Source organism: Mesorhizobium sp. WSM3868 (assembly GCF_002294785.1).
Lineage (GTDB): Bacteria > Pseudomonadota > Alphaproteobacteria > Rhizobiales > Rhizobiaceae > Mesorhizobium.
In genome coordinates, this window is sequence record NZ_NSGB01000028.1 from 1 (window position 1) to 44,613 (window position 44,613).

The 44,613-nt window shown below is 64.4% G+C and carries 45 protein-coding genes; 26 read left to right on the forward strand and 19 right to left on the reverse strand.

From position 1 onward, the window contains the following. Positions 1–82: 82 nt before the first annotated feature. The 5 genes from CK221_RS28215 to CK221_RS28235 form a co-directional block, all read right to left on the reverse strand. Positions 83–1,720 carry a copper resistance CopC/CopD family protein gene (locus CK221_RS28215; protein WP_095780125.1) on the reverse strand — a complete coding sequence of 546 codons (1,638 nt, stop codon included), beginning with the start codon at positions 1,718–1,720 and terminating at the stop codon, positions 83–85. A 52-nt stretch (positions 1,721–1,772) separates the two neighbouring features. Next, entirely contained in the window at positions 1,773–2,291 is a 519-nt protein-coding gene (locus CK221_RS28220) for a YcnI family protein (protein WP_095780096.1), read from the reverse strand. A 26-nt stretch (positions 2,292–2,317) separates the two neighbouring features. Next, positions 2,318–2,845 carry a copper chaperone PCu(A)C gene (locus tag CK221_RS28225; RefSeq protein WP_095780097.1) on the reverse strand — a complete coding sequence of 176 codons (528 nt, stop codon included), beginning with the start codon at positions 2,843–2,845 and terminating at the stop codon, positions 2,318–2,320. Between the two features lie 93 nt (positions 2,846–2,938). Beyond that, positions 2,939–3,286, reverse strand: a complete 348-nt coding sequence (locus CK221_RS28230; RefSeq protein ID WP_095780098.1) for a hypothetical protein — start codon at positions 3,284–3,286, stop codon at positions 2,939–2,941. Between the two features lie 128 nt (positions 3,287–3,414). Further along, the gene (locus CK221_RS28235) at positions 3,415–4,317 is read right to left on the reverse strand and encodes a GntR family transcriptional regulator (RefSeq protein WP_095780099.1); all 903 of its coding nucleotides are present in this window, start codon (positions 4,315–4,317) and stop codon (positions 3,415–3,417) included. A gap of 250 nt (positions 4,318–4,567) precedes the next feature. Here CK221_RS28235 and CK221_RS28240 point away from each other — a divergent pair, with 250 nt between their 5' ends. From CK221_RS28240 to CK221_RS28265, 6 genes are all read left to right on the forward strand, one after another. Next, a complete protein-coding gene (locus tag CK221_RS28240; RefSeq protein WP_095780100.1) occupies positions 4,568–6,073 on the forward strand; it encodes an altronate dehydratase family protein in 1,506 nt (501 codons plus the stop codon). Positions 6,074–6,115: 42 nt separating this feature from the next. Next, complete coding sequence (locus tag CK221_RS28245) at positions 6,116–7,114, forward strand: aldo/keto reductase (protein ID WP_095780101.1); 999 nt, start codon at positions 6,116–6,118, stop codon at positions 7,112–7,114. Positions 7,115–7,305: 191 nt separating this feature from the next. Continuing rightward, positions 7,306–8,301: an ABC transporter substrate-binding protein gene (locus CK221_RS28250; protein ID WP_067004132.1), complete on the forward strand. Its 996-nt coding sequence runs from the start codon at positions 7,306–7,308 to the stop codon at positions 8,299–8,301. Positions 8,302–8,455: 154 nt separating this feature from the next. Continuing rightward, positions 8,456–10,009: a sugar ABC transporter ATP-binding protein gene (locus CK221_RS28255; RefSeq protein WP_095780102.1), complete on the forward strand. Its 1,554-nt coding sequence runs from the start codon at positions 8,456–8,458 to the stop codon at positions 10,007–10,009. Continuing rightward, positions 10,006–10,971 (forward strand): ABC transporter permease, encoded by a 966-nt coding sequence (locus CK221_RS28260; protein ID WP_067004136.1) that lies wholly within the window; start codon positions 10,006–10,008, stop codon positions 10,969–10,971. Before CK221_RS28255 ends, CK221_RS28260 begins: the two co-directional genes overlap by 4 nt. 70 nt (positions 10,972–11,041) lie before the next feature. Then, a complete protein-coding gene (locus CK221_RS28265) occupies positions 11,042–12,058 on the forward strand; it encodes a zinc-binding alcohol dehydrogenase family protein (protein WP_095780103.1) in 1,017 nt (338 codons plus the stop codon). Between the two features lie 66 nt (positions 12,059–12,124). Here CK221_RS28265 and phnF read toward each other — a convergent pair whose 3' ends face one another. After that, complete coding sequence (gene phnF, locus CK221_RS28270; protein ID WP_179295221.1) at positions 12,125–12,868, reverse strand: phosphonate metabolism transcriptional regulator PhnF; 744 nt, start codon at positions 12,866–12,868, stop codon at positions 12,125–12,127. Between the two features lie 130 nt (positions 12,869–12,998). Here phnF and phnG point away from each other — a divergent pair, with 130 nt between their 5' ends. Genes phnG through CK221_RS28285 form a run of 3 tightly spaced genes read left to right on the forward strand, consistent with a single transcriptional unit; the run spans position 12,999 to position 15,185 of the window. Next, complete coding sequence (phnG, locus tag CK221_RS28275; RefSeq protein ID WP_095780105.1) at positions 12,999–13,460, forward strand: phosphonate C-P lyase system protein PhnG; 462 nt, start codon at positions 12,999–13,001, stop codon at positions 13,458–13,460. Next, the gene (gene phnH, locus CK221_RS28280) at positions 13,460–14,071 is read left to right on the forward strand and encodes a phosphonate C-P lyase system protein PhnH (protein WP_095780106.1); all 612 of its coding nucleotides are present in this window, start codon (positions 13,460–13,462) and stop codon (positions 14,069–14,071) included. The genes phnG and phnH overlap by 1 nt, the downstream gene beginning before the upstream one ends. Before the next feature lies 1 nt (position 14,072). Continuing rightward, on the forward strand, positions 14,073–15,185 hold the full coding sequence (locus CK221_RS28285) for a carbon-phosphorus lyase complex subunit PhnI (RefSeq protein ID WP_095780107.1): 1,113 nt from the start codon (positions 14,073–14,075) through the stop codon (positions 15,183–15,185). A 2-nt stretch (positions 15,186–15,187) separates the two neighbouring features. Here the strand turns inward: CK221_RS28285 and CK221_RS28290 are convergent, their stop codons facing one another. Beyond that, positions 15,188–15,385 carry a hypothetical protein gene (locus tag CK221_RS28290; protein WP_067004148.1) on the reverse strand — a complete coding sequence of 66 codons (198 nt, stop codon included), beginning with the start codon at positions 15,383–15,385 and terminating at the stop codon, positions 15,188–15,190. A 59-nt stretch (positions 15,386–15,444) separates the two neighbouring features. Here CK221_RS28290 and CK221_RS28295 point away from each other — a divergent pair, with 59 nt between their 5' ends. The 8 genes from CK221_RS28295 to phnE (CK221_RS28330) all read left to right on the forward strand — a co-directional run bounded on the left by CK221_RS28295 (position 15,445) and on the right by phnE (CK221_RS28330) (position 23,025). Beyond that, positions 15,445–16,410 (forward strand): alpha-D-ribose 1-methylphosphonate 5-phosphate C-P-lyase PhnJ, encoded by a 966-nt coding sequence (locus tag CK221_RS28295; RefSeq protein ID WP_245430764.1) that lies wholly within the window; start codon positions 15,445–15,447, stop codon positions 16,408–16,410. Then, positions 16,407–17,183, forward strand: coding sequence for a phosphonate C-P lyase system protein PhnK (gene phnK / locus CK221_RS28300; RefSeq protein WP_095780108.1), 777 nt, complete (start codon positions 16,407–16,409; stop codon positions 17,181–17,183). The genes CK221_RS28295 and phnK overlap by 4 nt, the downstream gene beginning before the upstream one ends. Before the next feature lie 69 nt (positions 17,184–17,252). Next, positions 17,253–17,960, forward strand: a complete 708-nt coding sequence (phnL, locus tag CK221_RS28305) for a phosphonate C-P lyase system protein PhnL (RefSeq protein ID WP_095780109.1) — start codon at positions 17,253–17,255, stop codon at positions 17,958–17,960. Further along, a complete protein-coding gene (locus tag CK221_RS28310; RefSeq protein ID WP_095780110.1) occupies positions 17,957–18,571 on the forward strand; it encodes a DapH/DapD/GlmU-related protein in 615 nt (204 codons plus the stop codon). The genes phnL and CK221_RS28310 overlap by 4 nt, the downstream gene beginning before the upstream one ends. A gap of 162 nt (positions 18,572–18,733) precedes the next feature. Beyond that, positions 18,734–19,591 carry a phosphonate ABC transporter ATP-binding protein gene (gene phnC / locus CK221_RS28315; RefSeq protein WP_095780111.1) on the forward strand — a complete coding sequence of 286 codons (858 nt, stop codon included), beginning with the start codon at positions 18,734–18,736 and terminating at the stop codon, positions 19,589–19,591. 142 nt (positions 19,592–19,733) lie between these two features. Next, positions 19,734–20,642, forward strand: a complete 909-nt coding sequence (gene phnD, locus CK221_RS28320) for a phosphonate ABC transporter substrate-binding protein (RefSeq protein WP_067004158.1) — start codon at positions 19,734–19,736, stop codon at positions 20,640–20,642. Positions 20,643–20,699: 57 nt separating this feature from the next. Beyond that, the gene (gene phnE / locus CK221_RS28325; protein WP_095780112.1) at positions 20,700–21,656 is read left to right on the forward strand and encodes a phosphonate ABC transporter, permease protein PhnE; all 957 of its coding nucleotides are present in this window, start codon (positions 20,700–20,702) and stop codon (positions 21,654–21,656) included. A gap of 1 nt (position 21,657) precedes the next feature. Further along, positions 21,658–23,025: a phosphonate ABC transporter, permease protein PhnE gene (gene phnE / locus CK221_RS28330; RefSeq protein ID WP_067004162.1), complete on the forward strand. Its 1,368-nt coding sequence runs from the start codon at positions 21,658–21,660 to the stop codon at positions 23,023–23,025. 346 nt (positions 23,026–23,371) lie between these two features. On the opposite strand, the gene CK221_RS28335 is transcribed toward phnE (CK221_RS28330), so the two are convergent. The 3 genes from CK221_RS28335 to CK221_RS28345 form a co-directional block, all read right to left on the reverse strand. Further along, entirely contained in the window at positions 23,372–24,223 is an 852-nt protein-coding gene (locus tag CK221_RS28335) for a sugar phosphate isomerase/epimerase (protein WP_066990444.1), read from the reverse strand. Positions 24,224–24,307: 84 nt separating this feature from the next. Next, positions 24,308–25,495 carry a Gfo/Idh/MocA family oxidoreductase gene (locus CK221_RS28340; protein ID WP_095780126.1) on the reverse strand — a complete coding sequence of 396 codons (1,188 nt, stop codon included), beginning with the start codon at positions 25,493–25,495 and terminating at the stop codon, positions 24,308–24,310. Between the two features lie 152 nt (positions 25,496–25,647). After that, on the reverse strand, positions 25,648–26,703 hold the full coding sequence (locus tag CK221_RS28345) for a sugar phosphate isomerase/epimerase (protein WP_095780127.1): 1,056 nt from the start codon (positions 26,701–26,703) through the stop codon (positions 25,648–25,650). 400 nt (positions 26,704–27,103) lie between these two features. On the opposite strand from CK221_RS28345, the gene CK221_RS28350 reads away from it, so the two are divergent. From CK221_RS28350 to CK221_RS28365, 4 genes are read left to right on the forward strand one after another with little or no spacing between them, the layout of a single operon-like run. Then, positions 27,104–27,991: a sugar phosphate isomerase/epimerase gene (locus CK221_RS28350; RefSeq protein ID WP_066989944.1), complete on the forward strand. Its 888-nt coding sequence runs from the start codon at positions 27,104–27,106 to the stop codon at positions 27,989–27,991. 59 nt (positions 27,992–28,050) lie between these two features. Next, positions 28,051–29,220 (forward strand): mandelate racemase/muconate lactonizing enzyme family protein, encoded by a 1,170-nt coding sequence (locus CK221_RS28355; protein WP_095780113.1) that lies wholly within the window; start codon positions 28,051–28,053, stop codon positions 29,218–29,220. 2 nt (positions 29,221–29,222) lie between these two features. After that, on the forward strand, positions 29,223–29,939 hold the full coding sequence (locus CK221_RS28360; protein WP_067318961.1) for a FadR/GntR family transcriptional regulator: 717 nt from the start codon (positions 29,223–29,225) through the stop codon (positions 29,937–29,939). A 5-nt stretch (positions 29,940–29,944) separates the two neighbouring features. Beyond that, positions 29,945–30,922, forward strand: coding sequence for a hydroxyacid dehydrogenase (locus tag CK221_RS28365; protein ID WP_095780114.1), 978 nt, complete (start codon positions 29,945–29,947; stop codon positions 30,920–30,922). 19 nt (positions 30,923–30,941) lie between these two features. On the opposite strand, the gene CK221_RS28370 is transcribed toward CK221_RS28365, so the two are convergent. Beyond that, complete coding sequence (locus tag CK221_RS28370; RefSeq protein ID WP_095780115.1) at positions 30,942–32,237, reverse strand: amidase; 1,296 nt, start codon at positions 32,235–32,237, stop codon at positions 30,942–30,944. A 113-nt stretch (positions 32,238–32,350) separates the two neighbouring features. On the opposite strand from CK221_RS28370, the gene CK221_RS28375 reads away from it, so the two are divergent. Beyond that, a complete protein-coding gene (locus CK221_RS28375; protein WP_095780116.1) occupies positions 32,351–32,698 on the forward strand; it encodes a GFA family protein in 348 nt (115 codons plus the stop codon). Positions 32,699–32,760: 62 nt separating this feature from the next. Here the strand turns inward: CK221_RS28375 and CK221_RS28380 are convergent, their stop codons facing one another. Then, positions 32,761–33,972, reverse strand: a complete 1,212-nt coding sequence (locus CK221_RS28380; RefSeq protein ID WP_095780117.1) for an MFS transporter — start codon at positions 33,970–33,972, stop codon at positions 32,761–32,763. Between the two features lie 138 nt (positions 33,973–34,110). Between CK221_RS28380 and CK221_RS28385 the strand changes: the two genes are divergently transcribed. Both CK221_RS28385 and CK221_RS28390 read left to right on the forward strand, forming a co-directional pair. Beyond that, positions 34,111–35,076, forward strand: coding sequence for an AraC family transcriptional regulator (locus CK221_RS28385; RefSeq protein ID WP_095780118.1), 966 nt, complete (start codon positions 34,111–34,113; stop codon positions 35,074–35,076). 108 nt (positions 35,077–35,184) lie between these two features. After that, positions 35,185–35,616, forward strand: coding sequence for a DUF4437 domain-containing protein (locus CK221_RS28390; protein WP_095780119.1), 432 nt, complete (start codon positions 35,185–35,187; stop codon positions 35,614–35,616). Positions 35,617–35,649: 33 nt separating this feature from the next. Here CK221_RS28390 and CK221_RS28395 read toward each other — a convergent pair whose 3' ends face one another. The 7 genes from CK221_RS28395 to CK221_RS28425 form a co-directional block, all read right to left on the reverse strand. Then, positions 35,650–36,753, reverse strand: a complete 1,104-nt coding sequence (locus CK221_RS28395; protein WP_095780120.1) for an ABC transporter ATP-binding protein — start codon at positions 36,751–36,753, stop codon at positions 35,650–35,652. Further along, positions 36,753–37,856, reverse strand: coding sequence for an ABC transporter ATP-binding protein (locus CK221_RS28400; RefSeq protein ID WP_095780121.1), 1,104 nt, complete (start codon positions 37,854–37,856; stop codon positions 36,753–36,755). Before CK221_RS28400 ends, CK221_RS28395 begins: the two co-directional genes overlap by 1 nt. Next, positions 37,853–38,074 (reverse strand): hypothetical protein, encoded by a 222-nt coding sequence (locus CK221_RS28405; RefSeq protein WP_066989971.1) that lies wholly within the window; start codon positions 38,072–38,074, stop codon positions 37,853–37,855. The genes CK221_RS28400 and CK221_RS28405 overlap by 4 nt, the downstream gene beginning before the upstream one ends. Then, the gene (locus tag CK221_RS28410; RefSeq protein ID WP_066989974.1) at positions 38,071–39,027 is read right to left on the reverse strand and encodes a carbohydrate ABC transporter permease; all 957 of its coding nucleotides are present in this window, start codon (positions 39,025–39,027) and stop codon (positions 38,071–38,073) included. The genes CK221_RS28405 and CK221_RS28410 overlap by 4 nt, the downstream gene beginning before the upstream one ends. A gap of 1 nt (position 39,028) precedes the next feature. Then, a complete protein-coding gene (locus CK221_RS28415; protein ID WP_095780122.1) occupies positions 39,029–39,934 on the reverse strand; it encodes a sugar ABC transporter permease in 906 nt (301 codons plus the stop codon). Between the two features lie 67 nt (positions 39,935–40,001). After that, positions 40,002–41,318: an extracellular solute-binding protein gene (locus CK221_RS28420; protein WP_066989980.1), complete on the reverse strand. Its 1,317-nt coding sequence runs from the start codon at positions 41,316–41,318 to the stop codon at positions 40,002–40,004. 353 nt (positions 41,319–41,671) lie between these two features. Further along, a complete protein-coding gene (locus CK221_RS28425; RefSeq protein WP_095780123.1) occupies positions 41,672–42,361 on the reverse strand; it encodes a TetR/AcrR family transcriptional regulator in 690 nt (229 codons plus the stop codon). A 118-nt stretch (positions 42,362–42,479) separates the two neighbouring features. On the opposite strand from CK221_RS28425, the gene CK221_RS28430 reads away from it, so the two are divergent. Together CK221_RS28430 and CK221_RS28435 are read left to right on the forward strand one after the other, a co-directional pair. Further along, positions 42,480–43,676: a Tm-1-like ATP-binding domain-containing protein gene (locus tag CK221_RS28430; RefSeq protein ID WP_095780124.1), complete on the forward strand. Its 1,197-nt coding sequence runs from the start codon at positions 42,480–42,482 to the stop codon at positions 43,674–43,676. Between the two features lie 12 nt (positions 43,677–43,688). Further along, positions 43,689–44,613, forward strand: a 925-nt coding sequence (locus CK221_RS28435) for a phosphoenolpyruvate hydrolase family protein (protein WP_245430765.1), incomplete at its 3' end; no start/stop codon positions are given.

Sequence of the window (44,613 nt, forward strand, 5' to 3'; positions counted from 1 at the left end):
TCCACGGTCCCCAAATCATCAGGGCAACCAGTGAATCACGCTCCAAACAACCGCGCCAGAACTTCTTCAACAGCCTGCTAGGTCAGTCGGCTCTGATATCAATTGGCGCTTCAATCTTCACCATCTCGAAATCGGAAACCAGGATGTCGAGCCGGGCGTTCCAGCGGCCGGGCAGCGGGATGACGAGATTCTCGACGCGCCAGGTGCCGTCGCCGCGTTTCGTCGCCGGCCGTTTGATCGGCTCGATGCCGGAATCCGGCTTCGACAGCACCAGGGTCACCTGCTTGGCATCCATCGGGCCGAAATCGCCGGTCATGATCACCATCGAGGCGGCAACCTGGCCGGCATGGCCGGGCGTGATGCTGAGATCGGCCATCGCCTGCAGGGTGTGGATGTGGATCGAGGCCGGCTGCGCTGCGGCGATCGCCAGCGCGCGTGGCGGCGGCGTGAAGCGCCAGCCGGCGGCGACGCCGAAGATGGCAAGCACGATCAGCGTCTCGATGCCGATCGAACGCACCAGCCGCCGCTGCACTTCCGTGTCGCCCGTTTCGGCCGGCGCGGTCAGCGTCCATCGGTTTACGGAGGCAAGGGTGAACAGGAACAAAAGCAGGGCCAGTTTCAGCAGCAGCAGGCGGCCATAGGCGGTGTTGATGAGCGCTGCCGGTTCGCGCACTTGGATGATCGCCAGCACGATGCCGCTTATCGCAAGCACGAAAACCACGGGCAGGATCGCGCGCGAAAACCGGCGCAAGAAGATTTTGGCCTCCGCCGGCTGATAGCGCAACGCAAGGCCGAGCGGCGCGAGCGCGCCGGTCCAGAAGGCGATGGCTGTGCCATGCAGGAAAACCAGCGGCCGCGTCAGCCATTGCGGCTCGGCGGCGCTGGCGTGGCCGCTTGCCGCAAGTGCCGTGCCCACACCGACGAGCCCGGCGAGCGCAAGCAGCTTGCCAAGAGCGCGCGGTCCGGCGAGGGACAGCAAGGCAAGGCCGAGTGCAATCAGGGCGGCAAGCACCGTCCAGCCGAAGCTGGTGGCAAGCGCGGTCTCCCACACGGTGGGCGCCGCAAACCGGGCGAGCGGCGCGCCGAGCGCGTCCAACCCCTGAAATCCGAGCGAGAACGGGGCGGCGGCCAGTCCGCACAGAAGAGCGCCGATAACGAAACCCTGGCCGCAGCGACAGTCTCCAGCGAGCCAGGCGAGCGCGAAGGCGCCGCCGGCGCCGAGGAACAGCCCGGCATAGAGAAGGAGCTTACCGATCCAGATTGCCGTGCGCAGCGACAAATCGACGGCGTCGCCCGCTACCGGCGCAGCACTTGGCGCGCCGACGGAAAACAGCGCCGAGCCGCCGACCGGATGGCCGTCCTCCGAAATCACCCGCCAGCTCAGCACATGCGTGCCGGATTTGAGCGTCTCCGGATTATCGATCTCGACGGTCTGATCGTTGAGCCGGAAGGAGGTCAGCGAAAGTTGCGTGCCGTCCGGCCGCACCAGAGTGAGCACCAGGGGCGAAACCGGCTCGCTGAAGGTCAGCGAGAACCGCGCGGGACTCTGCGACAGCACCGCACCATCGGGCGGATCGGTCGCGACCAAGGCCGCATGCGCGAGGGCGCGGCCGGGTAGCACCAGCAGCAGCACGAGTACGAAAGCCGCGAACAGGCCGCTGGCGACTGGCCCGATGCGCACGCCCGTCAGGCGGATTGGGAAAGTTGCTGCTGCGTTCATGCGGTCTTTCGAGAAGGGACGGCGCGCCCGAATGGGACGCGCCATCGAGAGATCATTTCTTCGGCAGCAATTTGATGCCGGGCGCCGGATTTTCCAGTGCATCCTCATCCTGTCCCGCCGCCGGAATCTCGATCCAGCGATCGGCGGCATCGCCGCATTCCTGGACCACCGGGAAATAGAGCATCTGGCCGGCCGGAAGATCGGCGGCGAGCGAAGCACGGAAAATGAACTCGTCATAGAATTCGTCCGGCAGGTTGCCGCCGCTCCAGTCGACTTCCTTGACGCCGGTGGTCAGCGTCTCGCCATAGAGCTGGTAGGATTTCTCGTATCGGCCTTTCTTGGTCTGCAGCGTCCAGCCGGGCTTTGGCATCGGCTTGACCGAAATGACGCCTTCCGGAATCTGCACGCGCACCGCGGTCGTCGCCTTGCCCTCGCAGCCATGCGGCACGCGCAGGACGGCCTTATAGGTCGAGCCGACGGCCGCTTCCTGGGTTTCGAGCGTGATGTGCGCAAGCGCGGCGTTTGTTCCGAGCGCCAGAACCGCGCCCACCGCCAAAAGATACTTCTTCATGAATTGTCCCTCTAATTTCGAAATGATCACTCGGCGTGATCGTCCATGCTGCCCATCTCGCCCATGCCCTCGACGGCGAACTCGACTTTGATGCTGCCGGCCTTCTCGAAGGTCAGCGTGGCAGGGAATTTCTCGCCCTGCTTGGGCTGTCGCTTCAGGCCGATGAACATCAGGTGATAGCCACCCGGCTTCAGTGCGACCTTGCCGCCGGCCGGGATCACGAGCCCGCCGCTCACCGGCCGCATAGTCATGACGCCGTCCTTGACACTCATCTCATGCAATTCGGCCTTGTCGGAGATGTCGGAGGAAACCGACAGCAGCCGGTCTGGCGAGCCGCCCTTGTTAGTGACGGTGAAATAGCCGCCGGCCACCTTGGCGCCTGGCGGCGTTGCGCGCGACCACGGGTGCCCGACCTCCAGGTCACCGGCCTTGAATTCATGCGCCTGGGCGCCGGGAACGCATGCGAACAGAAGAAGAGCGAACACGGCAAGGCCGAGCCGTTCGAAACCGCGCGGACGAGCTTGCGCTCGCGCGGCGGGAAGAAGATTGGACATGGTTGCTCCATGAGTATGAGATCGCGCCGTGATCCGGCCGCGAGCAGTCTGATCTTGGATGAATGCGCCTGCGAAAGGTTTCGCGGGTTTTTGTCAGACTGCGGCCGGCGGCGCGCGCGGATTGGCCGGAGAGCGGTCGCGGGCAAAATCGAGATGCCGGAAGGCCAAAGGCGGGAAAGCGACCGCGTCGAACACCAGCACCCTGGCGGGCGCGCCGGTATCCGGCGGCGGCAGATGCGCCGGCGAAACCATGCTGCAGCCAGCCAGGCAGCAGGCCGGCATGTGCTGCCGGTGCGGATCGCCGCCCGGAAGCTTGACTGCCCCGTCATGCGTGCAGATGACGTTGCCGAAGGCATCGAGCTTTGAAGGCGCGCCAAAGGCGAAGGCGCCAAGCGCCGACTGAAGCAACAGCAGCAGCGCCGCGACGAACGCGGCCGGCATGCTCCATCGTCTCAGCCGGATATCCAAATGACCTGCCTCTTTCCAGCAATTCGACTGAGCCTAGCATGGGGGCGGCGGCCGGAAAATCGTCAAAACCGGGCTGCGGCAACGCGGCGCGACGCGCCTGATCAGGCGGGCTGCACCTGCCGCCCTTCCGGAATTGAGCTCAACAGCGTCTGGCGGGCCGACTTCAGATGCTTGCGGCAGGCGGCGTCCACCTTGGCCGGATCGCGCGATTTCAGCGCCGCGATATAGGCGAGATGCTCCTGGACTGCGACCTCGTTGCGCTCGCGTTCCTGCGCCTTGTTCCATTGGTAGTGGTAGTGGAAGATCATCGCGATCACATCGTAGAAATCGACGATGAAGCGGTTGTGCGAGGCGCGGTGGATCAGCCGGTGGAAGCGCTCATCGAGCTCGGAGAATTCGTTGAAGCGCGTCGCGATCTCGCTCGCCAGTTGGCGATGTTCGATCTCCAGCCGGTCGAGATCGGCCCAGACCGCGCTTTCCTGCGGCAGCGCGACGAAGGCAGCCGCCGAACGCAGCTCGAACATCTCGCGGATCTCGGTGAGCTCAAGCGCGAAGGCGCGGGTGAAGCCCTTGAGCACCCAGTGGCTGTTGCGCCGCTTCTCGATCAAACCGAAGCGCGAGAAGCGGATCAGGAATTCGCGCACGCTGGTGGTGCCGACGCCGATCTCGCGCGCCAGCTCGAGTTCGTTGATCTGCATGCCTGCTTCCGCGCCGCCGGCGAGCAGCCGGCGCATGAAGGAGCGCTCGATGATCTCGGCCAGCGAGTCGGTCTCTTCCTCGGGGAAGAAATCTTCCGCCTTCGGCGCCCGCAGCACCGTTTTGTTGCGCTTGTTCCAGGCGATCAGCCCGGTTTCTTCCATGCGCGAAAGAATGCTGCGCACCGTGGTGCGGCTGACGCCGAGCAGCGTTCCGAGCTCGGGCTCGGACGGCAGGCTCCTGGTTTCGTCGAGCAGCCGCAGTCCGCGGTTGAAGGCGTCCTTATAGACGTTGTTGCTCTTCGACATGCCCCGTATCCCCAACGCTTGCGGCGGCCGGCCGGAAGCGCAATATGATCGGTGTTCCTAGCGCAAGCCTCCGAAATGCGGAACGAATTTCGCCGGCTTTATCAAACGGGCGGCCATGCACCCAAGGGCGCTCGGCGCGCGATGAAAAAACAATTGACGCAAAAATGTTTTTTCACGATAAAAGACATTATCCTCAAACGGGCGCATGTCAATCCGCCCACACTCCCAGGTTTACCCAGGACAGCCGCCCGTGAACGCCGCAAGCACCATCCTTCTTTCTCCCGCCGACAATGTCGCGGTCGCCAATGGCCGCATCGAGATCGGTGCGGCACTGCCCGGCGGCGCGGTCGCGGTGGCGGCGATCGACCCAGGGCACAAGGTCGCGATCAAGCCGATCGCGGCGGGCGAAGCGGTGGTGAAATATGCGCAGGCGATCGGCCGCGCCACTCAAGCCATCGCGCCGGGCGAGCACGTCCACTCGCACAATCTGGTGTTCGAGAGCGGCCGCCTGCCAGTGGTGCCGCCGAGCGAGGCCGAGCACGCCACCGAAGCGGACCGCAGGCGCACCTTCATGGGCTATCGCCGCGCCGATAATCGCGCCGGAACGCGCAACTTCATCGGCATCATCGCCAGCGTCAATTGCTCGTCCACCGTCTGCCATGCGATCGCCGACGAGGCCAATCGCACGCTTTTGCCGAAATATCCCGGCATCGACGGTTTCGTGCCGATCGTCCACGGCCAGGGCTGCGGCATGAGCGCAACCGGCGACGGCATGATGGTGCTGCACCGCACGCTGGCCGGCTATGCTCGCCACCCGAATTTCGGCGGCGTGCTGATGGTCGGTCTGGGCTGCGAGGTCAACCAGCTCACCCTTTATGGCCAAAAGGGCGTCGCGGCGGGAAAGCGGCACTTCAACATCCAGGAGGCCGGCGGCTCGCGCAAATCCGTCGAGCGGGCGATGGGCGTGCTGGCCGAGATCGCCGAGGAAGTCGGCCAGTTGCAGCGCGAACCAATCCCGGTCAGCGAGATCGTCGTCGGCCTGCAATGCGGCGGCTCGGACGGCATGTCCGGCATCACCGCCAACCCGGCGCTGGGCGCGGCGGTCGATATTCTGGCCGGCTGCGGCGGCATCGGCATCCTGTCCGAGACGACCGAGATCTACGGCGCCGAGCATCTGCTTGCCTATCGCGCCGCCTCGCCCGAGATCGCCGCCAAGCTCGACGGCTTTGTGAAATGGTGGGAGGACCATACAGCCAAGCACGGCGCCTCGATCGACAACAATCCCTCGCCGGGCAACAAGCGCGGCGGCCTGACCACGATCCTGGAGAAGTCGCTGGGTGCTGTTGCCAAGGGCGGTCAGACGCCGCTCAACGGCGTCTTCGGTTACGCCGAGAAGGTCAGCGGCAGCGGCTTGGTGTTCATGGACACGCCCGGCTACGATCCGGTCTCGGCCACCGGCCAGGTGGCCGGCGGCGCCAATGTCATCGTCTTCACCACCGGCCGCGGCTCCTGCTTCGGCTGCCGTCCGACGCCGTCGATCAAGGTCGCCACGAACTCGACCATGTACCACCAGATGGAAGAGGACATGGACGTCAATTGCGGTGTCATCGCTTCCGGCGAGAAGACGATCGCCGGCATGGGCCGCGAGATCTTCGAGCTGATCATCGAGACGGCGTCCGGACGCAAGACCAAGAGCGAGGCGTTCGGCTACGGCGACAACGAGTTCGTGCCCTGGCATCTCGGCGCGACGCTCTAAATAGTCGAAACGACCGCCGGTCGAACGGCAAAGGGAGGCTTGATGAACAAACGCCGGATCGGCGCGACCGCGCTCGAAGTCACCGAAGTCAGCTTCGGCGGCGCCGCCATCGGCGGCCTTTATCGCGCCTGTCCGCGCGAGCCCGCAATGGAAACGCTGCAAGCGGCCTGGGACGGCGGGCTGCGTTACTTCGACACCGCGCCCTTCTACGGCTTCGGCCTGTCGGAGCGGCGCACAGGCGATTTCCTGCGTGAGAAGCCGCGCTCCTCCTATGTGCTCTCGACCAAGGTCGGCCGCCTGTTCCGGCCGGTGCCGGAGGACCAGGTTCCCGATCACTCCTATGTCGACCCGCTGCCCTTCGCGCTCGACTACGACTATTCCTATGACGGCATCATGCGCTCGGTGGATTTTTCCTACGCGCGGCTCGGCCTCAACAAGATCGACATCCTGTTCGTCCACGACATCGGCGTCTACACGCATGGCGTCGAGAAGACGAAGCTGCATTTCCGTCAGCTGATGGACAGCGGTCTGAAGGCGCTGGAGGAGCTGAAATCGTCCGGCACGATTTCCGCCTACGGCCTTGGCGTCAACGAGGTCCAGATCTGCCTTGACGTGCTTCGCCGCGCGCCGCTCGACTGCATCCTGCTCGCCAGCCGCTATTCGCTGCTTGATCGCAGCGCCGAGGCCGACCTGCTGCCGCTTTGCCGCGAGCGGCGGACCTCGCTGATCATCGGCGGCGTCTTCAACTCGGGCATATTGGCGACGGGACCGGTGCATGGCGCGCATTTCGATTATCTGCCGGCGAGCAGGGATATTCTCGACCGCGTCAGCGCAATGGAGCGCATCGCCATCGGAGGTGGCTATCCGCTGGCCGCTGCCGCGTTCCAATTCCCTCTGCACGAGCCTGTCGTTGCCTCGGTGCTGACCGGCACCGCCAAGCCCGCGAATCTGACGCGCAATCTCGAACTGCTGGATATCAAGGTGGCGGCGGCGGAGTTTGCCAAATACGATCCTTATACGATCGTCCAGCAGCTTGGCTGAGATGCGCAGATCCGGCAGACCGATCAGCTGCCACGCCATCACGCAAACGGCATGAGACACCGCTTGCATCGATCAGGGCAATGCACTATCAAAATCGAGCAAATGTTTTTTATTGATAAAGTTCTGTTTGGCTTGCGCCTATCCAGATGGAGCTTCCGAACCTTCACCGGGCGATTTTAGGGAGGAACCTAATGAAATTCGTAACCAGCCTTCTCAACCGCCGCGCCTTCGTGGCTTTAGCCGCCGCCTCAATGCTCGCCGGTGCGATGCATTCGGCACCCGCCTCGGCGGCCGACGTGACCATCCCAATCATCGTCAAGGACACCACTTCATTCTACTGGCAGATCGTGCTGGCCGGCGCCCGCAAGGCCGGCAAGGATCTCGGCATCAACGTGCCGGAACTCGGCGCCCAGGCCGAAACCGACGTCAACGGTCAGATCTCGATCCTCGAGAACGCCGTCGCCGGCAATCCGGCCGCGATCGTGATCGCGCCGACCGAGGCCAAGGCGCTCGGCAAGCCGATCGACGAGGCGGCGACCAAGGTCAAGGTCATCGGCATCGATTCCAGCGCCGAATCCAAGGCCTTCACCTCCTTCCTCACCACCGACAACGTCCAGGGCGGCCGTGTCGCGGCTGACGGTCTCGCCGCCGCGATCGGCGCCGCCAATGGCGGCAAGGTCGAGGGCAAGGTTGCGCTGATCACCGCGCTGCCCGGCGCCGGCTCGCTCGAGCAGCGCGCGCAAGGCTTCAAGGAACAGCTCAAGGCGAAATATCCCGGCCTCGAACTGGTCGCCGACAAATATGCCGACGGTCAGGCCACCACCGGCCTCAACATCGCGACCGACCTGATCACCGCCAATCCGGACCTCAAGGGCATCTTTGCCTCGAACCTGATCATGGCGCAGGGCGTTGGCCAGGCGATCGCCGAGAACAACCTCGCCGGCAAGGTGGCGCTGATCGGTTTCGACAGCGACGAGAAGCTGATCAAGTTCCTCAACGACGGCGTCATCTCCGGCCTCGTCGTCCAGGATCCGTACCGGATGGGCTACGACGGCATCAAGACCGCCTTAGCCGCCTCGAAGGGCGAGAAGGTCGAGGCCAATGTCGACACCGGCGCCAATCTCGTCACCAAGGACAACATGAAGGATCCGAAGATCGACGCGCTGCTCAACCCGAAGCTCAACTGATCTTCGCGACATTCGTTTCCGGGGCTTCGCTGCCCCGGAAACATCGCTGCGGACAGTTTGGAAATCCGCCGGCTTGCTTTAGGCTCTGCCTTCTAGATGCGCGCCAGACGCATCGCTGCGTATCCAACGGTTGGATCAATCTGGGAGGATTGTTATGACGTCGACGGCGCAGGAACTGCACCCGCCCCCCACGCTGAAACCGGGCAGGACCATCCTCGAGTTGAAAGGCCTGGAAAAGCGCTATCCCGGCACGCATGCGCTGAAGCCGGTGGACCTTGCCTTCAAGTCGGGCGAGATCCACGCCATCGTCGGCGAGAACGGCGCCGGCAAATCGACGCTGATAAAGCTTTTAACCGGCGTCATGCCGCGCACCTCCGGCGAAGTCGTCTGGGAAGGTAAACCCGAGGCGCTGGCCACGCCGCACGAGGCGATGGCGCTCGGCATCAATGCCGTCCACCAGGAGGTCGTGCTTTGCCGCCACCTCACCGTCGCCGCCAACATGTTCCTCGGCGAGGAGAATTCCCGCTTCGGTCTCTTGCAGCAGCGCGCCATGGTGAAGGAAGCGCAGAAGATCATCGATGGGCTCGGCTTCGACCTGCCCGCGCATGTCATGCTGGGCGACCTCACCATCGGCCAGCAGCAGCTGATCGCCGCCGCCCGCGCCACGGTACGCGGCACAAAGTTCCTCATCTTCGACGAGCCGACCGCCTACTTGACCCGCAAGGAGGCCGACCAGTTGTTCAAGCTGATCCGCCGGCTAAAGGGCGAAGGCGTCACCATCATCTATATCAGCCACCGCATGGAGGAGGTGTTCGAGCTTGCCGATCGCGTTTCGGTGCTGCGCGACGGCACGCTCGTCGGCACGCGCAACATAGCCGAGACCAGCGAGCCGGAACTGGTCAAGCTGATGATCAACCGCTCGATCGAGCAGATCTACCACAAGGAGCATTTCACGCCGGGCGCGACGATCGTCGAGACGCGGAATCTCTCCGGCAAGGGTTTCGAGAACGTCTCGGTGACTGTCCGCGCGGGCGAGATCGTCGGACTTTACGGCTTGATCGGAGCCGGCCGCAGCGAGTTCGTCACCACGCTTTACGGCCGCCACAGGAAGTCGGCCGGTCAGATCCTGTGGCAAGGCAAGGAGGTGCAAGTCAACTCCGAGCATGACGCGATAAGGCTCGGCATGGCCCTCGCCCCTGAAAGCCGCCGCGACCAAGGCCTCTGCCTCAACCTGCCGGTCGGCACGAATCTCAACCTGCCGATCTACAAGCGCATCTCGAGCAATCTTCTGATCTCAGGCTCGCGCGAGAAGGCCGAGGCCGATCGCCAGATAGCCGATCTCAGGATCAAGACGCCGACCCGCCACGCGCTGGCCTCCAGCCTGTCGGGCGGCAACCAGCAGAAGATCGTCATCGGCAAATGGCTGGCGCATGGCGCCAAGCTGTTCATCTTCGACGAGCCGACGGTCGGCGTCGATGTCGGTACCAAGGCCGAGATTTACCGGCTGTTCTCGACGCTTCTGTCCAAGGGCGCCGGCATCATCCTGATCTCGTCCTACCTGCCGGAAGTCTACGAGCTCGCCGACACGCTGCATGTGTTCCGCCGCGGCAAGCTGGTCGCCACGCATGGCTTCCGCACCGCCAGCCATGAGGACATTTTGGGCCAAGCGCTGGCCGAGAAACAAGAAATGAGGGGAGGACAAAAATGAGCACCGAGGCGATCCCCGCCGAAAAGCCGAAGCGCAATTACAACGCCCTGTTCGGGCTGACGCTGCTCGGCTTGTTGCTTTTGATGTGGATCGTGCTGGCGGTCGCCACACCCTCCTTCGCCACGACGCTCAACATCACCAATCTTTTGCGTCAGGGTTCGCTGATCGCCATCCTCGCGGTCGGCCAGACCTTCGTTATCATCACCGGCGGCATCGACCTCTCGGTCGGTGCCGTGGTCGGCTTCACCACCGTCATCGTAGCGCTTCTGATCAATGCCGGCTGGCCGATCTGGGCGGCTGTGCTCATTACCTTGCTCGCCGGCGTCGCCATTGGCCTGTTCCACGGCTTCGGCATCGTCAAGATGGGCCTGCCGCCCTTCATCATCACCCTGGCCACGATGACGTCGCTGCGCGGCATCGGCCTCTTGATGACCAACGGCAATTCGATCTCGATCAACAGCGACCCGTTCCAGGCCTTCTCACGCGGCTCGCTGCTCGGCATCCCCTATCTGTTCTGGATGGTGATCCTGGTCGCCATACCGTCTTATGTGTTCCTGCACCACACGCGCTGGGGCCGCTATTTGTTCTCGGTCGGCTCCAATGCGGAGGCCGCGCGCCTTTCCGGCGTGAACGTGCCGCGCACCATCTTCATGGCCTATATCCTGTCCGGCCTGCTCGCGGCTTTCGTGGGTGTGCTGCTTGCCTCGCGCATCGGCATCGGCAACCCGACCCAGGGCGACACTTATGAGCTGCAGGCCATCGCCTCGTCGGTGATCGGCGGCACCTCGCTGTTCGGCGCCATCGGCTCGGTGCATGGACCGCTGATCGGGTCCTTCATTCTTTCGACGATCAACAACGGCGCCAACCTGCTCAACGTCAACACCTTCTGGCAGCGCGTCATCACCGGCCTGCTGATCATCGTCATCGTCTACTTCGACGGCTTGCGCCGTCGCGGCAAATAATCGTTCCTGAAATGACGCGCCGGCCCCGATCGAGCGGGGCCGACGCCCCCTTCTAACACTGGATCAGCGCATGAAAGCCGTCGTCTGCCGCTCGCCTGGCGACCTTGTTCTCGAAGACCGCGCCGAACCTGGCGCGCCGCCGCCCGGCTGGGCGCGGATCGCAGTCAGCCATGTCGGCATCTGCGGCACCGACTATCACATCTTCGAAGGCAAGCACCCGTTCCTCGTCTATCCGCGCATCATGGGCCACGAGGTCTCGGGCACCGTCGTCGAGCGAGGCGAAGACGTCGAGCTTGCCATCGGCGAGCCGGTGTTCATCAACCCCTATCTCGCCTGCGGCAAATGCGTTGCCTGCCGGCACGGCAAGCCGAACTGCTGCGTGCAGATCGAGGTGCTTGGCGTCCATCGCGACGGCGCCATGTGCGACGAGATCCTGGTGCCGGCGCAGAACCTTTATCCGGCAAATGGCCTGTCGCTGGCCGATGCCGCCGCCGTCGAATTCCTGGCCATCGGCGCACACGCCGTGCGGCGCTCGCTGAGTGCGCCCGGCCAGCGCACGCTGGTCATCGGCGCCGGTCCGATCGGCCTTGGCACGGCACTGTTCGCCCGCATCGCCGGCCTCGATGTCAGCCTGCTCGACATGAGCACCGAACGGCTCGGTTTCGCCGAAAGCGAGCTCGGCTTTACCGCACTCGACGGCTCGAAAGCACAGGCAGCCGATCTGGTGCGGCAGGCGTCCGGCGGCGAAGGCTTCGACCTTGTGTTCGACGCCACGGGCAACACGCCGTCGGTGCAGTCCGCCTTCACCCATGTCGCGCATGGCGGAGCGCTGGTGCTGGTCAGCGTCGTCAAGGACGACATCACCTTCTCCGATCCCGAGTTTCACAAGCGCGAGATGACGCTGGTCGGCAGCCGCAATGCGCTCAGAGCAGACTTCGACCATGTCGCCGCCTCGATCCGCAACGGCGCCGTGCCGCTGGAGAAACTCGTCACCCACCGCACGACCCTTGCCGATACGCCGCGCGATCTAGCGCGCTGGGCGCACGAAAAATCCGGGTTGATCAAAGCGGTTATCGAGGTCGGATAGGGAGGCCCGACCCGCCCGTGGATGACGACCTCAGGGGTTGTCGCCCTTGATGACGGATGTCGAAGGCTAATCGCCGGCCGACAACTTCAGCTCCACTCGCTCGGCCGGGAACCGCGACTCCGCGAACTGGATCGGCTGGCCGTCCAGCGTGACATTGATGGCGATCGTGACCAGCACGATGGCGCCCGGCTGCAGGTCGAGATCGACAAGATCGTCCGCATCGGCGCGGCGCGCCGACAGCACCGTCGAGTGCCTCAGATAGTCGTTGATGCCGAAACGCTTGAGCGAGGCGGTGATCGATCCCGTCTCGGCCATCGCGGTCTCGATGCCGGCGAAGCGCTTGGCATCGAACCAGGTCGTCGCCCGTGACACCGGATGTCCGTCGGCTTCGCCGCGCGTCTCCAGTCGGATCACGCTCGATCCCCTGGCAATGCTCAGCGCCTCGGCAATGCGGCGGCTGGCCGGCTCGGTCGATGAGGACAGCAGAGCGATGTGCCGCTCGGTCGTCTGTCCCTGCAGGCCGCTCGAGAAGCGGGTGCGCGCGCCGATCGGATAGGACAGGCGCTTGCGCGACAAGACGAAGGTGCCGCGCCCCTGCTCGGCCTTGAGCACGCCTTCCTGCACCAGCGCGGCAATCGCGCTGCGCACCGTGTGGCGGTTGACGCCATAGCGTTCGGCCAGCGCCACCTCAGGCGGCAGCGCCGCATTCTCGGTGAAATCGCCGCTGGCGATCCCCTGCAATATCTTGTCGGCGATCTGCCGCCAGAGCGACACGCCGTTGCGCCTTTCGATACTGCTCGCCCGCTCGATCAATTTTGCCCCCGATCACTTTTCCCCCGTCTGTCATGCGCCCGTCATCGACTCTCGGTAGGAGGTAAGTATAATTTGTATAGTTGTCTATATCAATAGACAAATCATATTGTGCAAAGGAGTTGGAGCGATGCGAGGACAGGAAGCGCGCGAGCAGGCCGAGAGGAAAGGCATCATGGCGACGCTGGCGCACGCGCCAGCCGACGAGATCGCGCGGCTGTGGAACGGCTCCGGCCTGCCCTCCGAGGCCGAGCTGCTGCGCGGCCCGGAGACCGGCTTGGTGACGGTGCGCGGGCGGATCGGCGGCGGCGGCGCGCCGTTCAATGTCGGCGAGGCGACCGCGACACGCGCCACCGTGCGGGTGCCCTCCGGACAGGTCGGCCATTCCTACGCGCTCGGCCGCGACAAGGGCAAAGCCAGGCTCGCCGCAATCGCCGACGCGCTCTGGCAGGACCCGGCCTATCGCGAGACCATCGAGTCGAAGCTGGTCGCGCCGTTGCGCGCGGCGCTCGATGCGGCGCGCGAGAAGCGGCGCGTCGAGACGGCGGCCACGAAAGTGGATTTCTTCACCATGGTGCGCGGAGAGGACTGATGGAGATCGCCGCGCAATCGATCGAGGGCGGCTTCGCCGATCCGGTCTTCAATGCGCAGACCGCGTTCCGCGCCATCATGGACGCGATGGCGCGCCCCGGCAGCGTGCAGGCGCTGCCGCCGCTCGCCCAGCCGCCGGCGCCGCTGTCGGCGACCGTCGGCGCGGTGGCGCTTTCGCTCTGCGACAACGACACGCCGATCTGGCTCGATCCGTGGCTGCAGGCGGAAGCTACGGTCAAGGCGTGGCTCGGCTTCCACACCGGCGCGCCCCTCGCAAACACGCCGGCCGACGCGCATTTCGCTTTGATAGCCAACCCGGCGGGGATGGCGGCGCTCGACGGCTTTTCGCAAGGCACGCAGGAATATCCCGACCGCTCGACGACGCTGATCCTGCTCACCGACGATCTCGTCTCCGGCCCGTCGCTGCTCCTCGAAGGCCCCGGCATCGAGAAGACCGCGACGATCGCGCCGACCGGCATGCCGCGCCATTTCGTCGAGCAATGGAAACAGAACAACCAGCGCTTCCCGCGCGGCGTCGACATCATCCTGGCGGCGCCTGGCAAGCTCGCCTGCCTTCCGCGCACCACCCGCATCAAAACGATGGAGGCATGACATGTATGTCGCGGTGAAAGGCGGCGAAGCCGCCATTGCCAACGCCCATCGCCTGCTTGCCGATCGCCGGCGCGGCGACCGCTCGGTGCCGGCGCTGCGCCTCGACCAGATCGTCGAGCAGCTGGCGCTCGGCGTCGACCGGGTGATGAGCGAAGGCTCGCTCTACGACCGCAAGCTTGCAGCTTTGGCCGTCGTTCAGGCACGCGGCGACTTGATCGAGGCGATCTTCCTGCTGCGCGCCTACCGCACCACGCTGCCGCGCTTCGGCTACACCAACCCGGTCGACACCGGCGCCATGCAGCTCGAGCGGCGCGTGTCGGCCACCTACAAGGATCTGCCCGGCGGCCAAGTGCTCGGCCCGACCTTCGACTACACCCACCGCCTGCTCGATCCGCAGCTTGCCGCCGGCGCCGAGATCGAAGACCCCGCGCAACGTCCGGCCGAGGCCGAGGCGATGCCGCGCGTTTCCTCGATCCTCGCCCATGAAGGGCTGATCGAAGCGGACGGCGACATGCCGCTTGACTATGTGCCTGGCGACATCACCCGCGAGCCGCTGCAATTCCCGATAGCGCGCGACATCCGTCTGCAGGCGCTGTCGCGCGGCGACGAAGGTTTTCTCCTGGCGCTCGGCTATTCGACGCAGCGCGGCTATGCCCGCAACCACCCTTTCGTCGGCGAGGTCCGGATCGGCGAGGTCGAGCTGGAGCTCGACGTCCCGGAGCTGCCTTTCACCGTGCCGCTCGGCTCCATCCGCGTCACCGAGTGCCAGATGGTCAACCAGTTCAAGGGCTCGGCCAAGGCGCCGCCGCAATTCACCCGCGGCTACGGCCTGGTCTTCGGCCAGAGCGAGCGCAAGGCGATGGCGATGGCGCTCTGCGACCGCGCGTTGCGCGCGACCGAACTTGGCGAGGATGTGATTGCCGCGGCGCAGGACGAAGAGTTCGTCATCTCGCATTCCGACAATGTCCAGGCGACCGGCTTCGTCGAGCACCTGAAGCTGCCGCACTATGTCGACTTCCAGGCCGAGCTCGACCTGGTTCGCCGAATGCGCGCCGAATACCAGGACCGTGAAAATCAGGACAAGGCGGAAGAGAAGAGGGAGGCGGCGGAATGATTTCAGTCGTCTCGGGCGCCACCATGACCAGCGCTGTAGTGGCTATTATGTGCCTCGTTGAATCCGTTGCTGCCAGCAATAGTCTCACCGCTCGCACTTTCCTTCGGCGCGGGCAGAAACATCTTACGCAGCGCAAAAGCCGCAATGACGGCGAACGCCAGCAACAGCACTGCAAGACGCATCCAACCGGTAGTATCCATTTTGGCCTACTCTCGCGTCTGGGTTGCCAAATGCATAACACAGAGCGCGTGTGATCGCCATGACCGACATCGCCACCTACAACTTCGCCTATCTTGACGAGCAGACCAAGCGGATGATCCGCCGCGCCATCCTGAAGGGCATCGCCATTCCTGGCTACCAGGTGCCCTTCGCCTCGCGCGAGATGCCGATGCCTTATGGCTGGGGTACCGGCGGCGTGCAGGTCACCGCTTCCATCATCGGGCCGGACGATGTGCTCAAGGTCATTGATCAGGGCGCCGACGACACCACCAACGCCGTCTCGATCCGCGCCTTCTTCAAGAAGGTCGCCAAGGTCGCCGTCACCACCGAGACGGCGAAGGCGACCATCATCCAGACGCGTCACCGCATCCCCGAGCATCCGCTCAACGCGGGCCAGGTGCTGGTTTTCCAGGTGCCGATCCCCGAACCGCTGCGCTTCCTCGAGCCGCGCGAGACCGAGACTCGCAAAATGCATGCGCTCGAGGAATACGGCCTCATGCATGTGAAGCTCTACGAGGACATCGCCAGGCACGGCCGCATCGCCACCACCTACGCCTATCCGGTCAAGGTCGAGGGCCGCTATGTGATGGACCCCTCACCGACGCCGAAATTCGACAATCCGAAGATGCATAGTTCGCCGGCCCTGCAGCTCTTCGGCGCCGGCCGCGAGAAGCGCATCTACGCGGTGCCGCCCTTCACTGACGTCGTCAGCCTCGACTTCGAGGACCATCCCTTCGAGGTGCAGACCTTCGACCAGCCCTGCGCGCTCTGCGCCGCCGAGAATGTGTATCTCGACGAGGTCATCCTCGATGACCATGGCGGCCACATGTTCGTCTGTTCCGACACCGACCATTGCGAGAAGCGGCGCGCCGACCCTACCTCACCTTTGTCGAAAGATTGCGCCGAAGGCGCGGGTGGGGGTGACCTGGCGGCGAGCCCTGCAATTCCCAGCCCGGCGCTGCGCGCCGCCCCTCCTCACGACGGAGAGGGTAAGGAGGCAAGATGACCGACGAACCGCTACTGCGCCTCTCCGATCTTTCCAAATTCTACGGCTCGCGCGTCGGCTGCGAGGCGATCTCCTTCGACCTCTGGCCGGGCGAGGTGCTGGCGGTGGTCGGCGAATCCGGCTCGGGCAAGACGACGCTGCTCAACTGCTTGTCGACCAGGCTGCTGCCCTCTTCCGGTACGGCCAGCTACCGCATGCGCGACGGCCAATGGCGCGAGCTCTATCGGATGAGCGAGGCCGAGCGCCGCTTCCTGATGCGTACCGACTGGGGCTTCGTTCACCAGAACCCCGCGGACGGCCTGCGCATGACGGTGTCGGCCGGCGCCAATGTCGGCGAGCGGCTGATGGCCGTCGGCGACCGCCACTACGGCAGGATCCGCGCCACCGCCGTCGACTGGCTGTCGCGTGTCGAGATCGACGAGGACCGCATCGACGACGAGCCGCGCGCCTTTTCCGGCGGCATGCGCCAGCGCCTGCAGATAGCCCGCAACCTAGTGACGGGACCGCGGCTGGTGTTCATGGACGAGCCGACCGGCGGCCTCGACGTTTCCGTGCAGGCGCGCCTGCTCGATCTGTTGCGCGGGCTGGTCACCGATCTCGGCCTCGCGGCAATCGTCGTCACCCATGACCTCGCCGTGGCGCGGCTCTTGTCGCAGCGCATGATGGTGATGAAGGACGGCCGGGTCGTCGAAAGCGGCCTCACCGACCGCGTGCTCGACGACCCGCGTGCGCCTTACACCCAGTTGCTCGTTTCCTCGATTTTGCAGGTGTGACCCGCATGATCCCGAAAAGTGGAAGCCGGTTTTCGGATCGGATCATGCGGAAAGACAAAGGACTCTAGTATGGCCACGCCCCTCGTTGTCTCGGACGTCGCAAAGAGCTTCACCATGCATCTGCGCGACGGCGTCACGCTGCCGGTGGTGGCGGGCGTTTCCTTTTCCATCCGCGCCGGCGAATGCGCCGTGCTTGGCGGTCCGTCCGGCGTCGGCAAAAGCTCGATCCTGAAGATGCTCTACGGCAACTACGCCGTCGATGAAGGCCAGATCATCGTCCAGCACGCGGGCGGGCTGATCGATGTCGCCTCCGCCAACCCGCGCGCTGTGCTAGCCATACGCCGGCAAACGATCGGCTATGTCAGCCAGTTCCTGCGCACCGTGCCGCGCGTACCGGCACTCGACGTCGTTGCCGAGCCGCTGGTCGAGCGTGGCGCGGACCGGGAGGCCGCGCGCGACAAGGCACGCGAGCTTCTTTCGCAGCTCAATCTGCCGGAAAAGCTCTGGGCGCTGCCGCCCGCGACCTTCTCCGGCGGCGAGCAGCAGCGCGTCAACATCGCGCGCGGCTTCATCACCGAGCATCCGATCCTGCTGCTCGACGAGCCCACCGCCTCGCTCGACGCGAAGAACCGAGATGTCGTGGTCGAGCTCATCGCCGGCAAGAAGGCGGCGGGCGTCGCCCTGCTCGGCATCTTCCATGATCAGGACGTTCGTGATGCGGTGGCCGACCGCATCATCGACGTCACCGCCTTCGCCGCAGGCAGGGTCGCCGCATGAGCAAACTTTCGGAGGCGCCGCTCGTCCATCCGACGGCACAGGTCGAAAACTCGACGCTCGGCCGTTGGACCGAGATCGCCGAGCGCAGCCGCGTTTCTGAAAGCGAGCTCGGCGACTATTCCTACATGATGCAGGACTGCGCCGCATGGTGTTCAACCATCGGCAAGTTCTCCAACATCGCGGCGAGCGTGCGCCTCAACGCCACCAACCACCCGACCTGGCGGCCGACGCTGCACCACTTCACTTATCGCGCCTCCGACTATTGGGACGACGCCGAACATGAAAGCGAGTTCTTCGCCGAGCGCCGCGCCAAGCGCGTCACCATCGGCCACGACACGTGGCTCGGCCATGGCTCGACCATCCTGCCCGGCGTGACCGTCGGCGACGGCGCGGCCGTCGGCGCCGGCGCCGTGGTGTCGAAGGATGTCGCGCCATACACCATCGTTGCCGGCGTGCCGGCAAAGCCGATCCGCGAGCGCTTCGACCGCCGCACGGCCGAGCGCTACCAGGTGCTTGCCTGGTGGGACTGGGACCATGCCCGGTTGCGCGCAGCGCTCGACGATTTCCGCGAGCTCTCGGCAGAGGCTTTCCTGGAGAAGTATGGCGGCTAACGATTGTGAATGGGCAGCAGTGAATGGCAGCAAGGAGAGAACCATTCATCGGTTGCCTGTGGGTCGTAACAAAACTGACATCGATCCGACACCCCAGCTTCATCGGCCTGCGCTAGCGAGGGTTAACAGACCTGCAAAACCGCGACGGACTGGAGCTTTGGTATGTCGGCATCATCGGCCACGCTGGAAATCCGCGGCATAACCCGACGATTTGGCAAGAACACCGCCGTCAGCGATATCAACGTCTCGATCCCGCAGGGCCAGATGGTCGGCATCATCGGCCGTTCCGGCGCCGGCAAGTCGACGTTGTTGCGCATGATCAACCGTCTGATCGATCCCAGCCAGGGATCGATTTTTTTCGATGGCGCCGAGGTCTCGCGCCTGCAGGGCTCGCCGCTGCGCCGCTGGCAGCGCGACTGCGCCATGATCTTCCAGCAGTTCAACCTGGTGCCGCGCCTCGATGTGCTCACCAACGTGCTGCTCGGCCGCCTCAACCACCGCTCCACGCTGTCCAACCTGCTCGGCATGTTCTCGCGCACCGAATGCGCCGAGGCGGTCGCCGCGCTCGAGCGCCTCGACATCGCCCGCACTGCGCTGCAGCCGGCGGGCACGCTCTCCGGCGGCCAGCAGCAGCGCGTGGCCATCGCGCGCGCCATGATGCAGCAGCCGAAGGTGCTTTTGGCCGACGAGCCGATCGCCTCGCTTGATCCGCTGAACGCCAAGGTGGTGATGGATTCGCTGCGCGACATCAATTTGCGCGAAGGCATCACCGTCGTCACCAACCTGCACACGCTGGACACCGCCCGCGCCTACTGCAACCGCATCATCGGCATGGCCGCCGGCAAGGTCGTCTTCGACGGCGCGCCCGAGGACCTCGACCGCGACGCCGTGCGCACCGTCTACGGCGCCGATGCCAACGGCGTCGAGATTTCCGAGGCCATCACGTCGACCAGCGTCAGCATCAAGCCGAAGATCACCGCATCCGCCGGCCCGCTCGAACCAGCCTTCCCCGGCTACTGAGTCCAGCGCCCCGGCCGAAGCGGTTCCGGGCAGATTTTGGATTTCGGCAAGAGCAACCTGGATCGCCCGCCCGCGTCAAAGGCTGAACTCAAAAATTCGAACGCTGCCGGCGCGAAGCCGGCAAAAACAGGAGAGAGGTCAAATGTTCAGGAAAATGGTTTTTGGCGCCGTGTCGATACTGGCCATGGCCGCAAGCGCAGCGCATGCCGCCGACATCAAAGAGTTCCGCGTCGGTATCCTCGGCGGCGAGAACGAAACCGACCGCCTGCGCAACTACCAGTGCCTTGCCGACCACCTGAAGGCCGAATTCGGCTTCGAGAAGGTGTCGCTGTTCCCGGCCGCCGACTATGACGGCGTCATCCAGGGCCTGCTCGGCGGCACGCTCGACTTCGCCGAGCTCGGCGCGTCCGGCTACGCCAGCGTCTATCTCAAGGACCCGAACGCCGTCACTCCGATCCTCACCACCAAGCAGACCGACGGCTCGACCGGTTACTATTCGATCGGCCTGGCGCTGAAGACTTCCGGCATCACCGACATCAAGTCGGCCAAGGGCAAGAAGCTCGGCTATGCCGACCCGGATTCGACCTCGGGCTATCTGATCCCGCTGACCCAGATTCCGAAGGACACCGGCGCCTCCAACGAGACCTACTTCGCCTCGACCCAGTTCAACGGCGGCCATGAGAACAACATCCTCGCCGTCCGTGACGGCAAGGTCGACGTGGCGGTGGACGATTCTTCGGGCATCGGCGATTTCAAGAACGGCTACACCTCCGGCACCTTCCACAAGGAAGTCGCCAAGGGCGCCGTCGACCCGAACGACTTCGTCGAGGTGTGGCGCTCGGGCCTGATCCCGAACGGTCCGCTGGTCGTGCGCACCGCGCTCGGCACTGAGATGACCGCCAAGCTCGCCGACTTCTTCACCCAGCTGCCGACCAAGGACAAGCCTTGCTTCGAAGGCGTCGAGGGCGGCGACTTCACCGGCTACGTGCCGGTCAAGCCTGACTTCTACAACGTCATCATCGAAGCCCGCAAAGCCGCCATCGGCGGCTGACGGCATCGGGAAAAAGGGCGGCGCGGTGAGGCGCCGCCCTTTTTGCATGCTCCAATTATGACAACTTCGGCGACGATCCACTCCGAAGCGACAAGGCAGCAGGCCGATGCCTGGCGGCGCCAGACCTCGCTTCGCCGCTTCTACACCGCGCTCGGCGTCGGCCTGCTGCTGGTCGCCATGTGTGCCACCATGTGGTTTGCCGATGAAGCCAATGCGGGCCATTTCTTCGAGCGGCTGCCGCATATCCTCGACTTCCTGAGCTGGCTGATCCCGAAGGACTGGAACGACGTCTGGCGGGCGCTGTTCAACATCGCCTCGCCGCATGACAAGGGCACGCAGGAATTCAACTTCCCGCTCGGCCGCGTCTATATCTGGGGCGGCTTCTACATCCCCGAATATTTCGAGCTGATGCTGACCACCGTCAACGTGGCGCTGGTCTCGACCTTCATCGGCTTCGTCTTCGCGGTTCCCTTCTCCTTCATCGCCGCGCGCAACCTGACGCCGAGCCCGATCCTGCGGCTGATGGTCAAGCGTCTGATGGAATTGCTGCGCGCCTTTCCGGAGATCGTGATTGCCGGCCTGTTCGCGGCCATCGTCTCGATTGGGCCGGTCGCCGCCATCATCGCCATCGGCCTGCATTCGATCGGCGCGTTGGGCAAGCTGTTCTACGAGATCAACGAGAACATCGACATGCGCCCCGAAGAGGGCCTGCGCGCGGTCGGCGCCAACTGGATCGAGCGGGTGCGCTTCGCCGACCTGCCGCAGGTCCTGCCCAACTTCATGTCCTACACGCTGCTCAGAATCGAGATCAATGTGCGCATCTCGACCATCATGGGCGCGGTCGGCGGCGGCGGCATCGGCGAGGAGCTGAAGCTTTCAATCTCACGCGGCTTCGGCGCCAAGACGCTGGCGCTGGTGCTGCTGCTCTTCGTCACCATCTTCCTCGTCGACCAGTTCTCCGCCTGGCTGCGCCGCAGGCTGGTTGGTGAGCAAGCCTTCCCGATGAGCGCGTGACATGGCAACGATGACAGCCGACGAAATCAGAGCGATCGAGGAACGCTTTCCGCAGGTATTCCGGCGGCCTCTCTACAAGCGCTTCTGGCCGCTGCTCCTCATCGCCGGCACCGCGCTTTATCTCGCCTATGCCCTGTGGTTCTTCAGCCTGCCGCAGGTGCTGCGCGAGTCCCACTGGGAGCGCCTGCCGCTCTTCCTGTCGCAATGGATCAGCTACGACCTGCAGCCCGAATTCCGCCTCGACCAGCCGGAGATCACGCCGAAATATCCGCGGTTCTCCGCACTTGGCGAAAACCCCAATCCGGATTGGGTGATCAGGAATTCCGACCGCACCTACACCGTGCAGATCGACGGCGAGGCCAAATCCGTCACCTTCGACAAGACCAGGGCGACGATCGTCGCATATGGCGAGACCATTCCAATCTCGCTCACCGGCGGCAAGCCGGTGGTGACTGGCCCGGTGCCGGACTGGGTCACCGTCCATGATGACGAAATCGTCGCCAAGATGGGCTTCGTCGGCGAGGTGCGCGTCACCGTCGACCGCGTCAAGGTGCGCAAGCGCTTCCTCGGCTGGGCGAACTTCGTCTTCGACACGCGCTCGCCCTTCTTCGGCAAATCGGCCGGCGAGGTGTTCTCGCTGATCATCTCGGGACCGGAGCTTAAGCCCGGCACATCGAACCTTGCCTTGGCCGCCGACAACATCTGGAACAACGCGCAGTGGCAGCATGGCGACGTCTGGACGAAGCTGCTGCAGACCATCGTCATGGCGTTTTTGGGGACGCTGCTCGGCGGCATCGTCGCCTTCCCGCTCTCCTTCTTCGCCGCCCGCAACATTACGCCGAGCGGCTTGCTCAGCCAGGTGCTGAAGCGGTTCTTCGATTTCATGCGCTCGGTCGACATGCTGATCTGGGCGCTGTTCTTCACCCGCGCCTTCGGCCCCGGCCCGCTGGCCGGCAGCGCCGCGATCTTCTTCGCCGAGATCGGAACGCTCGGCAAAACCTATTCCGAGGCGCTGGAAAACATCGACGACAAGCCGCGCGAAGGCGTGCTCTCGACCGGCGCCAACGGCCTGCTTGTGCAGCGCTACGGCGTGCTGCCGGAAGTGGTGCCGATCTTCATCAGCCAGACGCTCTACCAGTGGGAATCGAACACCCGCGGCGCCACCATCATCGGCGCCGTCGGCGCCGGCGGCATCGGCCTGAAGCTGTGGGAAGCCATGCGCACCAATTCGAACTGGGCCAACGTCTTCTACATGGTGCTGCTGACGCTGTTCGTCGTCTTCGTCTTCGACAACATCTCGAATTTCCTGCGCCGAAGGCTCAGCCGTACGCTGCACGACTACAACCGACTGCAGGCAGCGCGGGGTTAACCTTGTGATCCATAGCGCGGGCGCGCCAAGGGTCGACCCCCACTCCGTCGAGCTACGCTCGACACCTCTCCCCCGATCGACGGGGTAGAGGAAAGGCGCAAAGCTGTCCGAGCCGACGCCTGTCCTCCTAGGCCGAGGCTTTCTTCCTCTCCCGAGCCACGAGGCTCCCTTTCCTCTCCCTCCGGAGGGGGGAGAGGTGGCTCGGCGAAGCCGAGACGGATTGGGGGAACCACTAGGCAATCGCCGCGAACGCAAACAGAAAATGGACAAGGCGAAATCATCGTCTCGCCTTGCGCCAAGGGTCGCCGACGCAGGTCTCCTTTGCGTCACTATCGATCAGGGCGCCCTACGCCGCCTTCCTCCACCCATCCCTGATATGCCTGTACCCTTCGCGATACACCGCCTCCGGGCTTTCGGCGAAATCCCGCCACACCTTCGTCGCCGCCGCCAGATCCTTCAGCGAGCGACCGAAGGACTCGATGGTCAGCCAGTCGTCATAGCCGCTCTTGCGGATCGCGGCGAAGGTTTCCTTCCAGGGAATATTACCCCGCCCCGGCACGCCGCGGTCGTTTTCCGAGATGTGGATGTGGACGACGTTCCGGCGATTGCGCGTATAGGCGCCGATCGGATCGACCTCCTCGATATTGGCGTGAAAGGTGTCGTACATCGCCTTGATGTGCGGGCGGTCGATCGCGTCGACATGCTCGGAAAGGTCGTCCATCGTGTTGACCAGATAGCATTCGAAGCGGTTCAGCGCTTCGAGCCCGATGGTGACGTCCCTCTTGCCGGCATGATCGCCAATGGCCCGCTGCGAGGCGACCGAGCGCTTCTTCTCGGCCGCTGTCGGCCCGCTCCCGGAAAAGGCGCCCAGCGTGGAATGCAGCGGCCCGCTCAGCCTGTCCGCGCCGAGCGCCGCGCTGCAGTCGATCGCCCATTTCATGTAATCGATGCCGGCCTTGCGCGTCGCGGTATCCGCAGAGATCAGGTTCATCGCCGGGTCGCCCATCGCCGAGACCGCGGTGCGCTCCAGTCCGATACGATCGAGCATCTCGCCGAGCCTCTGGTAGTCATCCGGTTCGCCCGCGAAGACCGGTATCTCGACGCCGTCGAAGCCGGTTGCCTTGATGTCCTTCAGCAGCGCCTCGTGCTTTTTCGAGACGCTCGTCGTCCACAAGAACATGCACATGCCGATTTTCATCGACACCCCTCCTCTGCGGCCAACCACTTGCGCTAGCGGGTCATAATCCCCCTCATCCGGCCCGTGCCGTCGCCGAGCCCGCCTTTATAGCCTCGTCCACGCCCCGTTCTTCTTCGAAGACTTCACGCACGCCTCGATGAAGGCCATGCCTTCGACGCCGTCCGCGATCGTCGGGAAGGCGACATCCTTGGCAAGCTTGCCGCCCTTTTTTCGGGCCGCGCGGATGGCGCGGGCCGCTTCCTGGTAGATATTGGCGAAGCCTTCGAGATAGCCCTCCGGATGGCCGGAGGGCACGCGGCTGACGCGCGCCGCTACCGGCATCGCGCCGGCGCCCGCCCGGGTCAGCAATTGCTTCGGCTGGCCGAAGGGCGTGTACCAAAGATAGTTCGGGTCGGCCTGGACCCATTCGAGCCCGCCCTTCGAGCCGTAGATGCGCAGCTTCAGCCCGTTCTCGTGGCCGGGCGCCACCTGGCTCGCCCAGATCATGCCCTTGGCCGGATGCTTGTTGCCGACCGGCTTGAAGCGCAACAGCACATTGACGTTGTCGTCGAGCTGGCGTCCCGGCACGAAGGCGTCGAGGTCGGCCGAAAGGGAATCGAGCTCCAGCCCCGAGACGAAGCGGGCGAGGTTGTAGGCGTGCGTGCCAATGTCGCCGAGCGCGCCGCCGGCGCCGGCCTGCTTGGGGTCGGAGCGCCATGAGGCCTGCTTCTGACCGGTCGCGGCTAGGTCTTCGGTCAGCCAGTCCTGCGGATATTCCGACTGCACGATGCGGATGTCGCCGAGCATGCCCTTGGCCACCATCTCGCGCGCCTGCCGCACCATCGGATAGGCTGTGTAGTTGTGGGTGAGCACGAACACCTTTCCAGCCTTCTCGACCAGTGCGGCAAGCTTCTTCGCCTCGGCGAGAGAGGTCGCGAGCGGCTTGTCGCAGATGACGTGGATACCCGCCTCGAGGAAGGCTTTGGCCGCCGGCACATGCACATTGTTGGGCGTGACGATCGCCACTGCCTCGATGCCGTCCGGGCGTTTGGCTTCGGCCTTGGCCATCTCGGCATAGGAGCCGTAGCTGCGTGACGGATCGAGCCCGAGTTCTTCGGCCGAGGCCTTCGCGCGCGCCGGGTCCGACGACAGCGCGCCGGCCACCAGCACGAAGTCGTTGTCCATGCGCGCCGCAATCCGGTGCACCGCGCCGATGAAAGCGCCCTGCCCGCCGCCGACCATGCCGTAGCGGATCGGGCCGCCTCCCGTCTCCGATTTCGATGCGCCGACCATGCTTTCGTTCTCCCTCATGTTGGTTAGCTCCCCCTTGAGGGGAGGTCGATCCGCACAGCGGATCGGGTGGGGTCGCCGGGCGTGGATCTCGGCATAAACCGACCCAGCCCGGCCCTTTGGGCCACTCTCCCCTCGAGGGGAGGATAAAGGTGCTAAATCCCCATCATCGCGCGCAGCAGCTTCTTGTCGCTGGTGCCGCCGGCGAAATCATCAAAGGCCCTTTCGGTGACCCGGATGATATGATGCTGGATGAAGGGTGCGCCTTCGGCCGCGCCGTCCTCGGGATGCTTGAGGCAGCATTCCCATTCCAGCACCGCCCAGGAATCGTAGTTGTACTGGGTGAGCTTGGAGAAGATGCCGCTGAAATCGACCTGCCCGTCGCCGAGTGAACGGAAACGCCCGGCACGGTTCACCCAGCCCTGATAGCCCGAATAGACGCCTTGCCGCCCCGTCGGGTTGAACTCGGCATCCTTGACGTGGAAGGCCTTGATCCGCTCGTGGTAGAGGTCGATGAACTCGAGATAGTCGAGCTGCTGCAACAAAAAGTGCGACGGGTCGTAATTGATGTTGCAGCGCTTGTGGCCGCCTACCGCGTCGAGGAACATCTCGAAGGTCGCGCCGTCGAATACGTCCTCGCCTGGATGGATCTCGTAGCCGATATCGACGCCGTTCTCATCATAGACGTCGAGGATCGGCTTCCAGCGCTTGCCCAGCTCGGCAAACGCCTCCTCGATCAGCCCAGGCGGCCGCTGCGGCCACGGATAGAGGTATGGGAAAGCGAGCGCGCCGCTGAAGCTCACCGACGCCTTGAGGCCGAGATTCTTCGATGCCTTGGCGCCGAATTCCATCTGCTCGACCGCCCATTTCTGCCGAGCCTTCGGATTGTTGTGCACCTCTGGCGGCGCAAACCCGTCGAACTGCGCGTCGTAAGCTGGATGCACCGCCACCAATTGCCCCTGCAGGTGCGTCGACAGCTCGGTAATCTCGACGCCGGCTTCAGTGCAGATGCCCTTCACCTCGTCGCAATAGGTTTTCGACGACGCCGCCTTTTTCAGGTCGAACAGCCGTCCGTCCCAGGTCGGGATCTGTACGCCTTTGTAGCCGAGCCCGGCCGCCCATTTGGTGATCGAGGCCAGCGAATTGAACGGCGCGGCGTCGCCCGCGAACTGCGCCAGAAACAGGCCGGGCCCCTTCATCGTCGTCGGCATCGGCATCCTCCCTCTCTCGTTTTCATGGACCAAGCATAGCGCCGATTGAAGCGAGGGCCAGCCTCTTCGACCGTTCGTCTCGGCGCCGACAAGCAGCGGCATTCTGGTATTACCAAATACGGCTGTTTGGTCAAGCGGCCAGAAACAGTTGGAATGCGAGCCGCACGATTGCCGAAAGGCATCTTAATCTTTTCAAATCAAAGCATTGACTGATAAGTTGAGCCCAATAGGCGGTCTCCTTGCCGTTACTGTGAATTTGCTGTAGAGGTTCTGTCAGGCCCAATTGGTCGAACCAGTTTCGAGAAAAAACACTGGAACGCCGTGGGGAGGAGATCATGCGACGGGCTCGGTGGAGAACGCCGCGAAAAACGTGACAGGCGAATTCTGGGAAGGATAGACCATGCACCTTTCGACGCACAACTGGATGCGGGCGGAGCCGCTGGAGGTGACGCTGAAGCGCATCAAGAAGTTCGGCTATGAGTCGATCGAGATTTCCGGCGAGCCCGAGCAGTACAAGACCAAGGAAACGCGCGCGCTCCTGAAGGAGCACGGCATACGTTGCTGGGGTTCGGTGACGCTGATGCTGGGCGAACGCAACCTTGCCGCCAAGAACCAGGGCCAGCGCGAGCGATCGGTACAATATGTCAAGGACGTGCTGACCATGGTGAGCGAGCTTGACGGCGAGATCATCACGCTGGTTCCCGCCACCGTCGGCAAGGTGGTGCCCGACGGCACCGAGGCGGAAGAGTGGGGCTGGGTGGTGGACGCCACGCGCGAATGCTTCGCGCATGCCAAGAAGGTCGGCGTCAAGATCGCCGTCGAGCCGCTCAACCGTTTCGAGACCTACCTCTTCAATCGTGGTGCCCAGGCGCTCGCGCTCGCGGATGCGGTGAGCCCGGAATGCGGCGTCTGCCTCGACGCCTACCACATCCATATGGAGGAATTTAACGTCTATGACGCCATCCGCCAGGTCGGCAAGCGCCTCTACGACTTCCATGTCGCCGACAACAACCGCTTTGCCGCGGGTCTCGGCCAGATCGACTGGCCGAAGATCGTCGGCACGCTGAAGGAGATCGGCTATGACGGCGCGCTGACCAACGAGTTCGTCGCGCCGGTCGACCGCACGCCGGCCGCCCCTTATCCGGAGATGGTGGAGCGCAACCCGGTCGACATCTCGCCCGAGCAGCTCAAATTCATCCAGGATCACGGCTCCAGCGTGCTCACCGAGAAGTTCTACACCGATCAGATGCGCATCACCGCCGAAACGCTGCTGCCGCTGATCAAGTAGAGGGTCCGATTGGAGCTTAGCCCTACCGTCCTGGCCGGGCGGCGGGTCCGGGGATCAAGATGCGTATAAAAAGCGTCCAGGCCTGGTGGGTTCGCATACCGATCGAAGTCGCAAAGCAGCATCGCAGCGACTTCGGTCAGGTGACGACGTTCGACGCCGCCATCCTGCGCGTCGAGACCGACGACGGCCTGGTCGGCTGGGGCGAGGGCAAGAACGCCGCCGGCAGCGCCGGCAGCTATGGCGCGCTGGTCCACATGCTGAACCACGAAATTGCGCCGCAGCTCATCGGCCGTGATCCGGCCGATATCGGCATCATCTGGGAGATGCTCTACAACGGCGTGCGACACCACACGGCGGCCCATGCCGGCCATGCCATGCCCCAGCTGGCGCGGCGCGGCATGAGCGTGGCGGCGATCAGCGCCGTCGACATCGCGCTTTGGGACATCCTCGGCAAGTCGCTGGGGCAGCCGGTCTGGCGGCTGCTCGGCGGCCGCAAGGTCGAGCGCATGCAGGCCTATGCCTCGGGCGGCTGGGCGCCAGCCGATACCATCGGCGACCAGCTCAAATCCTATATCGCCAAAGGCGGCTTCAAGGCGCTGAAGATGCGCATCGGCGCCATGGACGGCACGCCGCATATCTCGGCCGCGCGCGTCCGCGCCGCCAGGGAAGCGATCGGTCCCGATGTCGAACTTATGGTGGACGCGCACGGCACCTACACCGTCGCCGAGGCCAAGCGCTTCATCAGCCTCACCGCCGATCTCGATCTGGCCTGGTTCGAGGAGCCGGTGATCGCCGACGACAAGTCCGGTATGGCCGAGGTGCGCGCGTCCGGTTCGACCCCGATCGCCACCGGCGAGAGCGAGGCGACGCGCTACGCCTTCCGCGATCTGGCCGTGTTGAAATCGGCCGACATCTTCCAGCCTGATCCCGCCTTCTGCGGCGGCATCAGCGAGGCGATGAAGATCGGCACCATCGCCAGCGCCTTTAACCTGCGCTTCGCGCCGCATCTGTGGGCCGGCGCGCCCTGCTTCTTCGCCGGACTGCATGTCTGCGCGGCTTCCCCCGCGGCCTTCATCGTCGAGTATTCGCTGGGCGCCAATCCGATGATCCACGATCTCGTCGAGGAGACTGTCGAAGCAAAGGACGGTATGATAGCGATCCCTGAAAAGCCCGGATTGGGTTTCACCGTTTCGGAGCGATTCCTGGAGGCCCACGCGCTACGCATTTGACGATGAAAGAAAAGAACCTTCTTGCGGAACTCGCCGCCTATCTGTTCTCCAACTCGGACAAGGAGTCGGGCCGCACGCCGTCGGAGCGCGAGCTGGCGGAGCATTTCGCCGTCAGCCGCGGCCAGATCCGCGAGGCGCTTGCCATCCTCGAAGCGATGCGCATCGTCGAGCGCCGCGCCAAGTCCGGCATCTATATCGATACCAAACAGGCAAGCGTGGAAGCGTTAGCGCTTTTCGCCCGCGCGGGCCTGCCGCTCGATCCGGTGCAGATCTACGAGACCGTCGAGCTGCGCAAGATCCACGAGATCAAGGCGGCCGAGCTTGCCTGCTCACGCGCCACCGAGGAGAATTTCGAGCGGCTCCGCGAGATCCTGAAGGCTTCCGAGGAGCGCATCGCCGCCGGCGAAGGCCTCGCCAAGGAAGACCGCGAGTTCCACCTCGAGATCGTGCGAGCGACCAAGAACGGCGTCTTTCACAACATCTGCAGCGTCTACTACCTGATGGGCGAGCAGCGCCTGCCGATCTATTTCAACGATCTGGAGCGCAGCATGCGCTCGCATGCCGAACACATCCAGATCTACGAGGCGCTGTTGCGCCGCGACGGCAACCTCGCCCAGGCGCTGATGAGTGCGCACCTGCAAGGCGCCGAGAGCTACTGGAAGGGGATCATCGAAGGTCGCTGGACCGAGCCGAAAAGCGCGGCGCTCGAAAGGGCCTGAGCTTCATGCGCAAGATCCTGTCGACGCACCCGCTACATCCGCGCGCGACAAGCATGCTGGCGGGAGCCGGCCGGCTGGTCGTCGCCTCCGCGCTCGATGCAAAAACACTGGCTGCCGAGGCGAAAGACGCAGACATCGTCATCGTCCGAGCGCCGCTGCCGCCGGAGCTGTTCGCAGGCGCGTCCCTGTTGCGCGCCGCAATCCGCCATGGCGCGGGACTGGACATGATCCCGGTCGAGGCGGCCACCGCCGCCGGCGTGCTGGTGGCGAACGTGCCGGCCGTCAATGCCCGCTCGGTGGCCGAACATGTAATGTTCACGGCGCTGGCGCTGCTCAGGCGCTTCCGCATGATGGATCGCGACCTTCGCGCCAGGGGCTGGCTCGCCGGGCGCGAGCATGCCAATTCGACCAGCGAGCTCGCCGGCAAGACGATCGGCATCGTCGGCCTCGGCGCCGTCGGCCAGGCCGTCGGCCACATCGCCGCGCACGGCTTCGACCTCAATGTCGTGGCGACGACGCGTAGCCTGCGCCCGGCGCCCGAGCGCGTCGGCTTCCTGTCGATAGACGCGCTGGTCGAGCAGAGCGAGATCATCGTGCTCTGCTGCCCGCTGACCGAGGAGACGCGCGGCCTGATCAGCCGCGAGCGCATCGCCCGCATGAAGCCCAATGCGCTGTTGATCAATGTCTCGCGCGGGCCGGTGGTCGATGACGAGGCGCTGATCGAAGCGCTGCGAAGAGGCCGCATCGGCGGTGCGGCGCTCGACGTCTTTGCGACCCAGCCGCTGCCGCCGAGCCACCCCTATTTCAGCTTCGACAACGTCATCATCACTCCGCATATGGCCGGCATCACCGAGGAATCGATGATGCGCATGGGCGTCGGCGCGGCGAACGAGGCCTTGCTGGTGCTTGCCGACAAGCTGCCGGTCAACCTGCGGAATCCGGAAGTGATCGAGCGTTACCGTCGGCGCTTTCCTGCCCCCTGACTGCGTCCCTGTCACGACGTTAGCCGCTCAGCAAAGCCTCCACCGCGGCAGCAATTCCGAGCAGACGTCGGTCGTGCCCATGCCTCGCCACCAGCATCAGCCCAGCCGGCAGCTTCGTGCCCGGCATCGGCAGCGAGATTGCACAGAGATCGAACTGGTTGGCGACCTGCGTGTTGCGCAGGAGCAAGCCTTCCGTCCTGCCGCGTAGCGCTTCGTCGCCGGCCATCGCCGCGATCGACGGCGCGACCATCGGCACGGTCGGCAGAGCAAGCGCGTCGACCGCTTGCAGCCGTTCCGCCATGGCCGCGACCAGTTCCGCCCGGCGGCGGATTGTCCTGATATAGGCGGAAGCGGGAACCGTCAGCGCGCGCGACAAAGGCCCGCTGACATGTGGGTCCACGGGCACCGAGGCGCCGGTCGCCAGCCAGTCGGCATGCACCTCCGCACCCTCCATCGACGCGATCGAGGCGCGCACGGTCGCCGCGCGCATCCCGCCGATAAGGTCATCGATCGACAGATCGGCGACGCGTGCGCCTGCCCGCTCCATTTGGCCGGTGCAGGCCTCAAAGGCCGCGGCGACCTCCGCTAGCGTGTCGTCGAACAGCCGGCCGCGCGGAACGCCGATGCGCAGACCGGCGAGCGGGATCGGCTGGAGGGGAACCGGCTCCTCCCCCGCCATGATCGCGTCGGCAACCGCGCAATCAGCGACGCTGCGGGCGAGCGGACCGATCGAATCCAGTGTCGCCGACAAGGGAAACGCGCCGTCCAAGGACACGCGCCGGGCCGTCGGCTTGAAGCCGACGACGCCGTTGAGCGAGGCCGGAATGCGCACCGAGCCGCCCGTGTCCGAGCCGATCGAGATCTGGCTGCTGCCTTCGCCCACCGCAACGCCGGCGCCGGATGAAGAACCGCCCGGGATCAGGCTGGCATCCGCCGCATTGCCCGGCGTGCCGTAGTGCAGGTTGTCGCCGATCGCGGTGAAGGCGAATTCGGTCATGTTGGTCTTGCCGAGGATGACCGCGCCCGCCTGGCGCAGCCGGCGCACGATCGCCGCGTCCTGCGCGGCGGGCTGAGCACCGGCGAACATCGCCGAGCCTGCTCGGGTCGGCTCGCCGGCGACATCGAACAGATCCTTGATCGACACGACCGCGCCATCGAGCGGCCCGAGGCAGACGCCGGCTCTTTGCCGCGCGTCGGCTGCATCCGCTGCGGCGAGCGCCGCCTGCGCATAGAGCTTGACGTAGACCTTTTCGTCAGCCGCGCGATTGGCAAGACGTGACAGGATGATTTCGAGACGGTCGCGCACGGATTGCATGTCGATGTCGGACTCCGCAAGGATGCAACGTCTTTTAAGGCAGCCGATTTGGCTAGCGGATGGATAACCCGGCAAGGGTGCCTTTGCACCTGCCAGCGATAGGAAAGAGACTGATGCTGTACAAAGGCAGTTGCCACTGCGGCAAGGTGGCTTTCGAGGTCGCAGGCGAGCTCGGCGGCGCCGTGCGCTGCAACTGTTCGATCTGCGCGCGCAAGGGGGCGCTGCTTTGGGCCGTGCCGCACGCCAGCATGCGCCTGGTTGCCTGGGCCGACGACCTCGGAAAATACACCTTCGGCAAGGGCGCAATCGCGCATCGCTTCTGCCGGACCTGCGGCATCCATCCCTTCGCCGAGGATGTGAGTCGAGGCAGCGAGCGCAGCGCCTACATCAACATCAATTGCCTGGACGGCATCGATCTCCCCGCCATCGAGGTTTTCGAGTTCGACGGCCGCTCGGCTTAGCCCAGACTACATCGCTCTGCCGACAAGCCGGCGGTATCGGCCGCTTGTCGGCCCAAGGTTATTCAAGCCTGTTTCGGCCCGACGGCGAAGGTCACCAGCGCCGCGAGCAGCGTTGCCATGGCACCGTAGCCGAATGCGCTGGCGACGCCGGCATGGTCGACCAGCAGGCCGCCGAAGACTGCGCCCAGCGCGATCGCCACCTGGAACGTCGCGACCATCAGGCCGCCGGCGCTCTCGGCTTGGTCGGGAGCGGCGCGCACCAGCCAAGTCTGCAGCCCGACCGGCACCGCGCCGAAGGCAAAGCCCCATGCTGCAACTGCGATCGCCGCAATCACCGGTGAAGCGCCGATGGTGAGCATGGCAAGCGCCGACAGCGCGATCAGCAGCGGCGCCAGTCCGACCGCAAGCTTCAGATTGCGCTCGGCCAGGAAAGCGCCGGCGAAATTGCCGAAGAAGCCGCCGATGCCATAGGCGAGCAGCACCAGCGAGATGGTCTCGATCGGCATGACCGGCACCGTCTCCAGAAATGGCCGCACATAGGTGAAGCCGGCAAACTGTCCCGAGGCGACGAGCAGCACGACCAGCAGCGCGATGCGGATCGTCCGCCGCTTCAGCACCTCGATCAGCGTGCGAAAGCTCGCCACGGCCGTCGGCGGCAGGCTGGGGATGGTGGCAAGCTGTACGAGCAGCGTCAGCGCGCCGACGACCGCCGCGATCATGAAGGCCGTGCGCCAGCCCCAGATGTCGCCGACATAGGCGCCGACCGGCGCCGCGGTGACGGTCGCCACCGATACGCCGGTCAGGATGATCGACATGGCGCGCGGCATCAGCCGCATCGGCACCAGCCGCATCGCCATGGCGGCCGACATCGACCAGAAGCCGCCCAGCGCGACGCCCAGAACCACGCGGGCCAGAAGCAGCATCGTGAGCGAGGAGGCGAAGGCGGCAAGCAGGTTGGAGACGATCAGAAGCACGGTGAGCAGCCACATGACCAGCCTGCGGTCCAGCCGCTTGGTGACGATGGCCATCGTGGGTGCTGCGATCGCGCCGACGACGGCCGTCGCCGTCACGGCCTGGCCGGCGGCGCCTTCGCTGACGCCGAGATCCTGCGCCAGCCGCGTCAGCAGGCTGGCGGGCAGAAATTCGGCGGTCACCAAGCCAAACACGCCGAGCGCCAGCGAGACCACCGCGCCCCATACCGGCTCGCTTCGCTCCTCAGCTTCGGTTCTATCGAGAACAGCGGCATCGATGACGCGTGTGGCGGGTTCGGTCATGGGAAAATCTCCGATCTGTTTTGCGGCGCCATTTGGAAGACCGCCAGTTCGGGATCCACCCGTTACAGGCCTGGCGCGCGACGCTGCAGTGCAACATAGGGAGTGACCGGCTGGAGTTTCCATGCTAGAAACGCCGAAATGAATTACAATTCGTCCAAAACCACATTCCCGGCGCCCGGCGATCCGCTGACCGACATGTTGCGCGGATTGCGGCTCGACGGCGTCGACTATGGCCGCTGCGTGCTGGGCGAACCGTGGGCCGTTTCCTTCCCCGCGCAGAAGGCGGCGCGGTTCCATTTCATCGGCCAACAGGGCTGCTGGCTGTTCTCACCGGCCAAGGAATGGATCGAGCTCTCGGTCGGCGACGCGCTCTTGATCCCGCGTGGCGACGAGCATGTGCTGGCGAGCGCGCCGGGCGTTCCGCCCGTGCCGATCGGCCGCTACACGATCGAGCCGGTCTGCGAGAACATCTATGACGTCTCCAACGGCTGCGACGGCTGCAAGACCTTGCTGTTTTGCGGCAGCATGCATTTCAATCTCGACGGCTCGCATCCGCTGCTCGACATGATGCCCGACCTGATGCAGGCGCATAAGCTGATGGCGAACGCCCCGGGCATCCAGCATCTGCTCGATGCGATGGCCGGCGAGGTGACGATGGACCGGGTCGGCTCTGGCGGCATTCTCGCCCGCTTGGCTGACGTGCTCGCCGCCACAATCATCCGCTCCTGGGTAGAGAACGGCTGCGGCGACGCGACCGGATGGATCGCCGCGGTCCGCAATCCTGACGTCGGCAAGGTGCTCGCCGCCATTCATCTGCAGCCCGACCGCGATTGGACGGTGGCGGCCCTGGCCCGATTGATGGGCGCGTCTCGCTCCGCCTTCGCGCAGCGCTTCGCCACCGTGGTCGGCGAGACGCCGGCCAAATATGTGCTGCGCGTGCGCATGCATCAGGCGCGGCAATGGCTCGCCCGCGACGGGATGCGGGTGTCGGTCGTGGCGGCGAAACTGGGCTACGATTCGGAAGCTTCCTTCAGCCGCGCCTTCAAGCGGGTGATGGGTGTCGCGCCGAGCCAGTTGCGCAATGGCGGCGGCGAGCCATCCTGACAGGGCGTTCAGGTCGCTGCCACGCTGGAGGAATTGCCAAGTCTTTTGGACGACGCGTCATTCTCCACCGACAGGAAGCGCCTAAGCTGGCCACAGGAGGAACCCCTCATGGCTAACCAACTCGCAGCGCTTGCGCTCGCCGCGCTCACCATCTCTGCTGGGCAGGCATTCGGCCTCGAAGACAGCTATTTGCCGGCCGACAAGATCCCTTATGTCGTTGAAGCGCCGGACCAGCCGCAGCGCCTCGGCCCGCTATGGGGCTCGCGGACCAAGGGCGCGGCCGGCACGCTGCTCAAAGTTCCCGGCAACTGGCGCGCACCGGTCCACGCGCACACCGCCGACTATCGCGCCGTCGTCATCAAGGGGCTCTGGGCGCATTGGCAGATCCAAGGCGGCGAGGCGACCAAGGTCGAGTTGCCGCCGGGCTCCTACTGGACCCAGAAAGCCAACGAGATGCATGACGATGCCTGCCTGTCCGACACCGAATGCGTGATCCTGCTGATCAACGACACGCCCTACGAGACTTATCTGCCGAAGTAAGTGCAGGCCGATAGCAATCGGCCGGTCCGCCCGCTATCCGGCGTGCCGCAAGCTGACGCCGCTGCCCTTATCGAACAGCACCACCTTGTCCGCGTTCCAGGCAAAGCGGACCGGCTGCTCGATCTCGACGGCGGTTCTCGCCGGCACGGTGGCTCTCAGCATCGTGTCGCCGACCCTCAGCGTCACGATCTTCTCGACGCCGTGGTTCTCGACATCGTGGACTTTAGCCTCGACCGGCGCGCCGCCTTCCAGGTAGACGTCCTCCGGACGGATGCCGAAGACGAGCGGGCGACCGTCGCTCGCGCCCCCCGTCTTTGGCCCCCAAGAAGCCCTGGCGCCCCCGCCAACCGGCAATTCGAAACTCATCGGCGCCATCACCGCGCGGTCGTCGACCAGCTTGCCGTCGATGAGGTTCATCGGCGGCGAGCCGACGAAGCTTGCGACATAGGTATCGCGGGGATTGTTGTAGATCTCCTGCGGCGTGCCGGTCTGCACGATGCGGCCATGGTTCAGCACGCCGACCTTGTCGCCCATCGACATCGCTTCGATCTGGTCGTGGGTGACGAACAGGAAGGTGGCACCGAGCTGCATCTGCAGGTTCTTCAACTCCGTGCGCAGCGCCTCGCGTAGCTTGGCGTCGAGCGCCGACAGCGGCTCGTCCATCAGGAACACGCGTGGTTTGCGCACGATCGCGCGGCCGATCGAGACCCGCTGCATCTCGCCACCGGAGAGCCGGTCGGTCTTGCGGTCGAGCAGATGCTCGATGCGCAGCGTGCGGGCGGCGCGCGCGACGCGGTCCTTGATCTCGGCATCCGGCAGCCGGCGAATCTTTGGCTTCAGCGGAAACTCGAGATTCTGCCGCACCGTGTAGCGCGGATAGAGCGAATATTGCTGCAGCACCAAGGCCACGTCGCGCTCGGCCGCGCTCCAGTCGGCGACGTCGACGCCGTCGATGAAGACCTGGCCCTCGGTCGGTTTCTCGAGGCCGGCGATCATCCGGAGCGTCGTCGTCTTGCCGGCGCCGGTTTCGCCCAAAAGCACGAAGAACTCGCCATCGGCGATATTGAGGTTGAGACCCGTCAGCGCGGTATGGCCGCCGAACTTCTTGGTGATGTTCTTCAGTTCGATATGGGCCATTACAGCCTTACTCCCAGCGACTTGCCGCTTGCCGTGTCGAAGAAATGCGCCTGTTCCGGGTCGATGCGGGCATGAACCTTCTCGCCCGGACCCGACACGTAGCCGGCCTTGGTGCGGGCGCGCAGCATCTTGGAGCCGACCTTGAGGTCGACAATGTCGAAGGAGCCGAGCGGCTCGATGATCTGCGCTTCGACCGGCACGTAGCCGGGAGCGGCATCATGCCGGACGAGCACGCCTTCCGGACGGATGCCGAGCGTCAAGCCACCATTGGAATGCCCGTTGAGCCTGGAGAGGAGCTCGCGCGGGAACTCGAAACCCGTCGGCGCACCGCCGACGGTGACGGAGGCGGCGCCGGCCTGATCGGCGACGCTCGCCTCGGCGATGTTCATCACCGGGCTGCCGACGAATTGCGCCACGAACAGGTTTGCCGGATGCGAGTAGACCTCGTCCGGCGTGCCGACCTGCTGGATGAAGCCCTCGTGCATGATGACGATGCGGTCGGCCAGACTCATCGCCTCGATCTGGTCGTGGGTGACATAGATCGTGGTCGATCCCTGCTTGATGTGCAGCCGCTTGATCTCGGCCCGCATTTCCTCGCGCAGCTTGGCGTCCAGCGCGCCGATCGGCTCATCCATCAGCATCGCCTTCGGCCGCCGCACCAGCGCGCGGCCGATCGCCACGCGTTGCATGTCGCCGCCCGAAAGCGCAGACGGCCTCTTGTCGAGCAGGTCAGTGATGCGCAACACCCTTGCGATCTCGCGCACCGAGGTTTCGACCTCGCTGCTGCTCATGCGCGTGGCCCGCAACGGAAAGGCGATGTTCTCGAACACCGTCATATGCGGATAGAGCGAGAAGGACTGGAACACCATGGCGATGTCGCGGTCGGCAGCTTTCAGGTGCTGCACCGCCTTGCCGTCGATCAGGATGTCGCCCTGATCGATCGTCTCGAGCCCGGCAATCGCGCGCAGCGTCGTCGTCTTGCCGCAGCCCGACTGTCCAAGCAGCACGATGAACTCGTTGTCGGCGATGGCGAGGTTCAGATTATGGATGACCTGGACCGCACCAAAGAATTTCTCGATGCCGCGAAGTTCGATCTGCGTCACTGCCCGGCCCCCTCATGCGTCACGGCGCCGGTTTCCTCTCTCTGCTCCGGTGCGATCTTCGACGTGATGTTGAAGCCGATCAGCCCGATCAGGATGATCGTCACCCCATAGGAATGCAGGCTGAGGCTCCATGGCTGGCAGAGCGCGACGATGCCGAGCACCATGAGGATCTGCGATGCCGGCAAAAGGTACTTCTCGTTGACGGCGCGAAAACTCATTTGCGGATCGCTCCGAAAGTCACGCCGCGAAGCAGGTGGTTGCGCAGCAGGAAGGTGAAGATCGCAACCGGCAGCAGGAACAGGAACGTGCCCGCCGCGATCGTGGTCCAGTCCGGCAGGCCGGAGCCGATCTGCGACGGGATGAAGGGCGGCGCCGTCTGGGCGCGCCGGTTGGTCATGATCAGCGCGAAAGCGTACTCGTTCCAGGCGGTGATGAAGCAGAACACGGCGGTGGCGGCGATGCCGGTTGCGGCCTCGGGCAGCACGATCTTGAAGAAGGCCTGCATGCGCGTATAGCCGTCGACAAGTGCTGCCTCCTCATACTCTTTCGGGATCTCATCCATGAAGCCCTTCATCAGCCAGACCGAGAAGGACAGGTTGAAGGCGACGTAGAGGATGATCAGGCCGATATGGGAGTCGTTGAGGCCAACTGCCCGGTACATCAGGAACATCGGGATGGCGACGACCACCGGCGGCAGCATGCGCGTCGAGAGGATGAAGAACAGAAGGTCCGCCTCGCCGGCGATCTTGAAGCGCGAGAAGCCGTAGGCGGTGAAGGTTCCCATGCCGACGGCGAGAACGGTGCTGACCACCGCCACGATCAGGCTGTTCATGAACCGGTCGGGATATTGCGAAAGCTGCACGTCCTTGCCGACCTTCAGCACTCGCTCGCCGCCGTCGTAGATGCGCTTTTCCCACCAGGGCGCGGCTTCGTAGACTTGCGGGTCGACGGTCTTCTGCATCTGCACGCGCTTGGTGAAGAGCCGCACGAACGGCGTCACCTCGGGCTCGAACAGCACGGTTGGCGGCACGCTGACGGCGAGCTCCTTCGGCTTGAATGCCGTCGAGGCGATCCAATAGATCGGTGCGAGGAAGACCAGCGTGGCGATCAGCACCGCGGCGATGGCGACACGGTTGAGCGCGACCTCGGAAGAAGTGCGGACGGCGGCCATCTCAGCGCTCCTTCACCTTGTTGAGATACTTCACGTAGAGGTTGGTGATGGCCAGCACCATGATCAGCACGATGTAGGCGAGCGCGCAGGATTTGCCGGTGTCCCACTGCTGGAAGGCCTGCTTGTAGAGCCGGATCGCGATCAGCTCGGCGGTCGGCTGAGTCGTCATCGTGTAGGCGATGTCGAAGGTCTTGAAGGCTTCCATGGTGCGGAAGATCAGCGCGATCAAAAGGATCGGCGAGACCAGCGGCAACGTGATGCGGGTGAAGGTGTACCACCAGCTGGCGCGGTCGATCGCGGCGGCCTCGTAGAGGTGCTGCGGCACCGCCGACAGGCCGGCGAGCGACAGCAGCATGACGAAGGGCGACCACATCCAGATGTCGGTGATCGCGACGGCGTAGAGCGCGCTGTCGGGATTGGAGAGCCAGGCGAAGTCGCCGAGGCCGAAGACGTAGTTGATCGGTCCCCAGGACGGGCTGTAGAGCAGCTGCCAGAACAGGCCGACGACCGCCGCCGACATCATCATCGGCAGCAACAGCAAGGTCGTGATCAGGCCCTTCATCGGAAAGCTGCGGTTGAGCAGAAGCGCGAGGCCGAAGCCTACGATCATCTGCCCGGCCACCGACACGATCACATATTTCGCGGTGATGACGAAGTTCGACCAGATGTGATCGTCGCTGAGCAGCTCGCGGTAATTCTGCAGGCCGACGAACTGCCAGGGCTCGCTGCGGTTCGCGGCGAAGTTGGTGAAGGAATAGCCGAGCGAATAGATCAGCGGAAAAATGTTGAAGACGATCAGGAAAACCAGCGTCGGGATGATGAACATGTTGCGGATGGTCAGATCCGACCAGCCTCGCGCGGCGGCCCTGGATGCTGGATCAAGATTGGTAAGGGCTACCGAAGCCAACGGTCGTTCTCCCTGAAAACAGGAATGCCGGAGGGGAAACCCTCCTCCGGCATTCTGACTGTGACGCCTACTTGTAGCGGTTGTATTTGGTGAACGTCGCCTTCCAGTCGGCGGCGGTCTTGTCGAGCGCTTCCTGGGCGGTGCCCTTGCCGCCGACCACGAACGGATAGATGTTCTGGTTCAGCTGATCGAGCACTTCGGCATATTCAGGCGTTGCCCAGAAGTCCTTGACCATGAACATCGTGTCGTAGAAGGCCTTGTTATACGGCGTAGCGTTCTGGAAGGCCTCCGACTTAAGCACGGCCTGGCTGCAGGTGTAGCCGCCGAGCTCGGCCCACTTCTTCTGGGTCTCGTCCTTGATGAACCACTCAAGGAATTTCATCGCCTCGTCCTTGTTCTTCGAGTACGAGACGACGGAGATGCCCTGGCCGCCGAGAGCGGCGAAGCGCTTGCCGTCCGGACCGGCCGGGTTGGCGAAGAAGCCGGTCACGTCGGCATAGGGGTTGGTGGCTTTGTTCACCAGCGGCGGGAAGAAGGCGAAGAAGTTCATGCTCATCGCGGCGAGCCCGCCAGTGATGGCTTGGTTGTCCTCCACGAAGAACGTCTTGCCCCAGCCGGGAGGCGTGAACTTGTAGAGTTCCTTGTACATTTCGAGGCCGGCGACGGCCTCCTTGGAATTGGTGATGCCGTCGACCTTGTAGGTCGCGTAGTCGCCGAGATCGCCGCCATAGCTGAAGATCGCGCTTTCGACGCCCATCGCCATCGCGTCATACGAGTTGTCGGTGTAGATCGCGACGCCGTAGCGCTTCTGGTCCGGACGATGGAAGAACTCGGCGATGTCGCGCAGCTGCGCATAGGTCTTCGGAACATCGAGGTCGTAGCCGTACTTCGCCTTGAAGGCTTCCTTCTCCTTCGGGTCCTCGAACCAGTCCTTGCGGTAAGACCAGCCGATCGCATCGCCTTCCAGCGGGATCGCCCAGTACTTGCCGGAACCGCCCGGGTACTCGGCATAATATTTGATGGTGGCGGGCGCCATCACATCGCCAAGCTTATGCTTGTTGAAGAAGTCGGTCAGATCCACATAGTGGCCCTGCGTCGAGCCGGCGCCCAGCCATTGCGAGTCGCCGACCACCATGTCGTAGGCGTCGCCATGCGCGTTGAACTCGGTGAAGGCCTTGGTCTGGAAATCAGGCCACGGCGTGGTCTGCACCGTGACTTTCACGCCCGTCTCGGCCGTGTAGTCGTTGACGAGTTCCTGCAGATAGTTCGCCGGATCCCATTCCGCCCAGAAGATGGTGAGTTCCTTGTCTTGCGCGCGGACGGATGTCCCGCAGGCAAGCGCCAGCCCGATACCAGCGATCACGCTGGTCACTATCTTGCGCATAGTTTTCCTCCCTTGTGCGCCTTCTACCTTGTCATGCGGGCCGGCATAGTGGTCGGCCCTGGCAGTTCCTCCCGTGACGGCATTTTCCGTTTTCGGGCCTCCTCGCCCGACCGGAAAAATCGATCGCAACCTTCACCCTCGCTCCGCTTTACGCGTCCTGATCTGGTATTACCAATTCAAGAGGGACGTCAAGTTCTTTCTTGTGCAGTCCAAAACGGCTCCACGAGCCGCTCAAAGCGATATCCCTCTGTTTTCTATAATTTTTCATACTCCTTGATATGCGGAGACCTTGTCTTCAGCGGTGTATTGCAGTCATTGTTGTTGACATCCTCTCCAATCTGGTCGAACCAGATTCAGGACATGTCTATTTCGGCTGATGCCGAACCTCCAGTCGCCTTCGCTCCTGATTCCGCCACCGCCGCGCGCACCAGCGCGCCCGCCGCCCACTCGGCGACCGCCATCATGTCACGGCTGTCCAGCCCCCACATATCCTTCAGCACGATCAGCACCTCGACACCGAACATCATCGACAGCGCCTGGGCAAGACGCTTGAACTGGCGCGGCTTGAGCTGACCCTTGAGCGGAGCGATCGCGTCCTTCAGGAGGTCGATCCGATGGCCGCGCTTGAAAGCCGGTTCGGCGCCTAGCGTGCCAGCCTGCCGTCTCGCCCACTGGTCGAGCGAAAGCTTGAGCGCCGCCTTGAACGTCGCCTCGAAAGCCTCGATGCGCGGCATGGCGGAGGCGAAGAGTTCGGCAACCCGCTGTTCCGGATCTTTCGAATTCGATTTCCAGGTCAGGATCGGTCCGAGCCCCTCGTCGACGACCGCCTGCACCAGCGCGGCCTGGCTCGGAAAGTAGCGATAGGCGGTCGCGCGCGACACTTCCGCAGCCTCTGCAACCTCGCTGACCGAAGGCGTCGCGCCGGATTGCATCAGCCGCGTCGCCGTTTCCAGCATCAGCCGCCTGGTGCGGGCGCGGGCCCCCTTCCCGGCTCTCAGCTGCTCGGCGTCATCGGAAGCGGCTTGTTGACGTGAGACATCCATATCAATACGATACGCGCGTCTCAAAAAATTGCAATGGCCGGACCAAGCGCCGGGCCCGAAGCGGCAGGCCGCACCGCCGAGCAGGCCGGCTAACCGAGGAGACGACGGGGAAAGGCGAATGAAGCGTATCTATGTGGTCGGCACCGCCGACACCAAGGGTGAGGAGCTTGCCTTCCTGGCCGACGCCGTCGCCGCCGGCGGCGGCTCGGTCGTCCGCGTCGATATCGGCACACGCGGCGCGACCGTCCCGGTGGATGTCGCGGCAAGCGAGGTCGCCGCGCATCATCCCGATGGAGCCGGCGCCGTGCTCGGCACTGACGACCGCGGACCCGCCGTTGCCGGCATGGGTGTCGCCTTTAACCGCTTCATCCAATCGCGCGACGACGTCGCCGGCGTGATCGGCATTGGCGGCGGCGGCGGCACATCGATTGTCACCGCCGGTATGCGCGCGCTACCGCTCGGCCTACCGAAGATCATGGTCTCGACGTTGGCCTCCGGCGATACCGCGCCTTATGTCGATGTCTCCGACATCGTCATGATGCCGTCGGTAACCGACATGGCCGGCCTCAATCGTCTGTCGCGCGTCGTCCTGCACAACGCCGCCCAGGCGATCGCCGGCATGGCGGCGAGGCCGGCCTCGTCAACTGCCGGCAAGCCGGCGCTCGGCTTGACCATGTTTGGCGTCACCACGCCCTGTGTCACGGCAATCGTCGAGCGCTTGCGCGCCGAATATGACTGCATGGTCTTCCATGCGACCGGCACAGGTGGCCGCTCGATGGAGAAGCTTGCCGATAGCGGCCTGCTCGCCGGCGTCCTTGATATCACCACAACCGAGGTCTGCGATTTGCTGTTCGACGGCGTGCTGCCGGCGACGGAGGATCGCTTCGGCGCCATTGCTCGCACGAAACTGCCCTATGTCGGCTCGGTCGGCGCGCTCGACATGGTGAACTTCTGGGCGCCGCCGACTATCCCCGACAAATATCGCGGGCGGCTGTTCTATGAGCATAATCCGAATGTCACGCTGATGCGCACTACCGCCGAGGAGAGCCGCCGGATCGGCGAATGGATCGGCGGCCGCCTCGCCCGTTGCGACGGCCCGGTGCGCTTCCTGATCCCGGAAAAAGGCGTGTCGGCGCTCGATGTCGAAGGCGGCGCCTTCTTCGATCCGCAAGCCGATGCGGCGCTGTTCGAGGCCATCGAGCACACCATCAAGCCGACCGGGAACCGTATCGTGACGCGCCTGCCGCTGCACATCAACGATCCTGCATTCGCCAAGGCCGCGGCCGAGGCTTTCCTCGACATCGCCAAGAAGTGAGATCCGACAAACATGGCCGCCATCCCGCGCAAAACCATACTGGAAAGGTTCCGCAAGATGATCGCCGATGGCGTTCCGATCGTCGGCGGCGGTGCCGGTACCGGCCTGTCGGCCAAGGCCGAGGAAGCCGGCGGCATCGATCTCATCATCATCTACAATTCCGGCCGTTACCGCATGGCCGGGCGCGGCTCGGCCGCCGGCCTGCTCGCCTATGGCAATGCCAACGAGATCGTCAAGGAAATGGCCTATGAGGTGCTGCCGGTGGTAAAGAAGACGCCGGTGCTGGCCGGCGTCAACGGCACCGACCCCTTCGTCATCATGCCGCTGTTTCTCGCCGAACTGAAGACGATGGGCTTTTCCGGCGTGCAGAATTTTCCGACCATCGGCCTCTTCGACGGCACCATGCGGCAGAGTTTCGAGGAGACCGGCATGGGTTTTAGCCTCGAGGTCGACATGATCGCCGAGGCGCACAAGCTCGACCTACTCACCACGCCTTACGTCTTCAACCCCGACGAGGCGCGCGCCATGACCAAGGCGGGCGCCGACGTGGTCGTAGCCCATATGGGCGTGACGACAGGCGGCTCGATCGGCGCGACCTCGGCGAAGTCGCTGGATGCCTGCGTCGAGGAGATCGACGCCATTGCCGACGCCGCGCGCTCGGTGCGCAAGGACGTCATCCTGCTTTGCCATGGCGGGCCGATCTCCATGCCCCATGACGCGCGCTACATCCTCGAGCGCTGCGAAGGACTGCACGGCTTCTACGGCGCAAGCTCGATGGAACGGCTGCCGGCCGAGGCGGCGATCGCCGGGCAGACGGCGGATTTCAAGGCAGCGGCAATCGGCAAAGCGAAAATGCCAGCAACTAGGTCCAATCTACATTCAGGATTCTCAACGCGGTTTGGCGTTGATTCATTGCGTTCCGAGGGTTCTGATTCGG

Excerpts from the sequence above, each read along its gene's own strand:
- CK221_RS28215 (WP_095780125.1), bottom strand. The coding sequence starts at position 1,720 with ATGAACGCAGCAGCAACTTTCCCAATCCGCCTGACGGGCGTGCGCATC.
- CK221_RS28220 (WP_095780096.1), bottom strand. The coding sequence starts at position 2,291 with ATGAAGAAGTATCTTTTGGCGGTGGGCGCGGTTCTGGCGCTCGGAACA.
- CK221_RS28225 (WP_095780097.1), bottom strand. The coding sequence starts at position 2,845 with ATGTCCAATCTTCTTCCCGCCGCGCGAGCGCAAGCTCGTCCGCGCGGT.
- CK221_RS28230 (WP_095780098.1), bottom strand. The coding sequence starts at position 3,286 with ATGCCGGCCGCGTTCGTCGCGGCGCTGCTGCTGTTGCTTCAGTCGGCG.
- CK221_RS28235 (WP_095780099.1), bottom strand. The coding sequence starts at position 4,317 with ATGTCGAAGAGCAACAACGTCTATAAGGACGCCTTCAACCGCGGACTG.
- CK221_RS28245 (WP_095780101.1), top strand. The coding sequence starts at position 6,116 with ATGAACAAACGCCGGATCGGCGCGACCGCGCTCGAAGTCACCGAAGTC.
- CK221_RS28250 (WP_067004132.1), top strand. The coding sequence starts at position 7,306 with ATGAAATTCGTAACCAGCCTTCTCAACCGCCGCGCCTTCGTGGCTTTA.
- CK221_RS28255 (WP_095780102.1), top strand. The coding sequence starts at position 8,456 with ATGACGTCGACGGCGCAGGAACTGCACCCGCCCCCCACGCTGAAACCG.
- CK221_RS28260 (WP_067004136.1), top strand. The coding sequence starts at position 10,006 with ATGAGCACCGAGGCGATCCCCGCCGAAAAGCCGAAGCGCAATTACAAC.
- CK221_RS28265 (WP_095780103.1), top strand. The coding sequence starts at position 11,042 with ATGAAAGCCGTCGTCTGCCGCTCGCCTGGCGACCTTGTTCTCGAAGAC.
- phnG (WP_095780105.1), top strand. The coding sequence starts at position 12,999 with ATGCGAGGACAGGAAGCGCGCGAGCAGGCCGAGAGGAAAGGCATCATG.
- phnH (WP_095780106.1), top strand. The coding sequence starts at position 13,460 with ATGGAGATCGCCGCGCAATCGATCGAGGGCGGCTTCGCCGATCCGGTC.
- CK221_RS28285 (WP_095780107.1), top strand. The coding sequence starts at position 14,073 with ATGTATGTCGCGGTGAAAGGCGGCGAAGCCGCCATTGCCAACGCCCAT.
- CK221_RS28290 (WP_067004148.1), bottom strand. The coding sequence starts at position 15,385 with ATGGATACTACCGGTTGGATGCGTCTTGCAGTGCTGTTGCTGGCGTTC.
- CK221_RS28295 (WP_245430764.1), top strand. The coding sequence starts at position 15,445 with ATGACCGACATCGCCACCTACAACTTCGCCTATCTTGACGAGCAGACC.
- phnK (WP_095780108.1), top strand. The coding sequence starts at position 16,407 with ATGACCGACGAACCGCTACTGCGCCTCTCCGATCTTTCCAAATTCTAC.
- phnL (WP_095780109.1), top strand. The coding sequence starts at position 17,253 with ATGGCCACGCCCCTCGTTGTCTCGGACGTCGCAAAGAGCTTCACCATG.
- CK221_RS28310 (WP_095780110.1), top strand. The coding sequence starts at position 17,957 with ATGAGCAAACTTTCGGAGGCGCCGCTCGTCCATCCGACGGCACAGGTC.
- phnC (WP_095780111.1), top strand. The coding sequence starts at position 18,734 with ATGTCGGCATCATCGGCCACGCTGGAAATCCGCGGCATAACCCGACGA.
- phnD (WP_067004158.1), top strand. The coding sequence starts at position 19,734 with ATGTTCAGGAAAATGGTTTTTGGCGCCGTGTCGATACTGGCCATGGCC.
- phnE (WP_095780112.1), top strand. The coding sequence starts at position 20,700 with ATGACAACTTCGGCGACGATCCACTCCGAAGCGACAAGGCAGCAGGCC.
- phnE (WP_067004162.1), top strand. The coding sequence starts at position 21,658 with ATGGCAACGATGACAGCCGACGAAATCAGAGCGATCGAGGAACGCTTT.
- CK221_RS28335 (WP_066990444.1), bottom strand. The coding sequence starts at position 24,223 with ATGAAAATCGGCATGTGCATGTTCTTGTGGACGACGAGCGTCTCGAAA.
- CK221_RS28340 (WP_095780126.1), bottom strand. The coding sequence starts at position 25,495 with ATGGTCGGCGCATCGAAATCGGAGACGGGAGGCGGCCCGATCCGCTAC.
- CK221_RS28345 (WP_095780127.1), bottom strand. The coding sequence starts at position 26,703 with ATGCCGACGACGATGAAGGGGCCCGGCCTGTTTCTGGCGCAGTTCGCG.
- CK221_RS28350 (WP_066989944.1), top strand. The coding sequence starts at position 27,104 with ATGCACCTTTCGACGCACAACTGGATGCGGGCGGAGCCGCTGGAGGTG.
- CK221_RS28355 (WP_095780113.1), top strand. The coding sequence starts at position 28,051 with ATGCGTATAAAAAGCGTCCAGGCCTGGTGGGTTCGCATACCGATCGAA.
- CK221_RS28360 (WP_067318961.1), top strand. The coding sequence starts at position 29,223 with ATGAAAGAAAAGAACCTTCTTGCGGAACTCGCCGCCTATCTGTTCTCC.
- CK221_RS28365 (WP_095780114.1), top strand. The coding sequence starts at position 29,945 with ATGCGCAAGATCCTGTCGACGCACCCGCTACATCCGCGCGCGACAAGC.
- CK221_RS28370 (WP_095780115.1), bottom strand. The coding sequence starts at position 32,237 with ATGCAATCCGTGCGCGACCGTCTCGAAATCATCCTGTCACGTCTTGCC.
- CK221_RS28375 (WP_095780116.1), top strand. The coding sequence starts at position 32,351 with ATGCTGTACAAAGGCAGTTGCCACTGCGGCAAGGTGGCTTTCGAGGTC.
- CK221_RS28380 (WP_095780117.1), bottom strand. The coding sequence starts at position 33,972 with ATGACCGAACCCGCCACACGCGTCATCGATGCCGCTGTTCTCGATAGA.
- CK221_RS28385 (WP_095780118.1), top strand. The coding sequence starts at position 34,111 with ATGAATTACAATTCGTCCAAAACCACATTCCCGGCGCCCGGCGATCCG.
- CK221_RS28390 (WP_095780119.1), top strand. The coding sequence starts at position 35,185 with ATGGCTAACCAACTCGCAGCGCTTGCGCTCGCCGCGCTCACCATCTCT.
- CK221_RS28395 (WP_095780120.1), bottom strand. The coding sequence starts at position 36,753 with ATGGCCCATATCGAACTGAAGAACATCACCAAGAAGTTCGGCGGCCAT.
- CK221_RS28405 (WP_066989971.1), bottom strand. The coding sequence starts at position 38,074 with ATGAGTTTTCGCGCCGTCAACGAGAAGTACCTTTTGCCGGCATCGCAG.
- CK221_RS28410 (WP_066989974.1), bottom strand. The coding sequence starts at position 39,027 with ATGGCCGCCGTCCGCACTTCTTCCGAGGTCGCGCTCAACCGTGTCGCC.
- CK221_RS28420 (WP_066989980.1), bottom strand. The coding sequence starts at position 41,318 with ATGCGCAAGATAGTGACCAGCGTGATCGCTGGTATCGGGCTGGCGCTT.
- CK221_RS28425 (WP_095780123.1), bottom strand. The coding sequence starts at position 42,361 with ATGGATGTCTCACGTCAACAAGCCGCTTCCGATGACGCCGAGCAGCTG.
- CK221_RS28430 (WP_095780124.1), top strand. The coding sequence starts at position 42,480 with ATGAAGCGTATCTATGTGGTCGGCACCGCCGACACCAAGGGTGAGGAG.